This is a genomic window from Mycetohabitans rhizoxinica HKI 454 (genome assembly GCF_000198775.1).
GTDB lineage: Bacteria > Pseudomonadota > Gammaproteobacteria > Burkholderiales > Burkholderiaceae > Mycetohabitans > Mycetohabitans rhizoxinica.
In genome coordinates, this window is sequence record NC_014722.1 from 401,263 (window position 1) to 458,933 (window position 57,671).

Annotated in this window: 48 protein-coding genes (2 of these 48 only partly in view); 23 read left to right on the plus strand and 25 right to left on the minus strand. The window is 63.5% G+C overall.

The window, feature by feature from the left end; all coding sequences use genetic code 11:
- Positions 1 to 669, plus strand: the 3' portion of a protein-coding gene (locus tag RBRH_RS01775; protein ID WP_013434181.1) for a LysR substrate-binding domain-containing protein. It extends 291 nt beyond the left edge of the window; the window shows 669 of its 960 coding nt (coding positions 292–960); the start codon falls outside the window, past its left edge; its stop codon occupies positions 667 to 669.
- A 168-nt stretch (positions 670 to 837) separates the two neighbouring features.
- Positions 838 to 1,710 (plus strand): 4-hydroxybenzoate octaprenyltransferase, encoded by an 873-nt coding sequence (gene ubiA / locus RBRH_RS01780; protein WP_041754020.1) that lies wholly within the window; start codon positions 838 to 840, stop codon positions 1,708 to 1,710.
- Between the two features lie 15 nt (positions 1,711 to 1,725).
- Here ubiA and proC read toward each other — a convergent pair whose 3' ends face one another.
- The 6 genes from proC to RBRH_RS01810 are packed head-to-tail and all read right to left on the minus strand — an operon-like array spanning position 1,726 to position 8,563.
- On the minus strand, positions 1,726 to 2,538 hold the full coding sequence (gene proC / locus RBRH_RS01785; protein ID WP_013434183.1) for a pyrroline-5-carboxylate reductase: 813 nt from the start codon (positions 2,536 to 2,538) through the stop codon (positions 1,726 to 1,728).
- An 11-nt stretch (positions 2,539 to 2,549) separates the two neighbouring features.
- Positions 2,550 to 3,254 (minus strand): YggS family pyridoxal phosphate-dependent enzyme, encoded by a 705-nt coding sequence (locus RBRH_RS01790; RefSeq protein WP_013434184.1) that lies wholly within the window; start codon positions 3,252 to 3,254, stop codon positions 2,550 to 2,552.
- Positions 3,255 to 3,274: 20 nt separating this feature from the next.
- Positions 3,275 to 4,501, minus strand: a complete 1,227-nt coding sequence (glcF, locus tag RBRH_RS01795) for a glycolate oxidase subunit GlcF (protein ID WP_013434185.1) — start codon at positions 4,499 to 4,501, stop codon at positions 3,275 to 3,277.
- Between the two features lie 8 nt (positions 4,502 to 4,509).
- Positions 4,510 to 5,592, minus strand: coding sequence for a glycolate oxidase subunit GlcE (glcE, locus tag RBRH_RS01800; RefSeq protein ID WP_041754022.1), 1,083 nt, complete (start codon positions 5,590 to 5,592; stop codon positions 4,510 to 4,512).
- A gap of 13 nt (positions 5,593 to 5,605) precedes the next feature.
- Positions 5,606 to 7,099 (minus strand): FAD-linked oxidase C-terminal domain-containing protein, encoded by a 1,494-nt coding sequence (locus tag RBRH_RS01805; protein WP_013434187.1) that lies wholly within the window; start codon positions 7,097 to 7,099, stop codon positions 5,606 to 5,608.
- A gap of 21 nt (positions 7,100 to 7,120) precedes the next feature.
- Positions 7,121 to 8,563, minus strand: coding sequence for an FAD-binding oxidoreductase (locus RBRH_RS01810; RefSeq protein WP_157864314.1), 1,443 nt, complete (start codon positions 8,561 to 8,563; stop codon positions 7,121 to 7,123).
- A gap of 188 nt (positions 8,564 to 8,751) precedes the next feature.
- Here RBRH_RS01810 and RBRH_RS01815 point away from each other — a divergent pair, with 188 nt between their 5' ends.
- Positions 8,752 to 9,303, plus strand: a complete 552-nt coding sequence (locus RBRH_RS01815; RefSeq protein ID WP_013434189.1) for a cob(I)yrinic acid a,c-diamide adenosyltransferase — start codon at positions 8,752 to 8,754, stop codon at positions 9,301 to 9,303.
- A gap of 275 nt (positions 9,304 to 9,578) precedes the next feature.
- Here the strand turns inward: RBRH_RS01815 and aroG are convergent, their stop codons facing one another.
- The 4 genes from aroG to RBRH_RS01835 form a co-directional block, all read right to left on the minus strand.
- Positions 9,579 to 10,652, minus strand: coding sequence for a 3-deoxy-7-phosphoheptulonate synthase AroG (gene aroG, locus RBRH_RS01820; protein ID WP_041754025.1), 1,074 nt, complete (start codon positions 10,650 to 10,652; stop codon positions 9,579 to 9,581).
- Between the two features lie 353 nt (positions 10,653 to 11,005).
- Entirely contained in the window at positions 11,006 to 12,472 is a 1,467-nt protein-coding gene (gene tldD / locus RBRH_RS01825; RefSeq protein WP_041753031.1) for a metalloprotease TldD, read from the minus strand.
- 130 nt (positions 12,473 to 12,602) lie between these two features.
- Positions 12,603 to 13,445, minus strand: coding sequence for a carbon-nitrogen hydrolase family protein (locus tag RBRH_RS01830; RefSeq protein WP_013434193.1), 843 nt, complete (start codon positions 13,443 to 13,445; stop codon positions 12,603 to 12,605).
- Positions 13,442 to 17,770: a YhdP family phospholipid transporter gene (locus tag RBRH_RS01835; RefSeq protein WP_013434194.1), complete on the minus strand. Its 4,329-nt coding sequence runs from the start codon at positions 17,768 to 17,770 to the stop codon at positions 13,442 to 13,444. The genes RBRH_RS01830 and RBRH_RS01835 overlap by 4 nt, the downstream gene beginning before the upstream one ends.
- Positions 17,771 to 17,886: 116 nt before the next feature.
- On the opposite strand from RBRH_RS01835, the gene glnE reads away from it, so the two are divergent.
- Positions 17,887 to 20,736 (plus strand): bifunctional [glutamate--ammonia ligase]-adenylyl-L-tyrosine phosphorylase/[glutamate--ammonia-ligase] adenylyltransferase, encoded by a 2,850-nt coding sequence (gene glnE / locus RBRH_RS01840; RefSeq protein ID WP_232509318.1) that lies wholly within the window; start codon positions 17,887 to 17,889, stop codon positions 20,734 to 20,736.
- A gap of 7 nt (positions 20,737 to 20,743) precedes the next feature.
- Here glnE and recN read toward each other — a convergent pair whose 3' ends face one another.
- Positions 20,744 to 22,396, minus strand: coding sequence for a DNA repair protein RecN (recN, locus tag RBRH_RS01845; RefSeq protein ID WP_041753032.1), 1,653 nt, complete (start codon positions 22,394 to 22,396; stop codon positions 20,744 to 20,746).
- An 82-nt stretch (positions 22,397 to 22,478) separates the two neighbouring features.
- Positions 22,479 to 23,378: an NAD kinase gene (locus tag RBRH_RS01850; RefSeq protein WP_041753033.1), complete on the minus strand. Its 900-nt coding sequence runs from the start codon at positions 23,376 to 23,378 to the stop codon at positions 22,479 to 22,481.
- A 118-nt stretch (positions 23,379 to 23,496) separates the two neighbouring features.
- On the opposite strand from RBRH_RS01850, the gene hrcA reads away from it, so the two are divergent.
- The 3 genes from hrcA (at position 23,497) to RBRH_RS01865 (ending at position 26,156) form a co-directional block, all read left to right on the plus strand.
- Positions 23,497 to 24,516, plus strand: a complete 1,020-nt coding sequence (gene hrcA, locus RBRH_RS01855; RefSeq protein ID WP_013434198.1) for a heat-inducible transcriptional repressor HrcA — start codon at positions 23,497 to 23,499, stop codon at positions 24,514 to 24,516.
- A 151-nt stretch (positions 24,517 to 24,667) separates the two neighbouring features.
- A complete protein-coding gene (hemH, locus tag RBRH_RS01860; protein WP_041753034.1) occupies positions 24,668 to 25,741 on the plus strand; it encodes a ferrochelatase in 1,074 nt (357 codons plus the stop codon).
- A 7-nt stretch (positions 25,742 to 25,748) separates the two neighbouring features.
- Positions 25,749 to 26,156, plus strand: coding sequence for an RNA-binding S4 domain-containing protein (locus RBRH_RS01865; protein ID WP_041753036.1), 408 nt, complete (start codon positions 25,749 to 25,751; stop codon positions 26,154 to 26,156).
- Here RBRH_RS01865 and RBRH_RS19730 read toward each other — a convergent pair.
- The gene (locus RBRH_RS19730) at positions 26,128 to 26,289 is read right to left on the minus strand and encodes a hypothetical protein (RefSeq protein ID WP_173362417.1); all 162 of its coding nucleotides are present in this window, start codon (positions 26,287 to 26,289) and stop codon (positions 26,128 to 26,130) included. The two genes, RBRH_RS01865 and RBRH_RS19730, sit on opposite strands and share 29 nt — an antisense overlap.
- A gap of 369 nt (positions 26,290 to 26,658) precedes the next feature.
- Here RBRH_RS19730 and grpE point away from each other — a divergent pair, with 369 nt between their 5' ends.
- The 4 genes from grpE to pabB all read left to right on the plus strand — a co-directional run bounded on the left by grpE (position 26,659) and on the right by pabB (position 32,576).
- Entirely contained in the window at positions 26,659 to 27,285 is a 627-nt protein-coding gene (gene grpE, locus RBRH_RS01875) for a nucleotide exchange factor GrpE (RefSeq protein ID WP_083813417.1), read from the plus strand.
- 147 nt (positions 27,286 to 27,432) lie between these two features.
- Positions 27,433 to 29,370 (plus strand): molecular chaperone DnaK, encoded by a 1,938-nt coding sequence (gene dnaK, locus RBRH_RS01880; RefSeq protein ID WP_013434203.1) that lies wholly within the window; start codon positions 27,433 to 27,435, stop codon positions 29,368 to 29,370.
- A gap of 163 nt (positions 29,371 to 29,533) precedes the next feature.
- Entirely contained in the window at positions 29,534 to 30,661 is a 1,128-nt protein-coding gene (dnaJ, locus tag RBRH_RS01885) for a molecular chaperone DnaJ (protein ID WP_013434204.1), read from the plus strand.
- Between the two features lies 1 nt (position 30,662).
- A complete protein-coding gene (gene pabB, locus RBRH_RS01890) occupies positions 30,663 to 32,576 on the plus strand; it encodes an aminodeoxychorismate synthase component I (protein WP_013434205.1) in 1,914 nt (637 codons plus the stop codon).
- A 31-nt stretch (positions 32,577 to 32,607) separates the two neighbouring features.
- Here the strand turns inward: pabB and panB are convergent, their stop codons facing one another.
- Genes panB through hda form a run of 6 tightly spaced genes read right to left on the minus strand, consistent with a single transcriptional unit; the run spans position 32,608 to position 37,858 of the window.
- Complete coding sequence (gene panB, locus RBRH_RS01895; RefSeq protein ID WP_013434206.1) at positions 32,608 to 33,426, minus strand: 3-methyl-2-oxobutanoate hydroxymethyltransferase; 819 nt, start codon at positions 33,424 to 33,426, stop codon at positions 32,608 to 32,610.
- Between the two features lie 22 nt (positions 33,427 to 33,448).
- Complete coding sequence (locus RBRH_RS01900; RefSeq protein ID WP_041753040.1) at positions 33,449 to 34,141, minus strand: deoxynucleoside kinase; 693 nt, start codon at positions 34,139 to 34,141, stop codon at positions 33,449 to 33,451.
- Positions 34,138 to 34,680, minus strand: coding sequence for a 2-amino-4-hydroxy-6-hydroxymethyldihydropteridine diphosphokinase (gene folK / locus RBRH_RS01905; protein WP_041754030.1), 543 nt, complete (start codon positions 34,678 to 34,680; stop codon positions 34,138 to 34,140). Before folK ends, RBRH_RS01900 begins: the two co-directional genes overlap by 4 nt.
- 46 nt (positions 34,681 to 34,726) lie before the next feature.
- Complete coding sequence (gene pcnB / locus RBRH_RS01910) at positions 34,727 to 36,445, minus strand: polynucleotide adenylyltransferase PcnB (protein ID WP_013434209.1); 1,719 nt, start codon at positions 36,443 to 36,445, stop codon at positions 34,727 to 34,729.
- Positions 36,442 to 37,140, minus strand: coding sequence for a histidinol-phosphatase (locus RBRH_RS01915; protein ID WP_041754031.1), 699 nt, complete (start codon positions 37,138 to 37,140; stop codon positions 36,442 to 36,444). Before RBRH_RS01915 ends, pcnB begins: the two co-directional genes overlap by 4 nt.
- 10 nt (positions 37,141 to 37,150) lie before the next feature.
- Positions 37,151 to 37,858 carry a DnaA regulatory inactivator Hda gene (gene hda / locus RBRH_RS01920; protein ID WP_041754032.1) on the minus strand — a complete coding sequence of 236 codons (708 nt, stop codon included), beginning with the start codon at positions 37,856 to 37,858 and terminating at the stop codon, positions 37,151 to 37,153.
- A gap of 115 nt (positions 37,859 to 37,973) precedes the next feature.
- Here hda and purM point away from each other — a divergent pair, with 115 nt between their 5' ends.
- Positions 37,974 to 39,035: a phosphoribosylformylglycinamidine cyclo-ligase gene (gene purM, locus RBRH_RS01925; RefSeq protein WP_013434212.1), complete on the plus strand. Its 1,062-nt coding sequence runs from the start codon at positions 37,974 to 37,976 to the stop codon at positions 39,033 to 39,035.
- 130 nt (positions 39,036 to 39,165) lie between these two features.
- On the opposite strand, the gene miaA is transcribed toward purM, so the two are convergent.
- Together miaA and mutL are read right to left on the minus strand one after the other, a co-directional pair.
- Positions 39,166 to 40,272 (minus strand): tRNA (adenosine(37)-N6)-dimethylallyltransferase MiaA, encoded by a 1,107-nt coding sequence (gene miaA / locus RBRH_RS01930; RefSeq protein ID WP_013434213.1) that lies wholly within the window; start codon positions 40,270 to 40,272, stop codon positions 39,166 to 39,168.
- The gene (gene mutL, locus RBRH_RS01935; protein WP_083813492.1) at positions 40,205 to 42,334 is read right to left on the minus strand and encodes a DNA mismatch repair endonuclease MutL; all 2,130 of its coding nucleotides are present in this window, start codon (positions 42,332 to 42,334) and stop codon (positions 40,205 to 40,207) included. Before mutL ends, miaA begins: the two co-directional genes overlap by 68 nt.
- A gap of 466 nt (positions 42,335 to 42,800) precedes the next feature.
- Here mutL and RBRH_RS01940 point away from each other — a divergent pair, with 466 nt between their 5' ends.
- Positions 42,801 to 43,460 (plus strand): VTT domain-containing protein, encoded by a 660-nt coding sequence (locus RBRH_RS01940; protein ID WP_041753043.1) that lies wholly within the window; start codon positions 42,801 to 42,803, stop codon positions 43,458 to 43,460.
- Between the two features lie 19 nt (positions 43,461 to 43,479).
- Here RBRH_RS01940 and RBRH_RS01945 read toward each other — a convergent pair whose 3' ends face one another.
- Positions 43,480 to 45,045, minus strand: coding sequence for an N-acetylmuramoyl-L-alanine amidase (locus RBRH_RS01945; RefSeq protein ID WP_041753044.1), 1,566 nt, complete (start codon positions 45,043 to 45,045; stop codon positions 43,480 to 43,482).
- Positions 45,039 to 45,563, minus strand: coding sequence for a tRNA (adenosine(37)-N6)-threonylcarbamoyltransferase complex ATPase subunit type 1 TsaE (tsaE, locus tag RBRH_RS01950; protein WP_041753045.1), 525 nt, complete (start codon positions 45,561 to 45,563; stop codon positions 45,039 to 45,041). Before tsaE ends, RBRH_RS01945 begins: the two co-directional genes overlap by 7 nt.
- 17 nt (positions 45,564 to 45,580) lie before the next feature.
- Here tsaE and queG point away from each other — a divergent pair, with 17 nt between their 5' ends.
- From queG to RBRH_RS18540, 4 genes are all read left to right on the plus strand, one after another.
- Positions 45,581 to 46,732: a tRNA epoxyqueuosine(34) reductase QueG gene (gene queG, locus RBRH_RS01955; RefSeq protein WP_041753047.1), complete on the plus strand. Its 1,152-nt coding sequence runs from the start codon at positions 45,581 to 45,583 to the stop codon at positions 46,730 to 46,732.
- 102 nt (positions 46,733 to 46,834) lie between these two features.
- Positions 46,835 to 47,326, plus strand: coding sequence for a methylated-DNA--[protein]-cysteine S-methyltransferase (locus RBRH_RS01960; protein ID WP_013434219.1), 492 nt, complete (start codon positions 46,835 to 46,837; stop codon positions 47,324 to 47,326).
- Positions 47,323 to 48,249 (plus strand): site-specific tyrosine recombinase XerD, encoded by a 927-nt coding sequence (gene xerD, locus RBRH_RS01965; RefSeq protein WP_013434220.1) that lies wholly within the window; start codon positions 47,323 to 47,325, stop codon positions 48,247 to 48,249. The genes RBRH_RS01960 and xerD overlap by 4 nt, the downstream gene beginning before the upstream one ends.
- 1,075 nt (positions 48,250 to 49,324) lie before the next feature.
- On the plus strand, positions 49,325 to 49,963 hold the full coding sequence (locus RBRH_RS18540) for a hypothetical protein (protein WP_162145541.1): 639 nt from the start codon (positions 49,325 to 49,327) through the stop codon (positions 49,961 to 49,963).
- Between the two features lie 78 nt (positions 49,964 to 50,041).
- Here the strand turns inward: RBRH_RS18540 and RBRH_RS01970 are convergent, their stop codons facing one another.
- Positions 50,042 to 51,649 carry a hypothetical protein gene (locus tag RBRH_RS01970; RefSeq protein WP_013434223.1) on the minus strand — a complete coding sequence of 536 codons (1,608 nt, stop codon included), beginning with the start codon at positions 51,647 to 51,649 and terminating at the stop codon, positions 50,042 to 50,044.
- Between the two features lie 667 nt (positions 51,650 to 52,316).
- Between RBRH_RS01970 and RBRH_RS01975 the strand changes: the two genes are divergently transcribed.
- From RBRH_RS01975 to plsY, 5 genes are all read left to right on the plus strand, one after another.
- On the plus strand, positions 52,317 to 52,499 hold the full coding sequence (locus tag RBRH_RS01975) for a hypothetical protein (RefSeq protein WP_013434225.1): 183 nt from the start codon (positions 52,317 to 52,319) through the stop codon (positions 52,497 to 52,499).
- On the plus strand, positions 52,466 to 54,085 hold the full coding sequence (locus RBRH_RS01980) for an Eco57I restriction-modification methylase domain-containing protein (RefSeq protein WP_013434226.1): 1,620 nt from the start codon (positions 52,466 to 52,468) through the stop codon (positions 54,083 to 54,085). The genes RBRH_RS01975 and RBRH_RS01980 overlap by 34 nt, the downstream gene beginning before the upstream one ends.
- Positions 54,082 to 54,999 (plus strand): XamI family restriction endonuclease, encoded by a 918-nt coding sequence (locus RBRH_RS01985; RefSeq protein ID WP_013434227.1) that lies wholly within the window; start codon positions 54,082 to 54,084, stop codon positions 54,997 to 54,999. Before RBRH_RS01980 ends, RBRH_RS01985 begins: the two co-directional genes overlap by 4 nt.
- A gap of 601 nt (positions 55,000 to 55,600) precedes the next feature.
- Positions 55,601 to 56,092 carry a Cys-tRNA(Pro) deacylase gene (gene ybaK, locus RBRH_RS01990; protein WP_041753051.1) on the plus strand — a complete coding sequence of 164 codons (492 nt, stop codon included), beginning with the start codon at positions 55,601 to 55,603 and terminating at the stop codon, positions 56,090 to 56,092.
- A gap of 115 nt (positions 56,093 to 56,207) precedes the next feature.
- Entirely contained in the window at positions 56,208 to 56,846 is a 639-nt protein-coding gene (plsY, locus tag RBRH_RS01995; RefSeq protein WP_013434231.1) for a glycerol-3-phosphate 1-O-acyltransferase PlsY, read from the plus strand.
- A gap of 12 nt (positions 56,847 to 56,858) precedes the next feature.
- On the opposite strand, the gene RBRH_RS02000 is transcribed toward plsY, so the two are convergent.
- Positions 56,859 to 57,344 (minus strand): YajQ family cyclic di-GMP-binding protein, encoded by a 486-nt coding sequence (locus RBRH_RS02000; RefSeq protein ID WP_041753053.1) that lies wholly within the window; start codon positions 57,342 to 57,344, stop codon positions 56,859 to 56,861.
- Positions 57,345 to 57,546: 202 nt separating this feature from the next.
- On the opposite strand from RBRH_RS02000, the gene murB reads away from it, so the two are divergent.
- Positions 57,547 to 57,671: the start of a UDP-N-acetylmuramate dehydrogenase gene (murB, locus tag RBRH_RS02005; protein WP_041754034.1), read on the plus strand. 925 nt of this gene lie beyond the right edge of the window; 125 of the gene's 1,050 nt are visible here — the first part of the coding sequence; it begins with the start codon at positions 57,547 to 57,549; its stop codon lies beyond the right edge, outside the window.

Sequence of the window (57,671 nt, forward strand, 5' to 3'; positions counted from 1 at the left end):
ATCTATACGATCGGCCCCTATTTGCTGCCGGCGCTGGTCAAGCAGATGATCGAGACGGTGCCGCAGATGCCGCTGATGCTGCAGGAGAACTTCACGCTGAAGCTGATCGAACTGCTCAAGCAGGGCGAGATTGACGTCGCGATCATGGCGCTGCCGTTCCCGGAAACCGGCTTGATGGTCCGTCCGCTGTATGACGAGCCGTTTGTGGTCGCGCTTCCTGCGGGGCACCCGTGGGAGCGGCGCAACGCAATCAATGCCGAGGACCTGAAGCAGGAAACAATGTTGCTGCTGGGCAGCGGCCATTGCTTTCGAGACCATGTGTTGGGCGTGTGCCCAGAACTCATGCGCTTTTCGCAAAACGCAGACGGGATTCAGAAGACGTTCGAGGGCAGCTCGTTGGAGACGATCCGCCACATGGTGGCCAGCGGCGTGGGCATCACCGTGCTGCCGCGCACCTCGGTGCAGGAGGTACGCGCGCATGCAAGCGGCGTGGACAACGGCCTGCTCAGCTACGTGCCGTTTACCGAGCCGCAGCCGGACCGGCGCGTGGTGCTGGCATGGCGCAAGAGCTTCACGCGGATGCCGGCGATCGATGCGATCTGCGATGCGATTCGCGCGTGCGCGTTACCCGGTACGCGTAAGCTTGAGCTACCCGCCGCGGTCAACTGACCGTTGCAGCTGAAGAGACGTTTCACCGCTTGATACATCCCATGCCGCTTCGTGTACCGCAAGCCTGGCGCGGTATGCGGCGCGACTGGAGCACGTGGTGCGGCAGGCCACGCCGTGCGTTTTCGCCTAGAATAACGGGTCATGACGTTTCGATCCGAGTGCTGCATGATGTCCGCGCTAACCTTGCGCCTGCCGTTGTATTTCCGCCTGCTGCGGCTGCATAAGCCGATCGGCAGCGTGCTGCTGCTATGGCCGACGCTGAATGCATTATGGATAGCGGCCGATGGCCATCCCCCTGCGCATATCGTTGCGATCTTCGCGATTGGCACTGTTCTGATGCGCTCGGCCGGATGCGCGATCAACGATTACGCAGACCGGGATTTCGACAAGCATGTGAAGCGCACGCAGGATCGCCCTCTCACGTCGGGTCAGATCGCCCCGTGGAAAGCCCTTGCCGTGGCGGCCGCGCTTGCGCTGGTGTCGTTCCTGCTGATCCTGCCGCTAAACGCGCTGACCAAGTGGCTCTCCGTCGCGGCGCTGTTCGTGGCGGGTACGTATCCGTTTATGAAGCGCTTTTTCGCGATTCCGCAGGCCTACCTGGGCATTGCGTTCGGCTTTGGGATTCCGATGGGATTCGCCGCGATCCAGGACCAAGTGCCGCCGCTCGCGTGGCTGATGCTGCTGGCGAACGTGTTCTGGTCGGTCGCTTACGATACTGCCTACGCGATGGTGGACCGGGATGATGACATCAAGATCGGCATTCGCACGTCCGCGTTGACGTTCGGCCGCTTCGACGTGCTGGCCGTGATGCTGTGCTACGCAGCGATGCTGGGCATCTATGCATGGATCGGCTATGCGCTGCACGGGTCCGTTGCGTACTGGGCCGGATGGGCGGGCGCGCTCGGCTGTGCGGTGTACCACTACACGTTGATCCGCGACCGCGACCGGATGCGGTGCTTTGCGGCGTTCATGCACAACAACTGGCTCGGCGGTATCCTGTTCGCCGGCATCGCCGTACACTATGCTAGCATGGGGCTTTGAGCGCGCGGCGCCTGCTCATTGCTTGCCGAACGCGTCGCCCATTTGAATTGCCCGGGCGTGGGCCGCCAACGCGCCGCGTACGATCGCCGCACCGATGCCGTCGGCCTCGAAGGACTCGAGCGCGGCGGCCGTTGTGCCACCTTTCGAGGTCACGCGCTCGCGCAGCACGCTGGCAGGCTCGCCTGACTGTGCGGCCAGTTGGGCGGCGCCGGTGAACGTGGCGAGCGCCAGCGCGCGTGCCTGCTCGTCATCGAGTCCCAGCTCGCGCGCGGCGCGCTGCAGGGCCTCAATGAAGTAGAACACGTAGGCTGGGCCGCTGCCCGAAATGGCCGTCACCGCATCGATTTTCGATTCATCGTCGCACCACACGACCTCGCCTACCGCGCGTAGCACCCGCTCGGCGAGTGCCCGGCCGGCATCATCGACACCGTGCAGCGCTGCCAGGCCGGTCACCCCGCTGCCGATCAGCGCCGGGGTATTGGGCATCGTGCGTATCACGCGCTGGTAGCCGTTGAGCCAATGCGCGATGTCCGCAGCGCGGATCCCGGCGGCAATGCTGATGATGAGCTGCGCACGCAACCACGGCACGAGCGATTCGACCACGGCTTTCATCACCTGGGGCTTGACCGCGATGACGATGGCATCGTAGTCGCCGAGCGACGCGTCGGCCGCCTCGCCGGTACGTATTGGGTGCTGCTGCGTCAAGCGTGCGCGCGCGTCGGCCGATGGGTCGATGGCGTACAGGTCAGCGGCCGGGATGCCACGCTTGAGCAGCCCACCGATCAGGGCAGCGGCCATGTTGCCTGCGCCGATGAATGCAATTTTCATAAGGATCTCGTTCAGTGAGTGGGGTAGGTTCGTGGGCCGAAAATCGCGGTGCCGACCCGCACGATCGTCGCGCCTTCGAGAATAGCCGCGTCCAGATCGGCCGACATGCCCATCGACAGCGTATCGAGGCCGAGGCCTTGCGCATTGACAGCATCGAATAGTTCACGCAATCGCCGATGCGGCGCGCGCTGGGCGTGCAGTCCGGACACGGGCTCGGGGATCGACATCAGTCCGCGCAGCCGTAGCCGGGGCAGCGCCGCAACGTCGCGCGCCAGCGTGGCCACATCATCGGGCGCGACGCCGTGCTTGGACGCCTCGCCGCTGACATTCACCTGCACGCAGACATTGAGCGGCGGCAGGTGGGTGGGCCGTTGCTCGGACAGCCGGTGCGCGATCTTGAGTCGATCGACTGAATGCACCCAATCGAACTGCTCGGCGACCGGCCGCGTCTTGTTCGACTGCAGCGGTCCAATGAAATGCCATTCGAGCGATGCACGCAACGGCTGCAGGGCGGCGATTTTGTCCAACGCTTCCTGCACATAGTTTTCACCAAACGCCTGCTGGCCCGCCGCGTGGGCAGCGCGTATGGCGTCGGCTGGAAAGGTTTTGGATACGGCGAGCAATTGTACGCTCGCCGGATCGCGGCCGGCGGCCGCAGCCACCGCGGCAATGCGTCGGCAAACTTCGTCCAGATGTGGCGCAATGAGGGTGGACATGACGTGGAACGGGGAAGGGTTTAATCAGACAGCAGGCGATCGACGAGTTCGATCCAATGCGCGACCGGCGTTGACGTGCCGCTTTGCAGATGCGCAATGCAGCCCACGTTCGCCGAGACGATCATCTGTGGCTCAAGTGCCGACAAGCGTTCAAGCTTTTGGTTGCGCAGCGTGTAGGACAGCGCCGGCTGCAGCACCGAGTACGTGCCGGCCGAGCCGCAGCAAAGGTGTGCGTCGGATGGTACACGCACCTCCAACCCGAGCGCCTGGAGCAGCCGCTCGACGCGCCCGGTAATTTTCTGCCCATGCTGCAGCGTGCATGGCGGATGGTAGGCGACCGTATGTACGTCGCGCCGGCGTATGCGGCACGCAAGTTCGGCTTCATAGCGGGGCAGCAGCTCGGCCAGATCTTGTGCCAGGCTGGCCACGTGCGCCGCCTTATGAGCGTAGGCTGGATCATCGCGCAACAGGTGTCCGTATTCCTTGATCGTCGCGCCGCACCCGGAGGCATTGATGACGACGGCCGCCGCGCCCTGCTCGATGTGGGGCCACCATGCGTCGATGTTGCGGCGTGCGTCATCGAGCGTCTGCGCGTGGTACCCCAAGTGCAGCCGGATGGCGCCGCAGCAGCCAGCGTCGTCGGCCACGACCGGCTCGATGCCGAGCGCGTCGAGCACGCGCGCGGTCGCGACGTTGATGTTGGGCATCATGCCGGGCTGCACGCAGCCGGTCAGCATCAGCATCCTGATCCGGTGCCGCGCTGTCGGCCACGCGCGCGGATGTTGCCGTAGTGGCACCTTGGCGCGCAGTCGCTTGGGCAGCAGCGGGCGCACATGTTGTACGAGCCGCATCGCCGGCGTGAACAGTGTCGCATTCGGCAAAAAGCTCGCCAGCAGGCGCCGTACGAGCCGCGAGCGCCAGCGGCGCGGCACCTTCTGCTCGACGAGCTTGCGCCCGATATGTGCCAGTCGCCCGTACTGCACGCCGGACGGACAAGTCGTCTCGCAATTGCGGCACGTTAGACAGCGGTCCAGGTGCAACTGTGTGCTCCGCGTGACCGGCGCGCCCTCGAGCATTTGCTTGATCAAATAGATGCGCCCGCGCGGGCCGTCCAGTTCGTCGCCGAGGATTTGATAGGTAGGGCAGGTCGCCGTGCACAAACCGCAATGCACGCATTGACGCAGGATGGCATGGGCCTCGTTGCCGTCCAGTGTATGGCGAATGAAGTCCGCGAGATGGGTCTGCATCGCAACGGTCAGAGGTCCGGATAGAGCCGGCCACGATTAAAGATGCGTGCCGGGTCGAATACCGCTTTCAGGCGGCGATGAATGCTCATCAGCGGCGACGGCAGCGCAGTGAACACGCCAACGTTACGATTGTAGCGCGAACCGCAGCGAAACAGCGTCGCATGGCCGCCGGCCTGCCGCACCGCCATGCGCACCGTCTGCGCATCGGTATCGGTGACCCACCAGCGCTGCGCGCCCCCCCATTCCATCCACTGGACTCCGGGTAATTGTAGCGGTTCGGTGATCGACGGCAGCGATAGGCGCCATAGCGCCGCGTCGGCGGGAATGATCCGAAAGAACGCATCGGTCTGCTCGCGTAGCCCGGTCCAAAAGCGCTCGGCCTCCACCGCGTCGATCACTTTGCCGCCGAGCGTGTTGCGCGCGCTCTTGAGCGCACTGTCCGCGCCGCCCAGACGCAACGCCAGCGTGCCGTTGCGCCACGCACTGGCCGTCAATGGCAGCGGCCGGCCGGCCCATTCGTTGAGCTTGCGTACCGCGTCGGTGCCGTTCATGTCGAACTTTAGCGTCAACTCTGCCTGCGGGCGCGGCAGCACTTTCAACGACACGTCCAGCAGCAGGCCGAGTGTGCCGAGTGAGCCGGCCATCAGCCGCGCGATATCGTAGCCGGCGACATTCTTCGTCACGCGCCCGCCCAAGCGCAGCATGTCGCCGCGTCCGTTCATCACGGTCGCACCCAACACGAAGTCGCGCGCCGCGCCCGCGCTGGCACGGCGTGGGCCAGCTAGGCCGGCGGCGATGCAGCCGCCGATCGTCGCGCCATGACCGAAGTGCGGCGGCTCGAATGCGAGCATCTGACGATGTTCAGCCAGTGCCGCTTCGATGTCGGCCAACGGCGTGCCGCAGTACGCGGTGATCACCCGTTCGGCCGGATCGTAAGCGACGATGCCGCTTACCTCGCGCGTATCGAGCACTTCCCCCTCGATGTTCTGGCCATACCACGACTTTGTGCCGCCGCCGCGGATCTGCAGCGGCACGCCGCGCTCGCTGGCTTGCGTGACTTGCGAGCGCAGGCTCGCGTATGGATGCGGCATCTGCGTCATCGTGTCAGCGCCTCGGCAACTCGGGATGCGGCAGCAAACCTTGATGGCCCCGCATTTTGCCGTACTCGGCGCAGCGCGCCCGCGTCGGGATGTCCTTACCCGGATTCAGCAGCCCTGGCGGGTCGAACGCGCGCTTAACCGCGAGGAGCGCATCGCGCTCCTCAGCACAGAATTGCACGCACATCGCATCGGTCTTCTCGATGCCCACGCCATGCTCGCCGGTGATCGTGCCGTCGAGTCCCACGCAGGTTTCCAGCATTTGCGCACCGAATGCCTCGGCGCGCCGCCACTCATCGGGATCGTTGCCGTCGAATAGGATCAGCGAACGCATATTGCCGTCGCCCGCATGGAAGACGTTCATACAGCGCAGCCCGTATTGCTTTTCCATCTCGGCGATGCGCGCGAGCAGCGGCCCGATCGCCCGCCGCGGCACGGTACCGTCCATGCAATAGTAATCCGGCGAGATACGCCCCGCGGCCGCAAATGCATTCTTGTACCCGGACCAAAACTTGAGCCGCTCCGCCTCCGAGCGCGAGATCTGGATCCGCGTCGCACCATGCGCATGCAGCACCGCAGTCATGCGCTCGATCTCGTCGGCGACCTCGTCGGGAGTGCCGTCGGACTCGCACAGCAGAATAGCCTGCGCCTCTAGGTCGTAGCCGGCCTGCACGAATTCCTCCACCGCATGCGTGGCCAACTGGTCCATCATGTCGAGGCCCGCGGGCACGATGCCGGCCGCGATGATCGCCGCAGCCGCGGCGCCGCCCTTGACTACGTCATCAAAGCTGGCCATGATGACCTGCGCCACTTGCGGCTTCGGGAGCAGCCGGACCGTCACCTCCGTGACGACGGCAAACATGCCTTCGCTGCCGATCAGCACCGCCAGCAGGTCCAGCCCCGCACAATCTGGGCCCAGTGAGCCGAATTCGACCAGGTCGCCCTCCATCGTGATCGCGCGCACGCGCAGCACGTTATGCACGGTCAAGCCGTATTTCAAGCAATGCACGCCGCCAGCATTCTCGGCGACATTGCCTCCGATCGTGCAGGCGATCTGCGATGAGGGATCCGGCGCGTAGTACAGCCCGTATGGCGCGGCCGCCTCCGAGATCGCCAGATTGCGCACACCAGGCTGGAGCGTCGCGGTACGCGCGTAGGGATCGATGTTGATGATCTTGTTGAGGCGCGCGAGCGACAGCACGATGCCATCGCGCAGCGGCATCGCGCCACCGGACAGACCCGTGCCGGCGCCGCGCGGCACCACCGGCACGTCGAGCCGGTGGCATGTCTGCAGCACGCGCCGCACTTGCGATTCTGTCTCGGGCAGCACCACCGCGAGTGGCAGCTGCCGATACGCGGCAAGCCCATCGCATTCGTACGGTGCCGTATCCTCGTCGCGATATAGTAGGCAGTGCGGGGGCAACACCGTCGTCAGCGCCTGAACCACTTCGCGTTGTCGCGCCGCGATGGCTTCCGGGGACGGTTCGACTGAAGCGTTCATGGCATGCTCCGCGCGACGTGTCTAGTGCGGTCCGTGAAAGGCGAAGATCTTGCCGGGATTCATCAGATTGTGCGGATCAAGCGCGTGCTTGATCGCTCGCATCGTGTCAACGGCATCCGCGCCATGCTCGTCCACGAGGAAATCCATCTTGTGCAGGCCGACGCCGTGCTCGCCGGTGCATGTGCCGCCAAAGCGCAGCGCGCGTGACACGATCCGCTGGTTCAACTGCTCCGCCTCATGGATCTCGGCTGGACTAGCGGGGTCGATCAGCATCGCGACGTGGAAGTTGCCGTCGCCGACGTGGCCCACGATCGGGCACAGCAGTGACGATTGCTTCAGGTCCGCCTCTGTCTGTTCGACGCATTCAGCCAGCTGCGAGATAGGCACGCACACGTCGGTGGTCAGCGCGCGGCAACCGGGGCGCAACTGCAACATCGCAAAGTATGCGCTGTGCCGCGCGTTCCACAACCGGCTGCGCTCCTCCGGGCGGGTGGCCCATTCGAAGCCTTGCCCGCCATGTTGCGCAGCCATGTCCTGCACCGTCTGCGCCTGCTCACGCACGCCGGTCTCGCTGCCGTGGAACTCGAAGAACAGCGTTTGCATCTCCGGCAACGTTAGATTCGAGTGGCGGTTAATCGCACGGATCGCGAGCGCGTCGACGAATTCCACGCGCGCCACCGGCACGCCGAGCTGGATCGTCTCGATCACGGTGCGCACGGCCTCGCCCATGCTTGGAAATGCACACACGGCCGCGGAAATTGCCTCAGGCAACGGGTATAGGCGTACGGTGACGTCGGTGATCACGCCAAGCGTGCCTTCGGAGCCAACAAAGAGGCGTGTCAGATCGTAGCCCGCCGACGACTTGCGCGCGCGCGAGCCCGTGTGGATGATGCGTGCATCGGCCCGCACCACCGTCAAGCCCAGTACGTTCTCGCACATCGTGCCGTAGCGGACCGCATTCGTGCCCGAGGCGCGCGTGGCGGCCATGCCGCCGATGCTCGCGTCGGCGCCGGGGTCGATCGGGAAGAACAAGCCAGTGCCGCGCAACGCGTCATTGAGCGCCTTGCGCGACACGCCGGCTTGCACGGTGGCCGTCAGATCGTGCGCGTCGATCGACAACACGTGGTTCATCTCGGACAGATCGATCGTCACGCCGCCCTGCACCGCGAGCAGATGTCCTTCAAGCGACGAGCCGTTGCCATACGGAATCACTGGCACCTCGTACTGCGCGCACAGCGCGACAATGGTCGCGACCTCCTGCGCCGTGCGGGCGTAGACGACTGCATCCGGCCACTGCGGATCGAACATCGACTCGTCGCGCCCATGGTGCGCGCGCACCGCTTCGGCGACCGAAACGCGCTCGCCGAATGTGTCCTTGAGCGCGTCGAGCAGTGATGGGGGGAAGGGCTTGCGCACGGCGGCACGCGCAATCGAATGAGTCACGGGGTGGTCTCCTGAACGCATGGCAGGCAAGCTGGTCAACTGATTTACTATTTTAAGCCAATGCGCATCGCCCAAGCCGTTTGCATCGCGAGGCGGCGCGCCGGACGAGACCGCGTGGTGGCATGCACGCCACTATAATGCGCGGCGGACACGGCAAGCTGCCCTGATATGGCAAACTGCCCTCGATCTGCTCGTCAATCACAGGAGCCATGATGGGAAACCGCTTGAGCAAGATTGTCACGCGAACGGGTGACGACGGTACCACCGGTCTGGGGGACGCAAGCCGCGTGGCCAAGGACGATACACGCATCGCGGCGATCGGCGACGTAGACGAGCTGAATTCGTCGCTGGGCGTGCTGCTGGCCGAAACGTTGCCGGCCCGTGTGCGGGAGGTGCTCGTTGCGGTGCAGCACGATTTATTCGATGTCGGTGCGCAGCTATGCATGCCGGGCGAGGTGATGATCGTCAGCGAGCATGTCGCCCGGCTCGACGGCTGGCTCGAGCACTTCAATGCGCAACTGCCGCCGCTGCGTGAGTTTGTCTTGCCCGGCGGCTCGCGCTCGGCCGCGTTGTCGCATCTGTGCCGTACCGTTTGCCGGCGGGCCGAGCGCACGATCGTCGCGCTTGGCCATGAACAAGCCGTCGATGCTGCACTGCGGCAGTATGTGAACCGCCTATCTGACCTGATGTTCGTCCTGGCCCGCGTGCTCAATGACGCGACGGGCCAGCCGGAGGTGCTGTGGCAACATGAGCGGGCGTAAGGGGCTGCTCGTGCTGGCATCACGGCATGGTGTTCGCCAGCCCATTGCGGCGCACGCTTATGCTCCGTCGTCCGTCAATGGCCGCCGCCGTCGATCGCCATTGCGATGAATTGCCGTGACCGGTGAGTGGCTGTCGCTGGTCGATCGCCGTGGCCGGTGAGTGGCCGTCGCTGGTCGATCGCCATTGCCGGTGAGTGGTTGTCGCCGGCCGATCGTCGTTGCCGGTAAGGGGTTATCTCCGATCAATCGCCGCTGTAGCAGCGTTGCCGCCCGCGTTAGTTGCCGCTGTCGCGCGCGATGCGCCGCTGCCGGACCGCTTCGGCCAGTTCTTCGAGCACCCTCACGCTATCGTCCCAGCCGATGCAGGCGTCAGTGACGCTTTGACCGTAGGTCAACTCGCAGCCGTCCTTCAAATCCTGGCGTCCCGCGACCAGATGGGACTCCACCATCACGCCGATGATGCGCTCGTCGCCGGCGGCGACTTGCCGGCCGATGTTTGCGCAGACCGGAATTTGGTTTTCGTGCTTCTTTTCGCTATTCGCATGGCTTGCATCGATCATTAATCGCGCAGCCAGCCCCAACTTGCCGATCGCGGAGCATGCGGCCTCGACGCTTGCCGCATCATAGTTCGGGGTTTTGCCGCCGCGCAGGATGACGTGACAGTCCTCGTTGCCAGCGGTCGATACGATCGCCGAATGACCGCCCTTGGTCACCGACAGAAAATGGTGCGGCTGCGAAGCGGCCTTAATCGCGTCGACCGCGATTTTTACGTTGCCGTCGGTGCCGTTCTTGAAGCCAACCGGGCACGACAATCCGGAGGCCAGTTCCCGATGCACCTGCGATTCGGTGGTGCGCGCGCCGATTGCGCCCCACGAGATCAAGTCGGCGATGTACTGCGGGCTGATCATGTCCAGGTACTCCGTGCCGGCCGGCAGCCCGAGCGCGTTGATTTGCACCAGCAGTTCGCGCGCGGTACGTAATCCGTCGTTAATCTTGAAGCTGTTGTCCAGGTAAGGGTCGTTGATCAACCCCTTCCAGCCCACGGTCGTGCGCGGCTTTTCGAAGTACACACGCATCACGATTTCCAATTCGCCGGCAAAGCGCTTACGCTGCTCCACTAGGCGCTGTGCGTACTCCAGTGCCGCACGCGTGTCGTGGATCGAGCACGGGCCAATCACGACGATGAGCCGGTCGTCCATCCCATGCAAGATCCGATGCAGTGATTGGCGAGCATTGAAGATCAGGTCGGCGATGCGCTCCTCACAGGGAAACTCCCGTAGCAGGTGCGCGGGCGGCAGCAATTCCTTAAGCTCGCGGATTCGGACATCATCGGTGTTGTGCAGGGCCATCATGGTTCTCCGGTTCAACGGTACGCGCCTCGCGCGCGGTGTTCGAGGCCTGGCGCCTGGCGAAAAAAAACCGCCAGGCGGGCTGGCGGTTTTTCGGGAATGTGGGGGTGATTCGCTTGTCCGTCACCCACCCTCTCGGTCCGCCAGCGGCCTGAGATGCCAAAAGAAATAAAAATAAAACTTGGCAGACATCGCGGAATGCAAACGAATTGAAAGGTGGCGTCGGTTTTGACTACGCCAACTTTATACTCTGGACGACCCCCCGTTGGCAACAGGGGGGCGACAACGACGACGCATGATTGCGTCATTTCAATAAAAACCGCAATCCCCTTGCGGCATCTGCGCGATGGGCATCATACCGTGCCACCCACCGTCATGCGGTCGATGCGCAGTGTCGGCTGCCCGACGCCGACTGGCACGCTCTGGCCTTCCTTGCCGCACACGCCCACGCCTGTGTCCAACGACATGTCATTGCCGATCAGCGATACGTACTTAAGCGACTCTGGTCCGCTGCCCACCAGCGTTGCGCCCTTGACCGGGTAGGCAATCTTGCCGTTCTCGATCATGTAGGCCTCGGAGGCCGAGAACACAAACTTGCCGTTCGTGATATCGACTTGTCCGCCACCAAAGTTGACCGCGTACAGGCCATGGTTGACCGACGCGATGATCTCGGCGGGATCCTTGTCGCCGCCTAGCATGTAGGTGTTGGTCATGCGCGGCATCGGCAACGCGGCATACGATTCGCGCCGCGCGTTGCCGGTTATCTTCATCTTCATCAGCCGCGCGTTCAGCGTGTCCTGCATGTAGCCGGTCAGGATGCCGTCCTCAATCAGCGTTGTGCATTGCGTGGGGTTGCCTTCGTCATCGATGTTCAGCGAGCCGCGCCGGTTCGCCAGCGTGCCGTCGTCGACCACTGTGACGCCGTTGGCCGCAACCCGCTCGCCGATGCGTCCGGCGAACGCCGACGAGCCCTTACGATTGAAATCGCCTTCCAACCCGTGGCCGATCGCCTCGTGCAACAGCACGCCTGGCCAGCCCGGCCCGAGCACGACGGTCATCGTGCCGGCGGGCGCGGGGCGCGCCTCCAGGTTTACCAGCGCGGCATGCACCGCGTCGTCGACGTATCGTGTCATCACCTCGTCGGTGAAATAGCCATAGTCGTAGCGGCCTCCGCCACCGCCGGTGCCGATCTCGCGGCGCCCGTTCTGCTCGGCGATCACGGTGACCGACACGCGCACGAGCGGACGCACGTCGGCGGCCAGTGCGCCGTCGCTGCGCGCCACCAGCACGACGTCGTATTCGCCCGCCAAGCCTGCCATGACCTGCGTGATGCGTGGGTCCTTCGCGCGAGCCATTTTTTCGACGCGCTCCAGCAACGCCACTTTCGCATTTGCATCTAGCGAGTGCAGCGGATCGGCCGGCAGGTACAGGTCGCGGCCCGCGACGCCGCGCAACGCACCGGCCGCCCGCACGCGGGTCTTTCCGCCCCCCGCCCGGGCGATCGCGCGGGTGGCCTGGGCTGCCTGTGCCAGCGCTTGCGGCGACAAATCATCCGAGTACGCGAACGCGGTGCGCTCGCCGGCCACCGCGCGCACGCCCACGCCCTGGTCGATGCTGAAGCTGCCCGATTTGACAATGCCTTCCTCCAGGCTCCACGCTTCGCTGCGGGTCGTCTGGAAGTACAGGTCCGCGTAGTCGACGCGATGGGAGAAAATCTCGCCCAGCGTGCGCACGAGGATGGCCTCGTCGAGTCCGTAGCGCGTGAGCAGCAGGTCCTTGGCGATGGCGAGATGGCGGATGTTAGGTTCGATGATGTTCATGCGGGCTCGCCCGTTTGACTGGTAAATGGACAGGAGTTGGCGCCGCGACGGCACGATTCAAGCCGCGGGCGGCCTTGCTGGAAGCAGTGTGGACCGCCGCCGGCTTGCGGGCAACGACGCTGCGGTGTGCTCATGCCAGCACCCGATGCCGATACGCCGGCAGACTCTGCCGCACCTGCGTGATACGTTGGACATCGATCGTGCCCGATACTACGCCGGCACCGTCCGCGCGCACTGCGACGACCTGGCCCCATGGGTCCACTAGCATGCTGTGGCCCCATGTGCGGCGCCCGTTCTCATGCGTGCCGCCTTGGGCCGCGGCCAGCACGTAGCACTGGTTTTCGACGGCGCGCGCACGCAGCAGCATCTCCCAATGTGCATGGCCGGTCGTGTACGTGAAGGCCGATGGCACGACGATTAGCGCGCAGTCGCCAAGCTTGCGATACAACTCCGGAAAGCGCAAGTCATAGCATACCGACAAGCCCACGCGGCCGAACGGCGCGTCGAATGCGACGACGTCGGTACCGGGCCGGATCGTGCGCGCCTCGTCGAACGATTCATCATCCTTGTCAAAGTTGAACAGATGGATCTTGTCGTAGCGGGCCACGGCTCGGCCTTGTGGGTCGAACACCAGCGTGGTGTTCATCACCCGCCCCGGTTCCGGGGCCACGAGCGGCAGCGTGCCACCGATGACCCATACGCGATGCCGCGCTGCGGCATCGGCGAGAAATTGCTGAATCGGGCCGTCGCCCGGCGCTTCCCGCACGGCCAGCTTGTCGGCGTCGTGATGCCCCATGAAGCAGAAATACTCGGGCAGCAGCACGAGTTGCGCGCCGCCGGCGGCGGCTTCGGCGATCAACTCGCCGGCGGCCTGCAAGTTCCGCGACACGTCCGGCGTGCTGACCATTTGCAGCGCCGCCAGCGCGAACGTGCCGGATGCGGAGCCGCTGGCGCGAAAAACGGAGTCGTTCATTGCCGTGACACATGAGATTCAGGTCGGCCCATCTTACCGCGATCGTCCGACACCTGCTCGACCTGCGGATGCGACCACGAGCCGGTTACCGCGTAGTGGCGCGCGAACGACTGCGAAATAGGGTCGGACAAGACCAGGCCGGCGACGAAGGTACCCAGGCCGAGCAGCGGGTTGACCACGGCCGTGGCCAGTGCTGCAGTACCCACGCTCAGCGATGGGACCACCGTCACCAGCAGGTCCTGCTGCTCGCACCCGAGATCCGCGTTGCCTTGCATTGTGACTTTTGCTGCTGCACTGTTCAGCGTGAAATCTTCGGTCTTAGCGATGCCGTGGCTAATCGTGCCGGTAGCGGTCACATTGTCAAACGGCAGTCCTTCGCCAAACAACGTGCCCAAGTCCAATGTCGCCACGCGAGCAAGCGCTTGCAGGCTGAGCACGCCGAGCAGCTTGGCAGCGCCCGGCTCAACCTTTAGGATCTGGCCATGCGACAGTCCGAGCGACAAGTTTCCGCTCAACGTCGGATAATCGATGCGCGTCGGTCCACCGCGCCAGCCGACCTTGCCGGACAGCGTGCCATTGCCGCCCTTGAGCGTGCGGGGCAGGCCGAGACGGTCGAGTAGGGCACCGCCGTCGGCGATATCGAGCTTGAAATCCAGCGCAGTGCGCCGCGGGTTATCGTCGGTGCCGTTGTCGCTGGTGCTGGTGCGCGCGCGGCGTGGCGTTCTCCAGCTAGCGGTTGCCGACAGCTTGGCTGCTGGGTTCGTCACATCCAGCTTGTCCAATTGCCAGACGGGCACGCCGTTTTCATCGATGTTGCGTGCGTTGACTTCCAGCTTGCCAAAATTGTGTCCGCGCACGGTGAGTTCGTTGACGATCAGGTCGATCGCCGGGACATGCTGCGCTGGCTCCTCGAGCACGCGACTCACCAGTGTCTCGTCGTGGCTGTCCGGGACCACCAGTTTGGCCAGCCGCGCGTCAAGCTGCCCGTATGGGCTGCGCGGCGTCTTCGCGTGCCACGCGAGATGGCCGGACACATCGTCCGATGCAATATTCGCTTGCCATGCGCCCGGTGTGTGTGTCGCGCCGATTACCACGTTTTCCCAGCGGCGGTTCAACAACGTCAACGTATCGAAGTGCAGGCCGACGCGGGTGGGTACGAGTGCCGCGACATTGCCGGTCAGGTTGAACGGGGAGGCCGTGTCCGGCGAAGAAGCCGATGGGGCGGCGTAAGTCGGAGCGGGAAGTAGGGACGGCGCAGCGGCCGCTGCCGGCTCACCTGATATGGCCTCGGCGGGGATCGACATGGCATCGAGCAGTGCGCGCCACGCGTCTGCGTCGAAGTGCGCCACGTGCGCCGCCGCGGTCACGCCTTCACTGGGCAGCACCGCTTCCCGGTTCACGCCGAGCGCGCCGCGCAGGATCGCCAGCTTGTCGTCGTTGCCGCGCCGCACCAGATAAATAGCATTGAGTGGACCGAGTCGTGCATCTAGGCGACTGATGCCTGTCGCGGGTCGCTCACCGGCGGTTGCGGGCCGCAGGCGCAACGAGAACGGCATCGGCACGCCGGTCGGCTTTGTGAACGGCGCCGGCAATTGCAGCGCCAGCCCGCTCAGATCCGAGGTGGCCGAGATGTCGGGCAGTTCGTTCTTGCGCGTGCGCACGGCCACCGAGTAAGGCGCGCCGCCCGACATGCGGGTGAGCAGCGTGGCCAGCGGCCCGGGCGGCACTGCAGTCCGGGCTGCATCGGCAAGCAGGTGACCCGACACGTCGAAGCGGCTCGAGCCGTCCTGCTGGATCCCGCCGTCGGTGTGGATCTCACCGCCGAGGAACTGGCCGCTGGCACGTCCGATCGTCATCGTGTGTTCGGTGAAATCGACCTTGCCATGGATTTGCGTGACCGGCGGCAGCGCGGCGAGCTGCTTGCCGGGCACGAATGACACCGCGTTGTCCGCCAGCGTAACCGAGCCGTTCACGCCGACATGCGGCTTGTCCGGATGGCGTGGGATCGCCAGCCGCAGCGCCAGCGTCGCGTTGCCTTTCGCCCGCACGGTCTCGCCCAGGTGGTCGGACAGTACCGCCAGCGAGCTGCGATTCACGTAGTCGAGCATGTCGGCCAGCGGGCCACTGGCCACGCCGTTGATCACCAGATCCGAGTTCAGCGTGCCCAAATCATCGATGCGGCCGGTCAATTGCGTGAGGGCGACACGCTGGTAGCGTGCGCGCTGGATATCAAAGCGCAGCACGTTCTGGTCCATCCGGAACAGCCCGTCGATGCCGTCGAACGCCGGCCACACCTGCGGCGTGCCGTTGCTCATCCGCTTCGGCGGGTGCGGCGTCGGATCGAATCCGCCGTCTCGAAACGGCGCGACAATCTTGAAGATGCCCGCGTGTGGATCGTGTGTGTACGGGAACTCGGCCAGTTCGCCATGGATGGCGATCGTCGCATTGTGCGAGGTCCCGGCCGTCAGCGCATGGTCCAGGTAGGCGCGGGTATGTTCGTCGACACCGGTCGGCAGATAGCGCGCGAGGCGGGGCAGCGACAGCCGGTCGAACATCGCCTCCATGTCGAGCTTGCCGCGCCCGTGGCCGGGATTCGAGTAGGTGCCGGTCGCGCTGGCACGCACGTCGTCGTTATCGACGACGAATCGCGAGAGGTTGACGGCGACGGCCGGGCGAGTCGCATCCGACGCTAGCGGATGCGCGGTCCATGTCGCTTCGGCCGCGAATCGATTGAACGTGAGTCGTGGATTGTCGAATGCCCCTGGGATCGTGACCGCGCCGTGGGTGGTATCGATCGTCGCGTGACCGCCGTTCTGGTCGGCGTCGATCTTGCCCCAGATATTTTCTGCGCCGGGCAGGCCCACGTGCGGGTGGCCACCCGGTGTGAGGCCCGGCGGCGGCTCCTGCGCGCCGACGCTGACACCCTCGAGTGCGGCCTTGACGCGATAGCGCACGATCGGCTCGCCGCCTTCAATAGCCGCCACGCTGGCAGCTTCGCGGGTACGCGGCGCGCGGCGCTCGACCTGTATCGCATAGTTTGCCAGCGTGCCGCGCGGGTCAAATCGGTCCAGTTCGTTAAGTACAGGGTGGGGCAGCGGCAACGTGCGCACGAACTGCGCGAGCAGTCCAAGATCGACCGTACCGCCGCTGATGCGGATGAGTTGGCCACGGCCCAGCGTTGCACGGCGGAATCGGCCGTTGAATTCGCCGATGCTCAGCAGTCGGGTAATCGGCGTGCCGTCCGCCAGAGGGACCTGCCCGCCGAGTTCGGCGCGCAGATTGCCCAGGCTTAGCGTGTAATCGAGATTGCGCATGTCATTGCGCCGCAGCGACCAGTCCAGCCCGATGCTAGGCACGTCCAGCCGCGGCAGCGTCGGGTCCATGCGCAGCCGCAACGCGGACCCGGATAATGCGCCGCGTGCACCGCTCCATTCGCCAGATGCGAAGTCGAGCCACGCAGCCACGTCCAGCGTGCCGCTTTGCGCGTCCAGGCGCGCATCCGTGTAGCGGGCCAGTTCGGGCAGCGCCAGGTTGCCACTCGATACAAACATCGTGCCGGTCCAACCTGCCGGCTCGGTGAGCGGCTTCAGTGGCGAATGGCGCAAGCGTGCGCGCAAGTCGAGTGGCCCGCGCAGCAAGCGCCCGTCCGGCTGCGCCTGCACGCCGAGCCGGTGAATCAGGCCGCGGTTGTCGATGGCCACGTGGATGCCGCGCAACGTCAGCGTCGGCAAGCCGCGCTGCGCGTCGCTCCAGTGCAGGACGCCGCCGCGCAACACGATGGCGCGCTGCGTCATCAGCCAGTGCAGGAGCGCGCTGTTGCCGTGCTGGCGTGGATCCACCCGCACGCCGGCAATCGTATAGGTGCCGTCGGGGTGCCGCTCGGCGAAGATCTCGGGTTGCTCTACTATCAGGCTCGAGAGCACCGGCGCCAGACGCGGCAATGAGCGCCACGACAGCGTTGCGCTGGCGGTGGGCACCGCGAGCATGCGCTGGCCGTCCGGGCCCATGATCGTCAGTTGGTCGATGTCCAGCGTCGGCTGCAGCCCGCTCCAGCGCCCGGTTAGCCGACCGATGTGCACCTGCGCGTGCAGCGTGTCCGAGATCCGTTGCTCGATGTGCGGCCGCAGCGAATCCAACTGGGGAAAGATGACGTAGCGCAGACCGACGTACGTGGCCGCGGCGCCAAAGTACAGTGCGATGGCCACGCTCGCGCAGCATGCGAGTACGCGGCGCAGCACCTGCTCGCTCGGCCCGCGCCGCCATCCGCTCCCGGCTTGTGCGTTGCGCGCATCGTTCGGGTCGAGTGTTTCCTGGCGGTCGGGCATGCGAGGAGCGCGGAACGTATGATAGGTTGGGCGGAAAAACCAAATGTAACATACGGCATGCGAGCCAAACCCGCCGCCGCCGCGGGTTCCATTGCATGTGCCGCACCAATGACACGATGATTGACATGCCGCTGCCAAGTTCCCCGCTTGCGTCTGACGCCGCACCGCTGTTGAGCGCCGCCTACTCCCGCTATGCTGCCCGGCAGTACGCGGCACGGCCCGAACTGGCTGCGCGGGTGCGTGAGCTTGCGCGCGCGCCGCTCACGCGGCACTGGATCGAGCAGCGGCTCGCGCAGCTGGGCGCGCCGCAGAGCGAGCCTGTGGGCGACGACGTGCTCAAGCGCGCACTGCGCCTGGTGCGCACCGAACTGTTTTGTGCGGTGATGGAGCGCGACCTGGCCGGGCTGGCCGATGTGCCGGAGGTGACCGGCACGATGACGGATTTGGCCGAAGTGGCGATCCGCCGCTCGCTTGCCACGATCAGTGCTGAGTTGCACGCGCTGTATGGCATGCCGCTGAACGCGCAGCGACAGCCGCAGACGCTCGGCGTGGTTGGCATGGGCAAGCTCGGCGGACGCGAGTTGAACGTGTCCTCGGACATCGACTTGATTTTCGTCTACGAGGACGACGGCGAGACCGAGGGTGGCTCCCGCGCGCCGATCTCGAATCAAGACTTCTTTACCCGGGTCGGGCGCCGGCTGATCGGTGCGCTGGCCGAGCATACCGCGGATGGATACGTGTTCCGCGTGGACATGCGGTTGCGTCCGAACGGTGATTCGGGTCCGCTTGTCTGCAGCATCGGCATGCTGGAAGAGTACTTCTATGTGCAGGGGCGCGAATGGGAACGCTACGCTTGGATCAAGGCACGGCTGGTGTCGGACGTGGACAGCGATGCTGGCGCGCGACTGGCGGCGCAGCTCGAGGCACAAGTCAGGCCATTCGTCTACCGCCGTTATCTCGATTTCGGCGTGATCGCGGCGATCCGGGCGCTGCATGTGCAGATCCGTCAGGAGGCCGCCCGCCGCGCGTCGTCGCGCCGTGACAAGGCCGATGACATCAAGCTAGGTCGCGGCGGCATCCGCGAGATTGAGTTCACCGCGCAGGTTTTCCAATTGATCCGGGGCGGTCAGGACGCCGGGTTTCGTATTCGGCCGACGCTGGCGGTACTCGATCATGCCGCCTCGCACGGCTTGATCGCGCGTGGCGCGGTTCAGCGACTTGCGCAGGCGTATCACATGCTGCGCTGCATCGAGCACCGGCTGCAATATGTGAACGACGCGCAAACCCATGCGATGCCCGTGGACGAAGGCGAGCGCGCGCAACTGGCAGCATCACTCGGTTTTGCCGACTATCCGGCGCTGCTGGCCGTGCTGGAGTGCCACCGCGAGTTCGTCGCGCAGCAGTTCGACCAGATCTTCGCTCGCAAGCGTGGCAACGCGGCCGCGGCTGGTGCCGGTGACCCAGCGCTTGGTAAGGTTGGCGGCACGGCGTGGGGGGAAGCTGCCACATGGATCTGGAGCAGTGCACTTGCCGATGAGGCGGCCGACGATGAGTTGCGCGTCCGGCTTGCATCGCTGGGGTTCAACGACCCGCCAGCCATCCTGTTGCGATTGCACGCGGTCTGGCAGTCCGCGCGTTATGCCAGCCTGCCGGAGCGTCATCGGGCGCGTTTCGACACGCTCGTGCTGCGCGCATTGGAGGCGGCGCCGACGCATTGCCATGAAAGGGTCGATGCGACGCTGCTGCGTTTTCTCGATCTGCTCGAGGCGGTCGCGCGGCGAGGCTCGTACCTGGCGCTGCTGGTTGAGTATCCGGCTGCGCTGGCACGCGTGTTCGCCGTGCTTGGCGAGTCGCGTTGGGCCGCCGGCTATCTGATCCGCCATCCGCAGGTACTCGACGAGTTGCTCGACGACGAGGCGCTGGCCAGCCCGTTTGACTGGACCGAATTCAAGCGGATGCTGCTCGCCCGACTTGCCGATGCAGACGGCGCTGAGCACCAGATGGATCTGCTGCGTCACGCGCACCAGGCCGAGGTGTTCCGGATCCTGCTGCTGGATCTCGGCGGCCATCTATCGGTCGAGCACATCAGCGACCGGTTGTCGGAACTGGCCGACGCGGTTCTGGATGTGACGCTGCAGACCGTATGGCCGCAGTTGGCCCGCCGTCATTGCGACGTGCCGCGCTTCTCGATTATTGCGTACGGCAAGCTCGGCGGCAAGGAACTCGGTTATGCGTCAGACCTGGACCTTATCTTTCTGTACGACGATCCCGACGAGCGTGCCGCAGAGATCTATGCGCTGTTTGCACGACGGCTGATTACGTGGCTGACCATGTCTACTGGCGCTGGCACGCTGTTCGACGTGGACCTGAGGCTCAGGCCGAACGGCGAGGCCGGGCTGCTGGTCACGAGCCTCACCGCCTTCCGGCGGTACCAATTGCGCGAGGGGGACGCGGCCAACGCCGCGTGGGTATGGGAGCACCAGGCATTGTCACGCGCGCGCTTCTGCGCCGGGGATGCGGCCATCGGCGCGCAGTTCGAAGCGATCCGTGCCCAGGTGCTCGCTCAGCCGCGCGATGCGCGGACGCTGGCCACGGAGATCGCCGCGATGCGGCAAAAGGTGGCCCAAGGCCATCCCAATCCCACGGCACTGTTCGATCTGAAGCACGATCGCGGCGGCATGGTCGATATCGAATTCATCGTCCAGTATTGGGTGCTGCTGCATGCCGGCGCACATCCGGCGCTGCGGCGCAACACCGGCAACATCGCGTTGCTGCGCGAGGCGGCCCGCATCGGGCTGATGTCCGAGACACAGGCGGAGCAGGTTGGCGGCGCCTATCGAGCCTATCGCAAGTTGCAACATGCGCTGCGGCTCGATGGAATGGACAAGGCGCGCGTGCCGCCGGAGCGCGTGCAGGCCGAGCGCGACGCGGTCACGCGACTCTGGGAGCAGGTCTTCGGCGCGTGAAGACGCTTCAAGCGGCCAGCATTTCCTTCGCGTGCTTGCGTGTGGTGGCGGTAATCTCGACGCCCCCGAGCATGCGCGCGACCTCCTCGACGCGGCTCGCGCGATCCAGCGCGGTCACTTCGCTGAGCGTTGCGCCTTGCGCATCGGTGGACTTGGCCACGCTGAAGTGGTGCTCGCCGCGGGCGGCGACCTGCGGCAGGTGGGTCACGCACAACACTTGCCGGATCTGGCCGAGTTGGTGCAGCAGTCGCCCAACGACTTCCGCGACGGCGCCGCCGATGCCGCTGTCGACTTCGTCAAAGATCAGTGTCGGCGTTGGGCTCGCAGTGCTCGCGATCACCGACAGCGCGAGGCTGATGCGTGCCAACTCGCCCCCGGAAGCCACTTTCGCCAGCGGCCGCAACGGCACGCCGGCGTGGCCGGCCACGCGGAACTCGACCTGCTCGAGCCCATGCTGGCCGCCTTCGGGCAAGGGCTCCAACGCGACGTCGAACCGCCCGCCGGCCATCGACAAGTCTTGCATCCCGGTGGTTACCGCGCTGCTCAACGCCTTGGCCGCCTTGGCGCGGGCCTTGGAGAGTCGCTCCGCCAGCGTCATATAGGCTTGCTTCGCGCGTGCCTGCGCGGCGTGCAACGCGTCGATATCCGTCGTTGCATCCAGCGCTTGCAATTGGGCGCGCCGTGCCAGCAACTCGTCGGGTAGTGCATCCGGTTGCATCCTGAATTTGCGCGCAGTTGAATGCAGTGCATCGAGCCGGGCTTCGACCTGCGCGAGCCCCGCCGGGTCCAGCTCGAGCCGCTGCGCGTAGTGGGTCAGCGAGTAGGCTGCTTCCTGCAGTTGAATTTCGGCCGGCTCCAGCGCGGCCAACGCGTCGCCGAGCGCGCTGTCGATCTCGGCCAGGTCGCGCAGTTTCGCGATGAGGGTGCCCAGTTGCGTGATCATGGCATCGTCCGACTCGGACAGGGCGCCTAACGCCGCCTGCACACCGTCGATCAGGTTCGCCGCGTGCGACAGCCGGCGGTGCTCGGCACTGATCTCATCCCATTCGCCGGGTTGCGGCGCCAGCTTCTCAAGCTCCGACAATTGCCACACTAGCCGCTCGCGCTCGAATTGCACCTCGCGCTCCCGCGCTTGCGCGGCCTGCACGGCTGCCGCCGCGTCGCGCCAGCCGCGCCACGCCCGAGCGACGTCCGCAGCCAGCGCTGTCAGGCCCGCGTGCGCATCGAACAACTCGCGCTGCGCGTCGCCGCGCATCAGCAACTGGTGGGCGTGCTGGCCGTGGATGTCCACCAGCATTTCGCCGATGTCTCGCAACTGGCCAAGCGTGGCGGCCGTGCCGTTGATGAACGCACGCGAGCGGCCGTTGGCGTCGAGCACGCGGCGCAGCACCACGTGCCCGCTGCCGTCATCGAACGCATGCTCGGCCAGCCACCGAGCGGCGCTCTCATGCGCGTCGAACTCTGCGGTGATGTCCGCACGGCTCTGACCGATGCGCACCACTGTCGCGTCGGCTCGCGCGCCGAGCGCCAGCGCCAACGCGTCGATTAGAATGGATTTGCCGGCGCCGGTTTCGCCGGAAAAAACGGTAAAGCCACGCTCGAACTCAATGTCGAGCGAGGCGACGATGACAAAGTCCCGGATCGACAGATGACGCAGCATAGGCGAACGAAAGCGGTCGTCGTAAAAGGCGGATTGGGTGGGTTGGCAGCGATTGAGCCGGCGGGCGGCGACGGGCACCGGCTTAGCCGGGCTCGTCCTCGCCGAGCGACGAGTGCGCATTCCAGTGCAGCTTCTTGCGCAAGGTCCGGTAATAACTGTAGCCGACCGGATGCAGGAACGGCACCGTGTGCTTGGAGCGTTGTACCTCGATCGTATCCTCGAGTTGTAACGCGGTGAACGACTGCATGTCGAAATTCACGTTGACGTCGCGCCCGCCGATGATCTGGATTGCGATTCGGCACGTGTCGGGCAGCACGATCGGCCGGTTCGACAACGCGTGTGGCGCGATCGGCACCAGCACGATCCCTTGCAATTGCGGATGCAGCAACGGGCCGTTGGACGAGAGCGCGTACGCGGTGGAGCCGGTTGGCGTGGCCACGATCAACCCGTCCGAGCGCTGGTCCGACATGAAGTGGCCGTCGACCGACACGCGTAGCTCTGCCATCCCGGAGAAGCCGCTGCGGTTCACGACGACGTCGTTAAGCGCCTGCGCATGATAGATTGGCTCGCCGTTGCGCATGATGCGGGCCTCCAGCAACGAGCGCTCCTCGCGCTCATGGCTGCCCGACAGCATTTGCGGCACCAACTGCTTCATGTCGGCGATCGCGATATCGGTGATGAAGCCGAGTCGGCCATGGTTGACGCCAATGAGCGGGGTATGGTAAGGCGCGAGTTGCCGGCCGATGCCCAGCATTGTGCCGTCGCCGCCGAGCACGACGGCGACGTCAGCGCGCGCGCCGATCTGTGCCGGCGTGAGCGCCGGATAGGCGTGCAAATCGTTCTCGCGCGCCGTGTCGGCTTCGAATACGATTTGAAAGCCGCGTTGTGTCAGGCAGCCGGCGAGCGCGGCAAGCGGCTCGCCGATGCCAGGCGTGTTGTTGCGCCCGATCAGCGCAACGGTCTTGAATTGGCCCATTTCCATGCCCGCATTACACCATAGGTATCTGACAAACTGTATGCCTTCGTGTTTTGGCTCGCCCGTGCGCGTCGGATCGATGGCAATCCTCGCCGCGCGCAAGATTTAAGCTAGAATTTTCGCTATGTTAGATCCTCGTGCCCAGACCCTGCTTAAGACGCTGATCGAACGGTATATCGCCGAAGGTCAGCCGGTCGGTTCGCGCACGTTGTCCAAGTATTCGGGGCTTGAACTGAGCCCGGCGACGATCCGCAACGTGATGTCCGATCTCGAGGAGCTTGGGCTTGTCGCCAGTCCTCATACGTCGGCCGGGCGGATTCCGACGCCACGCGGCTACCGGTTGTTCGTCGACACGATGCTGACCGTGCAGCCCGACGCGCAGGAAGCTGAGGTCAAGCTTGCGGTGCAGGACAAGTTCAAGCCGGGCGAGACGCAGAAGGTCGTCGCGGCGGCAGCCAGCGTGCTGTCCAACTTGTCGCAGTTTGCCGGCGTTGTGCTCACGCCGCGGCGCAGCCACGTGTTTAAACAGATCGAGTTCATGCGGCTGTCCGACAAGCGGATCTTGCTGATCATCGTCACCCCCGAAGGTGACGTGCAGAACCGAATCATGGCGACCCAGCGCGACTATTCGCCGTCGCAGCTGACCGAGGCTTCCAACTATATCAACACGCATTATGCGGGCTTGTCGTTTGACGAGGTGCGACGCCGACTGCGTGAGGAAATCGACGCGCTGCGCGGCGACATGATGCAACTGATGCAGGCCGCCGTCACCGCTAGCACGGAAACCGACGACGAATCCGACAACGTACTGATTTCGGGTGAGCGGAACTTGCTCGAAGTGGCCGATCTGTCGTCCGACATGGCGCGCCTGCGTAAGCTATTCGATGTCTTTGACCAAAAGACTAGCCTGCTACAGTTGCTCGACGTATCGAGCCATGCGCAGGGCGTGCAGATCTTCATCGGTGGAGAATCCACGCTCGTGCCGATCGAGGAAATGAGCGTTGTGACCGCGCCGTATGAGGTCGATGGCAAGATCGTCGGCACGCTTGGCGTGATTGGGCCGACCCGCATGGCGTACAACCGCGTGATTCCGATCGTCGACATCACCGCCCGGCTGCTGTCATTCGCGCTGTCTCAGCATTGACGCGGGCCTGCGGGTCCGCCGGAGTCGATGCGTCGCGCCGCGCCACTATCCGGATGGCCAGCCTCCAGCCTCCGTGCCACGGCGGCAAATGCCGAGCGGCCGTTATAATCGGATAACAAGTGCACCATTGCGGTGCTCAACGGATCCTCTCATGCATTTTGATCTTGAGCTGCCCTCGCAGCCGAGCGCATCGCACCGGGTCGGCGTGCTGCTGATCAACCTCGGCACCCCCGCTGCACCGACGCCGCGCGCGGTGCGGCGCTACTTGGCCGAGTTCTTGTCCGACCCACGCGTCGTCGAGATCCCTGCGCCGCTCTGGCAGATTGTGCTGCGCGCGCTGATCCTGCCGTTGCGCGGCCGCGCGTCGGCGCGCAAGTACGCGGCGATCTGGGAGGCGGAGGGCTCGCCGCTGCGCGTGCACACCGAGCGGCAGGTCGACGGCCTGAGGCAGTGGCTGGCGGCAGGCCGGTGTTCCGTGCTCGTCGACTATGCCATGCGCTATGGCACACCCAGCATCGGCAACGTGCTGAATCAACTCAAGCGCGCCGGCGCTGAGCGGGTGCTATTGGTGCCGCTGTATCCGCAATATTCAGCCTCGACCAGCGCCAGCGCATTCGATGCAGCGTTCTGCGCGCTGGCGCGTATGCGCAATCAACTGGAGATCCGCACGATCAAGCATTATGCGGACCATCCCGCCTATATCGAGGCGCTGGCGTCTCAAGTGCTGCACTATTGGCAGCAGCACGGCCGACCCGATTTCACGGCCGGCGATCGGCTGTTGTTGAGCTTTCATGGCGTGCCCAAGCGCACGTTGGATTTGGGCGATCCCTATGCCGAGCAATGCCGGCAAACCGCGACGTTGCTGGCCCATGCGCTCGGGTTGACCGAGGTCGAATGCCGGCTCACATTCCAGTCGCGGTTCGGACGCGCGCAATGGCTGCAACCTTATACCGCACCGACGCTGCAGGAGTTGGGCGCGGCCGGAGCCGGTCGGGTTGACGTGTTCTGCCCGGGCTTCACGTCCGATTGCCTCGAAACGCTCGAGGAAATCGGCATCGAGGGTCGTGATACGTTCTTGCGGGCGGGAGGGCGCGAGTTCCATCGGATTCCGTGTGTCAACGATGCGCAACCGTGGATCCGCGCGCTGGCCGAGATCGTCGTCACCCATTTGCAAGGGTGGCCGATTGCTGCATCGCAACAGGGCGCGGCGGCGACATCGGCGTGAGGGACCGATGAAGTTAAAGATTTCGACCGATCCTCACGCGCGGCTGCGCATCGACAAGTGGCTGTGGGCGGCGCGGTTTTTCAAGACCCGCTCACTGGCAGCCGACGCGCTTGGCAAGGGCCGGGTGCGCATCGGCGGCGAGTCGGTGAAGGCGGCCAAGGAGGTGCGCGTCGGCGACATGGTGCAAATCGACATCGAGCGCATCGTATGGGAAGTGCAGGTGCGCGGCGTATGTGAGGTGCGCGGCCCGGCGGCGATCGCGCAGACGCTATACGAGGAGACGCCGACTGGTAACGCGCGGCGGCTGGCCGAGTTGGAGCGGCGCAGGACCTTCCGGGAGCCGGCTGCGACGCTTCACGGGCGGCCGACGAAACGCGATCGACGCATCATGGACAAACTGTCTGGTGCGGATTGAACAGGGACTCGAGCGTTGCGTGGACGCCGCCATACTCGATCGTGGATTCGGTGACGGCACCGGACATACAAATGACGGTCGTTCCCGCGATCAATACCACGGCGACCACCCCAATGGCAAAGGTCAGTTTCATGGCACGGGCGGAAACGGGCATTTGGCTGGGCGGTGGCGAGCGCCATTGACGAAATCCAGGGTGTACGTGTCTTAAAGCGCCTTATAGCAAAGTGTAGGTCAGCGCCGCCGGGCACTCAATCTATTTGCGGTGAACATACGGGAATTCGTGTAACACATGCGGAAAATCATGTAACGGTATATTGCAACGCCACGGTGGCCACGCCATACGGCGCTGTGCCACGACTTTTTACGGCGGGCTATTGAAAAGGCCTGCTGCGACCCCATGTCGATTGCGCAACCACGGTTTCCCGTGTGCTGGCGCCCGTTGGGCCGACCGGGCGCGGGAACAGCCGAATCGAACCATTGACTGAAATTGACCACGGCCATCATGGAAGAGAAGCAAGCAAGCCAGCATCGCCCCGCATCGGATACGGAACCCGCCGGCAACGGCACGCAAACGGCGCAGGACGCACAGGTGCAACCGGCCGAGGCTCAGCGCAAGGACGCCGCGGCGGCACAGCCGGGCGCCGACAATGGGCAATTGGGCGAGGCCCATGCCGCCGCCGAAGCCAACGCGCTCGAGCAAGCGCAGGCCAAGATCGCCGAGTTGCAAGAGAGTTTCCTGCGCGCCTGCGCGGAGACCGAGAACGTGCGGCGGCGCGCGCAGGACGACGTCGCTAAGGCGCACAAGTTCGCGATCGAGAGTTTTGCCGAACACCTGCTGCCGGTCGTTGACAGCCTGGAGGCTGCGTTGGCGGACAACGCCGGCGACTTGGCGAAGGTGCGCGAGGGCGTCGAGCTGACGTTGCGCCAATTGTCGAGCGCGCTGGAGAAGGGGCGCGTCGTGCAGATCAATCCGATCGGCGAGAAATTCGACCCGCACCGGCACCAGGCGATTTCGATGGTGCCGGCCGAGCAGGAGGCCAACACTGTGGTCAGCGTGTTGCAAAAAGGCTACGTGATTGCCGACCGCGTGCTGCGCCCAGCGCTGGTTACCGTGGCCGCGCCTAAGTGAGTGCGGCCGGCGTTTGGCCATGGCAAAGTCCGTGTGCACGCCAGGGTATTGAAATCAGCGCTGTTGCACCCACGTTGTGGGCAGACGTGAATGAATGACCGCGTGCTGCGCGGGTCTAGCTAGATCAAAGCCAGGAGATTAGTAAAAATGGGCAAGATTATCGGGATCGACCTCGGTACCACGAATTCGTGCGTGGCGCTGATGGAAGGCAACCAGGTGCGGGTGATCGAGAACTCGGAAGGCGCGCGCACGACGCCTTCGATTATCGCGTATATGGACGATGGCGAGATTTTGGTTGGCGCGCCGGCCAAGCGTCAGTCCGTGACGAATCCGAAAAACACGCTGTTTGCCGTCAAGCGGCTGATTGGCCGTCGTTTTGAAGAGAAGGAAGTGCAGAAGGACATCGGCCTGATGCCTTACCAGATCATCAAGGCGGACAATGGTGACGCGTGGGTACAGGTGCGCGACAAGAAGCTCGCGCCGCCGCAGATTTCCGCCGAAGTGCTGCGCAAGATGAAGAAGACGGCCGAGGATTACCTCGGCGAGCCGGTGACTGAAGCGGTGATCACCGTGCCGGCGTACTTCAACGACAGCCAGCGGCAAGCCACGAAGGACGCGGGCCGCATCGCTGGCCTGGACGTGAAGCGGATCATCAACGAGCCGACTGCCGCGGCGCTCGCATTCGGACTGGACAAATCCGGGAAGGGCGATCGCAAGATCGCGGTCTATGACTTGGGCGGTGGCACGTTCGACATCTCGATCATCGAGATCGCGGACGTGGACGGCGAAATGCAATTCGAGGTGTTGTCGACCAACGGCGACACGTTCCTCGGTGGTGAGGACTTCGACCAGCGGATCATCGACTACATCATCGGTGAATTCAAGAAGGAGCAGGGCGTTGACCTGTCCAAGGACGTGCTCGCGCTGCAACGGCTGAAGGAAGCGGCCGAAAAGGCCAAGATCGAGCTGTCGAGTTCGGCACAAACCGAAATCAACCTGCCGTACATCACGGCGGACGCGTCCGGCCCGAAGCACTTGAACCTGAAGGTTACCCGCGCGAAGCTGGAGGCGCTGGTCGAGGAGCTGATCGAGCGCACGATCGAGCCGTGCCGCATCGCGATCAAGGACGCGGGTGTGAAGGTCGGTGACATCGATGACGTGATCCTAGTGGGCGGCATGACGCGGATGCCGAAGGTGCAGGACAAGGTCAAGGAGTTCTTCGGCAAAGAGCCGCGTCGCGACGTGAACCCGGACGAGGCGGTCGCGGTCGGCGCGGCGATCCAGGGCCAGGTGCTCTCCGGCGACCGCAAAGATGTGCTGCTGCTGGACGTGACGCCGCTGTCGCTGGGCATCGAGACGCTGGGCGGCGTGATGACGAAGATGATCAACAAGAACACGACGATCCCGACCAAGCACACGCAGGTGTACTCGACGGCCGACGATAACCAGTCGGCGGTGACAATCAAGGTGTTCCAGGGCGAGCGCGAGATGGCGGTCGGCAACAAGCTGCTGGGCGAGTTCAATCTGGAGGGCATCCCGCCCGCGCCGCGCGGCGTGCCGCAGATCGAAGTGACGTTCGACATCGACGCGAACGGCATCTTGCACGTGCATGCGCGTGACAAGGGCACGGGCAAGGAGAACAAGATCACGATCAAGGCCAATTCAGGCCTGTCCGAGGCTGAGATCGAGAAGATGGTGAAGGATGCCGAGGCGAACGCCGAGGAGGATCACCGTCTGCGTGAGTTGGCCGACGTGCGCAACCAGGGTGACGCGCTGGTGCACAGCACGAAGAAGGCGCTGTCCGACTACGGCGACAAGATCGACGCGAGTGAGAAGAGCGCGATCGAGGCTGCGCTCAAGGAACTGGAGGAAGCGCTGAAGAGCGCGTCCGACAAGGCGCAGGTCGAGGCGAAGATCGAGGCGCTGTCGAAGGTGTCGCAAAAGCTCGGTGAGAAGATGTACGCCGACATGCAGGCCCAGGCGGGTGCGGCTGGAGCCGCGCCCGACGCGCAGTCCGCTGCGCCGTCCGGCAAGGCCGAGGACGACGTTGTTGACGCTGACTTCAAGGAAGTGAAGAAGGACTGAGCGAAGCGGCGGTGGCAGCCGGTGGACGGGACGCGAGGCGTGCCGCGTCCACCGCACTGGCCACCTATGTGCTATCGTGCACCGCAGCACGGTGGTGAAGACAGCGCGCCTGGCGGGCTTAGCAGCTCTCCGGGCCTATTTTGTTTTGTGGCATTGACTCGATATGGCCAAACGAGACTACTACGACGTGCTGGGTGTCGCCAAGAATGCGTCCGATGACGACATCAAGAAGGCGTATCGGAAGCTGGCAATGAAGTACCACCCGGACCGCAATCCTGGCAACAAGGATGCGGAAGAGCATTTCAAGGAGGCGAAGGAGGCCTACGAAATGCTGTCCGACTCGCAGAAGCGTGCCGCGTACGATCAGTACGGCCATGCGGGTGTCGACCCGAACATGGGCGCCGCGGGCGCACAAGGCTTTGGCGGCTTCGCCGATGCGTTCGGCGACATTTTCGGCGATATCTTTGGACAAGCCGCAGGCGGCGGCCGGCGGGCCGGCCCGCAGGTGTACCGCGGCGCGGACCTGCGCTACAGCATGGAGATCACGCTGGAGCAGGCCGCACATGGCTATGAGACGCAAATCCGCGTACCGAGTTGGGCATCGTGCCAGGTATGCCGTGGCTCCGGCGCGAAGCCGGGCACCAAGCCCGAGACGTGCCCGACCTGCCATGGGCAGGGCCAGGTGCGCATGTCGCAGGGTTTCTTCAGCATCCAGCAGGCGTGTCCAAAGTGCCACGGCACTGGGACGTACGTTCCGGAGCCGTGCGCTCATTGCCACGGCGTCGGCAAGGTTAAGGAAAACAAGACGCTGGAGGTGAAGATTCCGGCCGGCATCGACGAGGGGATGCGGATCCGTTCTGCCGGCAACGGCGAGCCGGGCATCAATGGCGGTCCGAACGGCGATCTGTATGTGGAGATCCACATCAAGCCGCACACCGTCTTCGAGCGTGACGGCGACGATCTGCATTGCCAGATGCCGATCGCGTTCACCACCGCGGCGCTGGGCGGCGAGATCGAGGTGCCGACGCTGGCCGGCAAGGCATCGTTCACCGTGCCAGAGGGCACGCAATCGGGCAAGACATTCCGTCTACGCGGCAAGGGCCTCAAGGGTTTGCGCTCGAGCCTGCCGGGCGACCTGTACGTGCACGTGCAGGTGGAGACGCCGGTCAAGCTGACCGATACGCAGCGTGACCTGCTGCGCCAGTTCGAAAAGTCGCTGGTCGAAGGGGGCGGGCGGCATAGCCCGCAGAGCAAGGGATGGTTCGATCGCGTGAAGAGCTTCTTCGAGTGACATGATGGCAGCTGATGCGGGGGCGGGGCGGGCTGCGGGCAACCCTGACAGCACCCGCGTGTTCGCGCTGCTCGACGACTGTGTGCCCGGCGAGGCGTTGGCCGATGCCCCTGCATGCCGCTCGCGTCTCTATACGGCGTTCTCGCATGAGCGCACTTGCACCGATCCCGGTCGGCTCGATGCAGTGCTTGCCGAAGTCGATGCAGATCTGCGCACGGGTCTGCATGCGTTGTTGCTTGCGGACTACGAATGGGGTGTACGGCTGCAATGCCCGGCCAAGCAGTCCGGCGGCGGTGCGCTGCGTATTCTTCTGTTCCGCGAGTTGCGCCGCCTGTCCTCGGAGCAGGTCGCAGCGTGGTTGCAGCAGCAGGACGGCGGCCGCGCGGATCCCGGGGTGGCTGGCATCGCGAACGTGCGCAGCAGCGTCACGCGTGACGCGTTCGACGACGCGATCACGCGCATTCATGCCGCATTGCGTGACGGCGATTCCTATCAAGTCAACTATACGTATCGGCTCGCGTTCGAGATGTTCGGCTCGGCGCCTGCGTTGTATCGACGCTTGCGGGCGCGCCAGCCGGTGCCGTTTGGCGCGTTGCTGGCGCTGCCCGACGGCACCCATGTGCTGTCGTTGTCGCCCGAACTGTTCGTCGAGCATCGTGGCGGGACGATCGTCGCGCGGCCGATGAAAGGCACGGCGTCGCGTGCGAATGACAAGCAACTCGACGCGCGGCAAGCGCGGGCGCTGGCCGCCGACGAAAAGAACCGGGCAGAGAACCTGATGATCGTCGACTTGCTGCGCAACGATCTGGGTAAAATCGCGCGGACCGGCTCGGTTCGCGTGCCCGCGCTGTTTGCGCTCGAGCCGTACGCGTCGGTGTGGCAAATGACGTCGACCGTGCACGCGCGCGTGCGTGACGAGATCGGTTTTGCCGATGTGCTGCGGGCGCTTTTTCCGTGTGGCTCGATTACCGGCGCGCCGAAGGTTCGCACGATGGCGTTAATCGAGTCGATCGAGACGACACCACGCGGGTTGTATACTGGCGCGATCGGGTGGCTCGACCCGGCTGCCGACGCGCGTCCGCTCGGCGATTTTTGCCTGTCAGTGGCCATTCGCACGTTGGTGTTGGAGCCGCGATCGACCTCCGGCATGGGCGCCAACGTGCAGGCGGGCACGCTCGGGGTGGGCGCCGGCATCGTGCTGGACAGCGTCGCGCACGACGAATATCTCGAATGTGCATTAAAGGCTCGCTTCTTGACCGAGGCGGACCCCGGCTTCCAGTTGTTCGAGACAATGTATGCAACGCGGGAGGGCGTGCGGCATGAAGCTCTTCATGTTGCCCGTGTCGAGCGCAGCGCGCGCTATTTCGGCTTCCCGTTCGAGGCCGGCGTGTTTGCGGCGCGGCTTGCAAAGGCCTGTGCGGCGCTCGCGCCGGGCGGCGCCTATCGGATGCGCGCGACGCTGCGCAAGGACGGGGTCATCGACGTCAGCGCGGCGCCATTGCTCCCACTCGCGCCCGGTCCGGTGCGCGTGATGCTGGCGGCCGATCACGGCATGGCTGCCCCGTACCCGGATGATCCGTTGCTGCGTCACAAGACCACCTGCCGGGATGCCTATGACCGGGCATGGCGACTCGCGGAAACTCACCACGCGTTTGACTTGTTGTTTTTCAATCGGCGTGGCGAGCTGACCGAAGGCGGCCGCAGCACGGTATTCGTGCGAATCGACGGCCGCTGGGTCACCCCGCCACTGGCCAGCGGCGTATTGCCCGGTGTCATGCGCTCGGTGCTGCTCGCGGACCCGGCGTGGCAGGCCATCGAGCAGCCGATCACGCGCGCCGACTTTGAGCGCCGCGATGCGCTTGTTGTCTGCAATGCGCTGCGCGGCGTGATGCCGGCACAATTGCTTCGCTTTTAGCTTCGCCTTCTTCGCCTTGAGCGACGTCGATTCAGAACGTATGCTCTGCGGTGGGGAACGTCCGATCCTTGACCGCGCGCACGTAGGCCTGGACGGCTGCCTCGATCGATGGCTGGCCGGCCATGAAGTCCTTGACGAACCGGGGCCGCTTGCCAGGGAACACGCCGAGCATGTCATGCAACACCAGTACCTGACCCGAGCAGTCGACGCCGGCGCCGATGCCGATCGTCGGAATCGTCAGTGCCGCGGTGACCTGGGCCCCCAACGCGGCAGGGATCGCTTCGAGCACGACCATTTGCGCGCCGGCCTGCTCGAGCAATTGGGCGTCCTTTTTCAACTGTTCGGCCGCCAGATCGCTCTTGCCTTGGACCTTAAAGCCGCCGAACGCGTGCACCGACTGCGGCGTGAGCCCCAAGTGCGCGCAGACCGGCACCGACCGTTCGACCAGGAAGCGGATCGTCTCAGCAAGCCATGCACCGCCCTCAAGCTTGACCATCTGTGCGCCCGCCTGCATGAGCTTGACGGCGCTTGAATACGCGTCTGCTAGCGTACCGTAGCTGCCGAACGGCAAATCCGAGACGACCAGCGCGTTGCCGCGGCTGCCGCGCGCCACGCTGGCGGTGTGGTATGCGATATCCGCTACGCTGACCGGCAACGTTGTGGTCTGGCCCTGCAACACGTTGCCGAGCGAGTCGCCGATGAGGAGCACGTCCACGCCCGCACGCTCGAGTAATGCCGCAAAGCTTGCGTCGTAGCACGTCAGCATCGCGATCGGCTCGCCGGCCTCACGCATCTGCTGAAGGCGCGGAACAGTGACGGCACGACGGCCAGAATTCTGCAGATAGCTCATAACAAATGATCCTTGGAGAGCGTCATCGCGCCGTGCCCTTCACCCATACCGCCTTGCGGCCGCGCATCGATCCAATGTGCTTGACCAGCAAGTCCAGGTCTGCGTCAGATCCTGCCAGATCCAGATGGTCGGTATTGACGCTGAGCAGCGGCGCGTCGTCGTAGTGATAGAAAAATTCGCTGTACGCGTCGCACAATGCGCGCAGGTACGCATCGGTGATATGCGTCTCCATCGCAATCGCGCGCTTTTGAATCCGGGCGAACAGCGTTTCCGGACTGGCTTGAAGGTAGATCACGAGATCCGGCGCTGGCCGGGCGAGCGGCACGCGGGCGGCCAGCGCGCGATACAGCGTGAATTCGTCGTCGGGCAGCGTCAGGCGGGCAAACAACTCATCTTTCTGCGGCAGAAAGTCCGCGGCGAGTGGCGTGCCGCGCTGCCGCGCATCCGCTATCGCGCGCATTTGCGTCTCACGCTGCAGCAGGAAGTCCAACTGCGCCGGTAACGCGTAGCGTGCGTTGTCGTGATAGAAGCGCTCGAGGAACGGATTGTCAGCCGCGCGCTCAAGCAGCGTTTGCATGGACCAGCGTGTTGCCAGTTGCGTCGCCAGCGTGGTCTTGCCGACGCCAATTGGCCCCTCGATCACCAGGTAGCCCAGGGGCGTATGCTGCGCCGGCGCATGGACGGTGAGCGGTGGCACAACAGCGGACGGGTTCATCGGCGCGGCCCCGACTGGCCGCCCACGATCGCAGCGGCGACGCGTCGGAACGGACATTGGCAGGGATCGACCTTTTCGATGCGCTGCGACACAACGCCAGTCAGGTAACGGTCCGCACGGCCCAGCGCGGGAATCTCGATCGCTGCGTCCAGTTCGAGTAGCGGCACTAGTGCGAACGCCCGCTCGGATAACCGTGGGTGCGGCACCGTCAGGTCGTGCTCGTCGAGTTGCACGGTGCCGTACAGCAGAATATCGATGTCTAGCGTCCGAGGTGCGTTCCGGTACGGGCGCTCGCGGCCGAAGTGATGCTCAATGCCGTGGCACAGGGCAAGCAGCTGCCGTGCGGCAAGCGTGGTATCGATCTTCACCACGCAATTGTAGAAGTCGTCGCCACCGGCATCGACCGGGGCAGTGCGGTACAGGCTCGATTTCGCAAGCACGGTGACGGGCGCCTGCTGCGCGAGGCAGACCACGGCGTCCTTCAGCGTCTGGCGCGCGTCGCCAAGGTTCGCGCCCAGGCCAAGATAGGCTACGGTCATGACGTCGACTCCTGCTGCATTTGATGGTCGGCGTGCGCGCAAGCCGCTAGGCGTCGCCGTTGCCACGTGGTTCGCCATCGGTCGGCGACGCGGCCTGCTGGGCACCTTCGCCAGGATCCTTGCGGTGGCGCGAGCCGCCACGGCGCCGGCGCTTGCGCGGCGAGCGCTCCTTGTCGCCCTGCGCCAGCAGCGCCTCGCGCGTGTCCGGATCGCCGGCGATGAAATCCGTCCACCATTGACCGACCGACGCGTCCAACTCGCCCGCCTCACAGCGTAGCAAGAGAAAATCATAACCTGCTCTGAACCGCTGGTGCTCCAGCAGCTTTAACGCGCTGCGGCCGGAGCGCTTTTCCAGTCGGGGCTGTAGCCCCCAGATTTCGCGCATGTCGGCGGTGTAGCGCTTCTGGATCGCGAGTTTTTCGGTCTGCTGGTCGAGCACGTCGTCCATGGCCCGATGCAGCGCCGGGATCGAATGTTCGCCGCCAGCCTCGTATTGTTGCCAGCGCAGTTGCATTTCGTGCCACAGCAGCGAGGCAAACAGGAACCCAGGTGAGACCGGCTTGCCCAAGCGCACGCGCTCGTCAGTATGGGTCAGCGCAAGCGTGATGAAACGCTCCCCGCTGGGCTGCTCGAGCACCACGTCCAACAGCGGCAACAGCCCATGGTGCAGACCCAGCGCGCGCAACTGCTTCAGGCAGCCGAGCGCGTGCCCGGACAGCAGCAGCTTGAGCATTTCGTCGAACAGCCGGGCCGCCGGCACGTTGTTGATCAGATCCGCCAACTTGGCGATCGGCGCATGCGTCGACGATTCGATCGTGAAGCCCAACTTGGCCGCGAAACGCACGACACGCAGCATCCTGACCGGATCCTCGCGAAAGCGGGTGGCTGGCTCGCCGATCATTCGCAGCACGCGGGCGCGAATGTCGTCCATCCCGCGATGGTAGTCGAGCACGGTCTGCGTCGCCGGATCGTAGTACATCGCGTTGACGGTGAAGTCGCGCCGCGTCGCGTCCTCGTGCTGTTCGCCCCAGACATTGTCGCGCAGCACGCGTCCGCTCGCGTCTACCGCATGCGTGCGCCGGTCCAACTCGCCGCGTCGCAGCTTGCGCGGTGGCGCGGCCGGCGCGCTGTCCGCGGATCCGACGTCAGCCGGCACCGCATCCATCAGCGCGCGGAACGTCGACACTTCGATGATCTCCTGTCCAAACTGGACGTGGACGATCTGAAAACGCCGGCCGATCAGCCGGGCGCGGCGAAATAGCTTGACGACCTCGTCCGGTGTGGCGTCCGTAGCGACATCAAAATCCTTCGGCGCGATATTGAGTAGCAGATCGCGCACCGCGCCGCCGACGATGAACGCACGAAAACCGGCTTGTTGCAGCGTGTCGGTGACGCGGATGGCATGGCGCGAGATCAGTGCCGGATCGATACGATGGATGTCGGCTGGCACGATCACCGGTACTTCGGCTTCGCCACCGGCAGCAGGTTGGCTGCCGGCATGACCACCGGCGGCTAAGGGGCGGCGGCGTGGCGTGTGGCGCGCTGGCTTGGGCGAGGCCAGTCTAGTGTCCTGTGCGGCCCGCGCGTCAGCCGGCGCGCTGCGCGGCTCGTCGCGCGCCGCGTTGCGCCGACGGCCTGTCGGGGCGATGCCCGGGTTGGCATGTGCGCCGCCTCGATCGGCGTCGGTGTCGTGCGCCGTGTCGGCCGGCGGGGTGGCATCGCCGCTACGCGAGCCGAACAACTTGCGGATGAATTTTGTAATCACGTCGATTGGAACAGTTCAAGGATGCGCCAACCACGAGCCAGCGCATAGTCACGCAGCTTCTCGTCCGGATTGGTTGCCACCGGGACGGTGACCTTTTCGAGCAGCGGGATGTCGTTGTGCGAGTCGCTATAGAAGTAGCTGTTTGCAAAGCTTGTCCAGTCGCAGCCGAGCGAATCCAGCCACGCCTGCACCCGCACGATTTTGCCCTCGCGGTAGCTCGGCACGCCCATCGGGTTGCCCGTGTACGGGCTGTCGGGATGCCCGTCGGCCGTCTCAACCTCGCACGCGATCAACGTCTCGATGCCGAAGGCTTGCGCGATTGGTGCGGTGATGAACGCGTTGGTCGCCGTCACAATGCAGCACAGGTCTCCCGCCTCCTGGTGCTCGCGCACCAATGCGCGGGCGGCGGGCAGGATCCGCGGATTGATGACCTCGTGCATGAATAGCTCATGCCAGTCGTCCAGTTGCCGCCGCGAGTATTTTGCCAGCGGGGTGAGCATCGCGTGCAGGTACGCATGGATGTCGAGCTTGCCTGCCTGGTAGTCGGCGTAGAAGCGGTCGTTTTCGCGCGAGAAGCTGTCGGCGTCGACAATGCCGAGCTTGACCATGAAGCGTCCCCACTCGTGGTCGCTATCGGTGGGGATCAGCGTATGGTCCAGGTCGAACAGGGCGAGATTGCGTGCGGTTTTCGTCATGGAGCGCATTTTACTTGAAGCTGTCCGCCAGCATCGCACGCAGCAGCGGTAGCGTGACGGCGCGCTTGTGTTCGAGGGCGAAGCGGTCGAGCTCGTCCAATACGCGCATCAGGCTGGGCATGTCGCGGTGGTAGTGCGTGAGCAGCCATGCCGGCACGTCGTCGGCAAGCGTCAGGCCGCGTTCGCGCGCGGCATGCTTGAGCACGGCCGCCTTGCCCTCGTCGGTCAGCGCACCGAGATGGAACACTAGGCCCCAGCCCAGGCGCGTGCGCAAATCCTCACGCACGGCCAGATGCAGTGGCGCGGCGTTGCCGGTGGCCACCAGCGCGCTGCCGGGGCTGGCGCGCACCTCGTTGAACAGGTTGAACAGCGCGATCTGTTGTGCATCGGCGAGTTGGTCGACATCGTCAACTGCATAGATCGCGACACGCGGATCGTAGCCGAACGCCGACAGTGGGCTGAGTGGTGCGACAAAGCGCGCACGGCCGCTCGATGCGCCGGCCACCAGCGCCTGCAGCAGGTGGCTGCGCCCGCTTCCGGCGTCCCCCCATACGTAGAACGTGCGATCCGCGACCGGCCCGGCCGCGAGGGCGGCGTCCAGGCCGGCGAGACGGGCGACCAGTTCGGCATGAGCGCCGGCGAAGAAGTTCTCAAATGTCTTCGGCGGCGGCGTGCCCAGGTCGAGTGTCAGTTGACGATGGAAAGCAGACGAGGTCAGCACGGGTGACAAGGGTCCAGGAATGCGGTTTTGACGAGATCGTGCGGTCGGCACACTCGCATCGGGTAAAATTGCAATTTTACCGACCTTCCCGCGAGCTTCTCGCGCTCTCGCCATGAATCAACCGAAATCCACTCCCGGCACGCAGGCGCCGGGCCTGTCCTACCGTGACGCGGGTGTCGATATCGACGCAGGAGACGCGCTCATTGACCGCATCAAGCCGCTCGCGAAAAAGACGATGCGCGACGGCGTGCTGGCGGGTATCGGTGGATTCGGCGCGCTGTTCGAGGTACCGAAGAAATACCGCGAGCCGGTGCTGGTCTCCGGCACCGACGGCGTGGGCACGAAGCTCAAACTCGCGTTCCATTTGAACCGGCATGATACGGTCGGGCAGGATCTGGTGGCCATGAGCGTCAACGACATTCTTGTGCAAGGTGCCGAGCCGCTGTTCTTCCTCGACTATTTCGCCTGCGGTAAGCTCGACGTCGAGACGGCGGCGAGTGTGGTTAAGGGTATTGCCGCCGGGTGCGAGTTGGCGGGCTGCGCGCTGATTGGCGGCGAGACGGCCGAGATGCCGGGGATGTATCCGGACGGCGAATACGACCTGGCCGGATTCGCGGTCGGGGCAGTCGAAAAAAGCCAGATCATCGACGGCAGCACGATCGGCGCTGGCGATGTGGTGCTGGGCCTGGCCTCGAGCGGCATCCACTCGAACGGTTACTCGCTGGTGCGCAAGATCATCGAGCGCGCGGCGCCGGATCTGCAAGCCGATTTCGACGGCCGTTCGCTGGCCGATGCATTGATGGCGCCCACGCGCATCTACGTCAAGCCCATGCTCGAGTTGATGCGGCAACTCCCGGTCAAGGGTATCGCCCATATCACAGGGGGCGGGCTTGTCGAGAACGTGCCGCGCGTGTTGCCTGAGCGGCTGTGCGCGGAACTGGACCACCGCGCATGGCCGTTGCCGCCCCTGTTCGCGTGGCTGCAGCAGCACGGTGGCGTGGCCGACGCGGAGATGCACCGCGTCTTCAACTGCGGGATCGGGATGGTGGTCATCGTCGCAGCCGAGCACGCGCAGATGGCGGCCGGCGTACTGTCGGCCGCCGGCGAGCAAGTGTGGACGCTCGGCACGGTGCGCGAGCGCAACGCTGGCGACGCACAAACGATCGTGGTGTGACGTCACGCATGTAGACGTGAGCCGCGCGCGGAGGACGTAATGCCGCGCATGGGGAGGTGACGCCGCGTATTGCAGCGTCGTGTCTGGGGGGCCGTCGTGGCGCCGCCGCACCGATCGATCGTGGCATCGGCTACGTCGGTGCCCATAGTCGCCGCACTGCGTCGGCGGCACGCAGGCCGGCGTCAGTGCCAACACAGTCGATGACGATCCGCTCGGGCATTGAGCGCAACCATGTCAACTGCCGCTTGCAAAGCTGGCGTGTCGCGAAGATGCCCTTGTCGCGCATCGTCGCGTAATCGTATTCGCCGTCCAGGTACGCCCATACCTGTCGGTATCCGACGCAGCGCATCGACGGCAATCCGGGGTGCAGGTCGCCGCGCGCACGCAATTGCTGCACTTCATCGATCAAGCCGGCGTCCAGCATCGCGTCAAAGCGCTGTGCGATGCGCGCGTGCAGTACTGACCGGTCGGAGGGCTCCAGTGAAACGGCAGCAAAGCGGGGCGACGGCGGCAGGTCGGCACGCATCGCACACACATCGACGTCTTTCGCGCATGCATCGACGTCGCCTGCGGCCTGGTGCCCGACGCTCGCACCGGCGGCCGGATTGAGCGTCGGGCGCAGCAGCGTGGACATCGGCTGCCCGGTCAGCCGCCAGACCTCCAGCGCACGTTGGATCCGCTGCGAATCGTTGGGCGCAATCCGCGCTGCCGATACCGGGTCGATTTGTGCCAATTTCGCGTGTAGTGCCGGCCAGCCCTCGCGCGCTGCATCCTGCTCGAGTGCGGCGCGGATCGACGCGTCGGCGCTTGGCAACGCATTCAAGCCATCGACCAGCGCTTTGTAGTACAACATGGTTCCGCCCACCAACAATGGCAGCTTGCCGCGTGCAATGATTTGAGCGCACAGGCGCAGCGCGTCGGTGCGGAACTGAGCAGCCGAGTAGGCGTCGAGCGGGTCAAGGATGTCGATCAGATGATGGGGCACCGCGGCGCGTTCGGTTGCGCTGGGTTTGGCGGTCCCAATGTCCATTTGCCGGTAGACGAGGGCCGAATCGACGCTGACGATCTCGACTGGGGCACGGCGCGCAAGCTCGAGCGCAGCAGCGGTTTTACCGGATGCGGTTGGCCCGAGCAGGCATGCGATGACGGGGGCGGGTGGCACGGCGCGACTATTGGCCCCGCATGAACAACCGGTCCAGCTCGTTGAGCGTAAGCTGGAACCAGGTCGGACGACCATGATTGCATTGATCGGCGCGCTCGGTGGCTTCCATTTGCCGCAACAGCGCGTTCATCTCGTCGATGCTCAGGCGCCGGTTCGCGCGCACCGCATGGTGGCACGCCAGCGTGCCGAGCAACTCGTGCTGGTGCTCGGTCAGCACCCGTGAACCGCCGTACGCGTGCAGGTCCGCGAGCACCGCGCGCGCCAGCGAGACCAGGTCGGCATCCTTGAGCAGCGCGGGCACCGCACGGATGGCCAGCGTGGTCGGAGACAGCGAAGCAATGTCAAAGCCCAATGCATCGAGCGTCTCGCGTTCCTCGCCGGCCACGCCGATTTCGACCGCATCGGCTTGCATCGTCACCGGGATCAGCAGCGGTTGCACGGCGATGTGCCGCTGAGCGAGCGCGTGCTTGAATTGCTCGTACAGAATGCGCTCATGGGCCGCGTGCATGTCGACTAGCACCAGTCCGCGCGTGTTCTGCGCCAGCACGTAAATGCCGTGCAACTGGCCGAGCGCGAATCCCAGCGGATGCTCGTCAAGCGGCTGTGCCGACGCTGCCGCCGGCCCGTTAGCGGCGGACGCGGGCTGGACTGCGTGGGTGGCAGACGTGGGCTGGGCTTCGTTGGTGGCGGAGGCGGGATGGGCCTCACTGGTGGCGGACGGGCCGGATTGCGTGCTTTCGGCGTCCATCGGTGACGATGCCTGGTCCGCTGCTGGGCCGGATGCCGGCGAAGGTGCGGCAGAGGCGTCATCGTGCGTGGGCAACGCAGGGACGGCGGCCGTATCGCGCCGGCCGAACAACGCATCGTAGACGGCCAGCGGTTGGGCGACCGGTAGCACGCCCTGGCGCATCCGCGTATGCGATATCCAACTCGAAGACCCCGGTGTCGCGGCAGGCCCGCCACGGCGCAGTCCGGCAGATTGCCCGCCGCTCTGTGGCGGCGCCGCGCCGGACAACGCTGACGCAGCACTGGATCTGGCCAGCGAGCCCGCGTCCACACCGCCGCCCGCTTCGGCCCCCGGGCTCGCCGTATCCGGCACGGTGGGCGTCAGGTACGCCGCGTGGCCTGCCGCGGTCGTGTCGGGCGAGGCGCCGGCGTGCCGGGCCAGCGCGCGCTGGACCGCATGGAAAACGAACTGATGGATCGAGCGCGAGTCACGAAAGCGTACCTCGATCTTGGACGGGTGGACGTTGACGTCGACGCCTTCGGGCGGCAGGTCGAGGAACAGCACGTAGGCCGGATAGCGGTCGCCATGCAGCACATCCTCATAGGCGGCGCGCACCGCATGGGTGAGCAGCTTGTCCCGTACAAAACGGCCATTGACGAAGAAATACTGCTGATCGGCACGGCCGCGGCTAGCGGTTGGCAGCCCAGCGAAGCCGTAGATCGCAATTGGGCCAGCGGCCTCCTCAAGCGGCAGATGCGACGTCGCGAACGCCTCGCCTAGGATCTTCGCGGTGCGCGCGGCGGCACTGGCCGCGTTCCAGTGCTCGACAGCGCGGCCGTTGTGCAGCACCGAGAAGGCGACATCTGGGCGCGACAGCGCGGCGCGCCGAATTACTTCCAGGCAGTGCCCGAACTCAGTCTGCTCGCTCTTGAGAAATTTGCGGCGCGCGGGGGTGCTGAAATACAGGTCGCGCACCTCGATCGTCGTGCCCACGCCGCCGGCGGCCGGCGACAGCGCGCCGGTCTGCGCATCGATGCGGGTGGCGTGCGGCGCGTCGGCGGTGCGGCTCGTGATGCTAGTCTGCGCGACCGCTGCGATCGACGCGAGTGCTTCGCCACGGAAGCCCAATGTGCAGACGCTCTCAAGCTCCGCCAGTGAGCGGATCTTGCTGGTGGCGTGGCGCATCAGCGCCAGCGGCAATTCGTCGGCCTCGATGCCGCAGCCGTCGTCCGCGATCATGATGCGCTTGACGCCGCCTGCGTCCAGCGTAATGCGCAACGCCGTCGCGCCTGCGTCCAGCGCATTCTCGACCAACTCCTTGACGACCGATGCTGGTCGCTCAACGACCTCGCCCGCCGCGATCTGGCTGATCAACTGATCCGGCAACGGCTGAATGGCGCGCGTCGGCATGTCGCGCCGCTGCACGGCAGGCCCGTCGGTGGAGGCTGGATCTGCGACGGGGGCCGGATCGGCGGCGGAGGCCGAATCTGCGACGGGGGCCGAATCGACGGCGGAGGCCGAATCTGCGACGGGGGTCGGATCGGCGGCGGAGGCTGGATCGGCGGCGGGGGCCGGATCTGCGACGGAGGCCGGATCTACGGCGGAGGCCGGATCTACGGCGGAGGCCGGATCGACGACAGGGGCCGGATCGACGACAGAGGGCGACGGCGTCGCCGGTGGCGATTCGCCGTCAACGGGTGGACGCGCCGCGTCGGACATGCTCGGCTCAATGGACTGTGACATCCATCTATTATAGCGAGGCGCCGCTGCCCGGTCGTGACGGGGTTGGGTGCGCTGGCGACCGGATGGTTTCATCGAAGCAGACGGAGTATTCCGGTATCATCCACGCCAATTTCCGTGGTTTCAAGGATGTCTTTTGGATACCTTCCTGCAATTTCTCAGCCTAGTTCTGCATATCGACAAGTTTCTGGGCGACTTCATCCAGCAGTACGGCGCTTGGGTGTACGTTGTGCTGTTCCTGATCGTGTTCTGCGAAACCGGCTTGGTCGTGTTGCCGTTTCTGCCGGGCGATTCGCTACTGTTCATTGGTGGTGCGTTCAGCGCGTCCGGCTCACTGGACCTGCTATTGCTGAACGTGCTGTTACTGGTGGCGGCAATCGGCGGAAACACGGTGAATTATCTGATCGGCGGCTATATCGGACCGAAAGTCTTCGATGCGCATTGGAAGTTTGGCGAACGCTTCCTGGATCGGGCTGCGCTGATGAAGACGCATCAATTCTACGAGCGCCACGGCGGCAAGACGATCGTGCTCGCGCGCTTCGTACCGGTGGTGCGCACGTTTGCACCGTTTGTAGCCGGCGTATCCGGCATGAGCATGATGCGCTTTCAGCTCTACAACGTGCTAGGCGCGTTGCTGTGGGTCGTACTGCTGACCGTGTGCGGTTATTTGTTCGGCAATATTCCGTTCATCCGCGACCACCTGAATACGATCGTACTGGTCGGCGTAGCCACGGCCGTTGTACCGGTGGCACTGGGCGCGGGCTGGAAGATGTTGCGCCGGCGCCGAGCCGGCTAGCCGTAGGCGCGCTGACGCATTACGCCATCCGGTTCTTCGAGAGCGGCGGATTCGCGGCGAAGTAGCGCTTGATGCCCTTTAGGATCGCATTGGCCATCTGGTCGCGGTACGCTTCGGAGTTCAGCCGCTGCTCCTCGTCCGGATTGCTGAGGAACGCGGTTTCTACGAGGATTGATGGAATGTCTGGCGCTTTAAGCACCGCGAAGCCGGCTTGCTCGACGCTGCCTTTGTGCAGCTTGTTGATGCCACTGATCTCCTTGAGCACGTAATTGCCGTATTTCAGCGAGTCGCGGATTTGCGCGGTCGTTGACATATCGAACAGCGCCCGCGTCAACGTCACGTCCCGGGTCTTGAAATCCACGCCGCCGATCTGATCGGCGGCGTTCTCCTTTTGCGCGATCCAGCGCGCCGCGGCGCTGGTGGCGCCGCGCTCGGACAGCGCGAACACCGACGAGCCACGCGCCTGCGGCGAAGTGAACGCGTCCGCATGAATCGACACGAACAGGTCAGCGCCGACACGTCGCGCCTTTTGTACGCGTACCGCAAGCGGCACAAAAAAGTCTGCGTCGCGCGTCATCATCGCCCGCATGTTCGGCTGCGCGTCGATTTTCGCGCGCAGCCGCTTACCGATGTCCAGCACAACATGCTTCTCGTAGGTTCCGGCGCCGCCAATCGCGCCCGGATCCTCGCCGCCGTGCCCGGGGTCGATCGCTACGGTTAGCAGGCGGACCGTGCCGGACTTGCCCGGCGGCACTTTGAAGCCGTAGCCGTCGTTGTCGCGGCGCGTCGCCAGCGCGCGCCCATCGGTGTTGCCGTTGGGCCGCGGCGGTGCCGACGGCGGTTGGCTGGGCTTGGCCGATGGGGTGTCCCGTGGCGGCACCGCATCGCTTTGCGCAAAGCGCTGGAAGAACGCATCGCTGTTGTCGCTCGCATGGCCGCGTCCGCTGGCCGGCGGTGCGATGCCGGCCAGCGTGTCGCGCCCTGGGGCGCCGTCGGACGGCGACGGCATCGCGAGCGCCGGACCCGACAGCGTCGCGCCCGGAACCGAGCGTTGCTCGAGCGCTTCCTCCTTGCGTTGCGTCTGCGCGAGCAGCTCCATCAGCGGATCGGGCGGCACGGCCGGATACAGGTCGAACACGAGCCGGTACTTGTACGAGCCGACCGGGGTGAGCGCGAACACCTGCGGCTTGACCGACCCCTTCAGGTCGAACACCATCCGGACCACGTGCGGCTGGAACTGGCCCACGCGTACCGATTGGATTTGCGGGTCATTGGGCGTGATCTTCGCAACCAGATCCTTTAGCGTCTGGTCCAGCTCCAGTCCATCGAGATCGACGACGAGCCGGTCCGGTTCCTGTAGTAGTTTTTGCGAGTTCTGCAGCGGTTGGTCCGACTCGATCGTCACACGCGTATAGTCACGCGCCGGCCACACGCGCACGCCAAGCACTGCGGCCGCGTGCGCGGTGCGCGGCGCGGCCAGGCCCAGTAACAGTGTCGAGGCGCCCGCGCGCAGGATCTGCCGGCGTCGCCAGCAATGCGATGCGGTGGCGGCGGATTCAATCGAGCGGAACGGTTTGATCAGCATCGGGCAACGCACTCTTTTCCGATTTCGCTATAGGCACGCGCAGTCAGCTTGCGGCCTTCGCCTTGGACTTCAAGCTCGATCTGCAAGTCGGGTACGCCAAGCACGCCGCCGGCGCGCTGCGGCCATTCGATCAGGCACAGCGCCCCGGTGTCGAAGTACTCGCGAAAACCGGCATCTTCCCATTCCGCCGGATCCGCAAAGCGGTATAAGTCGAAGTGATAGATCGACAGCGGCGCGCCGTCGACATTTTCGATCGTATAGGGCTCGACAAGCGTGTAGGTTGGGCTGCGCACGCGTTGCGCGTGGCCGAGTGCGCGCAACATCGCGCGCACCAGCGTCGTCTTGCCGGCGCCAAGCTCGCCGACCAGGTGCACCTGCATGCCATGCGCGGGCGCGGCCCGCATCGCCGCCGTGATCGCCGCGGCCAACGTTGCGCCGAACGTGTTAGCCGCGTGCTCGTTCGGCAGCGCGAACACGCGTTCTGTCAATGGACGAGGCGAGGCTTGTGCATCTGGCATTGCGTACAATAGAAAGGATGAAACAACCGCCGGATACCGAGATTCACCGCGCGATGCTCACCGACGCCGACCTTGCGTCGCTGGCGCGGCGTGTGCGCGAATGGGCGCGCGAGTTGGGCTTCAGCGCCATCGGCATCTGCGATATCGATTTGTCCCATGCCGAAGCGGGGCTCGCTGCGTGGATCGACGCAGGTTATCACGGCGAGATGGATTATATGGCCAAACACGGCATGAAGCGTGCGCGGCCGGCCGAACTTGTGCCCGGAACGCAACGGGTCATCAGCGCACGGATGCCGTATCTGCCTGCCGGGACGCCGGCGTCATGGCGCGCGCGCGAGCATGCGCGACTGGCCGATCCGAGCGCGGCGGTGGTCTCGATCTATGCACGCGGTCGCGATTACCACAAAGTGATGCGCCAGCGCCTGCAGCGATTGGCCGAGCGGATTGAAGCCGCCATCGGCCCGCTTGGCTACCGCGTGTTCACCGACTCGGCGCCGGTGCTGGAGGTCGAACTTGCGCAAAAGGCCGGACTCGGATGGCGTGGCAAGCACACATTGCTGCTCGATCGTGATGCCGGTTCATTGTTTTTTCTCGGCGAGATCTTCGTCGATGTGCCATTGCCCACCGATGCGCAAAGCCAGCCGTCGCGTGCGCCGCAACAGGCGGGCGCGCATTGCGGTGCCTGCACGCGCTGTATCGATGCGTGCCCGACGGGCGCCATCGTGGCGCCATACAGGCTTGATGCGCGCAAGTGCATCTCGTACCTGACGATCGAGTTGCGCGGCAGCATTCCGGTCGAGTTGCGCGAGGCGATTGGCAACCGCGTGTACGGATGCGACGATTGTCAGCTCGTGTGCCCATGGAACAAGTTTGCGCAGCCGAGCGGGTGCGCGGACTTCGATGTGCGCAATGGGCTGGACGGTGCACAACTGATCGAATTGTTCGGCTGGAGCGAGCAGGATTTCGACACGCGCCTGGCGGGCAGCGCGATCCGCCGGATCGGCTACGAGCGCTGGCTGCGCAATCTCGCGGTCGGACTCGGCAATGCGCTGCGCGCCGGTGGCGGCGCGCAGGGGCGCGATGCTGTGCTGGCGGCGTTGCGCAAGCGCGAAGACGATCCGTCTGCGCTGGTGCGTGAGCACGTGCGCTGGGCGCTGGGCTACGAATAGACTTCACATATCAGCCAGCCGTCGCGATGCCACAGACACGATTCGGACGTAGAATCGACCCGTTCGTGCCGCGTACCGCCGCGCGCACCCAGGAGGATTGGCATGTTCAATGCCGTGATCGATGCACCATTTGGACGGGTCGGTATCCGCAGCGATGACCGGTTTGTTCATGAAATTGTTTACCTGCCCGGCACGACCTTGCTGCGCGAGCCGGACAACGCGCTGGCCCGGCGTGCAGCAGCGCAGATCGTGGCCTATTTTGAACAGGCCGACACGGTGTTCGACTTGCCGCTGTCGCTCGCCGGCACTGCGTTCCAGCGCCGGGTATGGGACGGCATCTGTCGCATTGCACCCGGCACTGTCTGGACCTATGGGCAGCTGGCGGCGTCGATTGGCGCGGTGCCGCGTGCCGTCGGACAGGCGTGCGGGTCCAATCCTGCGCCACTGGTCGTTCCATGTCATCGCGTCGTGGCGGCGAACGGCCTCGGCGGCTTTGCGCATCATGCCGGCAAGGGCTTTTTTCATGACGTCAAGTGTTGGCTGCTGCGCCATGAAGGCATCCGCGTGCCGCAGCAGGGTGAGCTGTACGCATGAGCGACGTGCAAGTCCAACAGGCGAGTGCGTCTCGCGACACGAGCGCGCAGGCGATCGACGCATTTTGCGACGCGCTATGGCTCGAGCATGGGTTGTCCCGCAATACACTGGATGCGTATCGGCGCGACTTGTCGCTGTATTGCGACTGGCTCGCGGCGACGCACGAGCGCACGCTTGACGCGACGCGCGAGTCGGACTTGAACGGCTACCTGGCGGTGCGCAGCGATGGCAAGGCCAGTTCCGCGAACCGGCGCCTGTCGGTGTTCCGGCGCTACTTCGCGTGGGCGCTGCGTGAGCATCGCGTCGCGGCCGATCCGACGCTGCGCATCCGCTCGGCCCGGCAACCGCCTCGTTTTCCGTCCTCGCTCAACGAAGCCCAAGTCGAGGCGTTGCTGGGTGCACCGGACCTGGACACGCCACTTGGATTGCGCGACCGCGCGATGCTTGAGCTGATGTACGCGAGTGGGCTGCGTGTTTCGGAGTTGGTCACGCTCAAGACGGTCGAGGTGGGGTTGAACGAGGGTGTGGTGCGCGTGATGGGTAAGGGCGCGAAAGAGCGCCTGGTGCCGTTTGGCGACGAGGCCCGAGGCTGGCTGGAGCGCTACCTGCGCGACGCGCGCGCGGTGCTCCTCGGGGCGCGCGGCGCCGACGCCCTGTTCGTGACGGCGCGCGGCGGCGCGATGACGCGTCAGCAATTCTGGAACATTATCAAGCGATATGCGTTGCGCGCCGACATTCATGTGCCGCTGTCGCCGCATACGTTGCGGCATGCGTTCGCGACGCATCTGCTCAATCATGGCGCGGACCTGCGTGTGGTGCAGATGCTGCTTGGCCACAGCGATATTTCAACGACTCAGATTTACACCCATGTCGCACGCGAGCGCCTCAAGGCGCTGCATGCGATCCATCATCCGCGTGGTTGAGCGGCGTGGGACCGATTGACCTGGCGCGCGGTAAGCTTTGCGCTGCTCGTGTAGGCGAGCGCGTGGCTCAAATGCAATGATGCCGGAAGTTTCGACATGTTTATACATTCTGCGCCTCGTGCGATGCGGCAAAATAGGGCGTGCGCAGGACGGAGGCATCGTACCTGTGCGAGGTGAAAGTCGCGCAGTTTGTTGTTTCACGGCCGATGTCAGATGGCGGTGCAGGCATGGAGTGTGGAAAAGAGAAGGTCGCCTTGTAATGGGCGGATAGGGGTGGCGTCGCAAGTCGAGGCGAGGAAAATAGTTAATGTGACCGGTTTCATCTTCAAGCGCCACGAACATTACTCAACACGCCAGCGATGTCGGCCCGTTATCACCTCACCCTTGCGGCCACAAACCATGTCTGCTGCCGAACTCGCCTTGTGTCACCGTGCGATTTGCTCGTGGTGCCACCGCGCATAAACGGGCGCGACGGTGCAAATCGCAGCACACAAGCGAATGTACGATGGCTTCCCATTTCACATCGGCGACACTTTTTTGTCATGTGTCCCCGGCCAATACTATCCAGTCGCGCTGTGTGTCCAGCTTCTGAGTAGGGGCCCAGCGCCTGGCTAATCTGTCGCATTTACTGGGCTCATTGGTGATAACGAGTCGCAATTTTTGTTGAGGCGGCGCTAGGTCGTGCACACTGGCAACATCAATCGGCTCGCATACCGATCAGTCTGGGGCCCTCACACTCATTATTAGAGAGTACGCCGTGCTTCGCCCAGTAGGTGAAGCGTTCGCAATCGCGCGCAACACGCTGCGAATGTCATTCAAGCTGCTTATTGTCGATGACACAGAATACGCTATGTCGTCAGTTGATTAAACCAAACTTACCAGCGTCATCTGCTTTTCCGTTTTCCGGGCCGGCGAACATTAGCGAGGGAGCAGGAAGATACCAGCCTCGATCATGTTTCGTGTTTCAGGCCGGTTCTTTCGGATTGGTCGGTCATGTGGACGATGTAATTGTACGTTATATTAGGTAACGGAAAAATTGAGGCATGTCATGCGAATTTTTGGACGCAGTAGCGCATTGGATACCGCTTTTGCTTCACTTAAAGAAGCTTTGCCGACAAAACCTCGAATTAACAGCAAGGTTTTTACGCAAAAGCTGCCGAACGCTATTTCTGGATTGACAACCCTCCAAAGTACTAAGGAAAATAAAATTCGATTGGGATTTCGTGTCGGTTCGATGCCGCTGAAAGATATTAATGAAAAGCTGAAAAATTCATTTGGCGAAATAAAAACTAAAGGTGCTTCTCGGCAATCGAGCAGTGCATCCAATAAAGATCGCCGCGAACTACAGGCGCTAGTATCGGATGTGCTGGTGCAGGCTAAAAAACTAGAGACTCTTGCTGACAAAATACGTCGCGATATCAACGGAAACGAGAAACATTCTGGTCTAAATGAACGGATAAGCTTTGAACCTGAATTGTATGCAATATATAAAGATCTTATTGCCGAGAGCAAATCGGCAAAAAATAAAATTTACGATACTATGCAAGATAATGGGTATTCTCGCCAACATGGAGGGTTGCAGTATGGGGTTGGATTATCTAAAAAAGAGCATGATAATATGATAAAAGGTCTTAATAGGATTAAATTATCCATGCAATCTAAATTTCGATTTGCAGAACAGAAAATTGACAATCTGAAGCGCAATTTGGCATAATGTCGCAAAACAATAATAGGCGAGCCGCATGGTAAGAGTGTTTATTTTCTCATTCGCCTCGCCCAAATTGGCGTTATTTCATCGCCGGCCTAGCCGTGCCTTGAACCAATCGACGATTGGTCGGCGACGACGCTCGTCACCTGCGTGGCCAGGTGCCTTTCGCCGGCTGGGATCTTCCCACCATGTCACCGGTAACGGGTCAGGGTCAAGGTTAAGTAGCGGTTCAGAAACCAATTTGGCTCGTTCATCGCGGGCGCGAGCCTGGAGTGGTAACAACAGCTGTTCCTGCTTGTTCAACGGCTTGTTCAACGCCTTGTTCAGCAATTTCCAATCCAGCCACCGTTCAAGGTCGAGGAGATGCCTTTCTCTTGCCTCAGCCGGAATATGGCTACATAAATCGAGGACACGTCCCAGCGTCTCGGGAGAATACGTGTGCGCTAAATTGGCCCCAATCCCTTGAACAATGTCGTCGAACAGTTCTTCATCTATGCTTTTGCCGCCAGACGTCCTGTCAAAGGTATCGAGCGCTAGTGCCAGCGCAAATTCGGGGTTATTACCCTCGGCCAGTTTGCCGAACGCAGCGATCAATCCTGCAACGATCGGATCCTGATCCGAGGGATCCAACATGGGTAGGATTTCGTACTTCCATTGTTGCAACCTTCGGTTCTGTTCGCCGGCGCTCAAGCCTATCATCGCTTCGGGCAACCCTGATAAAGCTTCGCCTTTGCCGACCATCAATCGGTTGGCCGCGTTCAGCATGGATTCGTAGGTAGCGAGGCGTGTGTGTTCGGGCAGCCATCGGATCGCACGACCCAGCGCCTTCCGGGGTCTAGATTGCAGATTTTCGGGAAGCGCTTCGACGTAATTAAGCAAGCGCCGATGCCGCTCCAGCACCAAGTTTCGATCCAGACAATGAAGCATGAATAGTCGGTCGGCAAGTCGCGTGCTTAATGCCACTCGGCCGATGTCGTCCAGCCGCGCCATTTCGTTCAGCAGCCGATCAAATCGCGTCGTCAACTCGGGCCTTGGTTTATAGGGTCTGCCATGGACGGCTGCCCAAGTCTGCTCCCCGGTCCAATGAGAAGAGTCCAGTTGCAGCGTAAGGGATGGCAGTATCTTGCGCCGCTCCTCCAAGGGGCTATCGATCGTGCGGTTGAGAATTTCATCGAACACTGCGATCATCGACTCAGCCGGCACAACATGATCGGAGCCCAGTCCCCAGGTGCTCAGCACATGATAGTCAGATTCAAAATGATGGATCATCTTGTCCTGCAGCGCCTTACTGTTCGGAATTTTCAGTACCTCAGCAAAGATGTGAGCAAATGCTTCGGTTTGTTCCTCAGAAGGAAGCTTACTGATGCCAGACATGGCCAGTCTGTCTAGTGCTGCTAATCGGATGTTCGGATCTGCAACGTCCCCTTGCAGTCCGTCCAAAAGCTCGCGCAACGATCTTATGCGGACCTCCATTTCGACGTTCTTCTTACGCAACGTTTTTAAGAATGCCTGAACGCGCTCTATAGGTGCGATGCCAGAATAACTGCCGGACGCCTGCCGTTGAGCCGTATTGGGGTCCCCGACGCTGAAGAAACCGCTTGGGGGCGAGTTAGGACCGCTCTCGTGCGAATCGATGGGCGCATAGAGGGCGGCATTGTGAGGGTTTGGCGGTGGTGTGGTATTGAAATCCATACTAAACGTATCGAGAATAAAAGAAAGCTTAAGGTCGCAATGCCGCTCCGGCGGAGGCGAATATGAGTGCGCCGACTATATAACGCATGGGTGAACGGTTTTCCGAATCATTGCTGATAAGGCATGCAAAAAGTCGTTTTCAATGGCTTTTTCGCATCAACACAATAGGATAGAATTATGAGCCGACAAGGCTTGGTAGGCGAGAATGTGTTGGGGGTAAGACGGCTTGCCCATTGGCTGTTGTCACGGTATCGAAGCCTTGTACTACTCGCTAGACGTGATCTTGTTATCTGGAAAAGGGCGGCGCTAATCTGGTCAATCGAAAACTCAATTTGCGGAACAGAAAATTGGCAATCTGAAGTGCGATTTGGCATAGCACGTAAATCAATAATAGACGAGCCGCATGGTAAGGTTGCGTCTTGCCAGGCGTGCGTTATTTCATTACCGGCGCAGCCGTGCCTTGATCCAATCAACGATTGGCCGGCGACGACGCTCATCACTTGCATGGCTAGCCGCCTTCTGCTGGCTAGAGTTATCCCACCATGTCACCGGTAACGGGTTGGGTTCGAGATTAAGTAGCAGTTCAGCAACCAATTTGGTTCGTTCTCCACTCTGTCGATCAATCAGCTAGACTGTCGACTAGTCGACGACAAGAAGGGGCTCGAATATGACCACGGCAAAAACAGTCCGCAAAAATGCCAAGAACGACGACAAGACGCAGATCGTCGGCATCCGTATGACCCCGACGCTCGCGCAGGAAGTCAAGATGGAAGCGACCAAGCGCGGCATTACGCTGAAAGTTCTCTTCGCTGAGCTATGGGAAAACCGCAAACACCGTGTTCAGTCATGAATAGCATCCAAACGGAAAATGACCTGATCGCCGTCGCTGCGGCACTAGTTGGGCCTTCGGCCGTGCTCTCTCCGGGCGAAAAGGCGCTTCTAAAAAAAGTCTCCAAGCGAGCCATTAAGCCGGCTTACTTGGGCACTATTCGCGACAATATCCTCGCCGGAAACGATCCGCTAGGTAATGCGTTTGCTGCTATCCGCTCCGCCATCGAGCGTCGTGCGGCTGGAGCCGTTTACACGCCCCTGCCAATCGTCCGCTCGATGATGGCTTGGTTATCCGCTCAAAGCACGCCGAGCCGCATCGTCGATCCGGGTGCGGGCTCGGGTCGCTTCATTCTCGCCGCAGGCGAAACTTTTCCGGATGCCCAACTCGTCGCCGTCGAGATGGACCCCCTGGCCGCGCTGATGCTGCGAGCCAATCTGAGCGCACGCGGCTGGACCGACCGGGCGACATTGCTGGTCAACGACTATCGCGAGATCAAGCTTCCTCCCTGTACCGGGATGACGGCCTTCATCGGCAATCCGCCTTATGTGCGGCATCACGACATTGCCGAGGACTGGAAAGCTTGGTACGCCTCGAATTTCGCCAAATTCGGCATCAAGGCCAGTGCTCTGGCTGGTCTGCACCTGCACTTTTTCCTGCAAACTCGGCTACTCGCGAAGCCGGGCGACATGGGCGCGTTTATTACCTCGGCTGAGTGGATGGACGTGAACTACGGTTCAGCGCTGCGCCGGCTGCTACTTGAGGAACTGGGCGGCATCGCCCTGCACGTGCTTGAGCCAACCGTCGAAGCCTTCCCTGGTACGGCGACGACTGCTGCGATCACATGCTTTTGCGTCGGGGAGAGGGATGAGCCGGTGCGCGTTCGCGACGTCGGCGAGCTAGAACAACTTAACGGGTTGGCCAAGGGAACCGAGATTCCACGTGAGCGGCTACAAGCTGCTCCGCGCTGGTCGATCATTGTTCGACCGTCTGAACCTACTACGGCCGGCGACATCGAGCTTGGCGAGCTGTTCCGCGTGCACCGAGGTCAGGTCACAGGCGCAAATGATATCTGGATTGCAGGCGAGCACGCAAAGGATCTGCCCGAGCGCGTCAAGCTGCCGGCAGTCACTAAGGCCAAGGATTTGATCCTGGCCGGCGCTCAACTGCAGTCGGCAGAGGCCCTACGGCGTGTGATTGATCTTCCTGCCGAGCTGGATGATTTTACCCAGGAAGAGCGTTGCCGCATCAACGCCTTCCTCTCGTGGGCGAAGTTGAACGGTGCTGATCAGAGCTACATCGCGCAACACCGCAAGGCCTGGTGGTCGGTGGGGCTCAAGGCTCCCGCCCCGATTCTTTGCACCTACATGGCTCGCCGGCCGCCGCAATTCACGCTCAACGCATGCGACGCGCGGCACATCAACGTTGCGCACGGCCTCTACCCGCGCGAGCCGCTGGCCGATGGCCTGATGGTTCGGCTGGTGACGTGGCTCAACAAGAACATCAACACGGGGAGCGGCAGAACGTATGCCGGCGGTTTGACCAAGTTCGAGCCAAAGGAGATCGAGCGCCTGCGCATCCCAAGCCTAGAAACGCTTCTCGCATGACCAGTGCACCACCTCGATGGACCATAGCTGAACTTGCCAAAGACGCTGCTACCTCTGCTGGCCAGTTCCGGGCCGAGCGCCTGGCTGTCTCTGACTCCTGGGAAACGCACTACACTCAGGCGCGCGGCAAGTTCGAGCTGCTTTTTAAGAAGCTGAGCGACCTCAACCCAGGCGCGATCACCGACGACAACCTAGCCGAAGCTTACAACTTGGGTCTTGGCGAAGCGTTGCGCTACTTAGCCGGCCCGCCGATTTCGGACGACGACTTGCAGGTGATCGCCGATGTCGACTCGATTGCTCCGGGCGTCTTGAAGAAGAACCCCGAGGCGCTGCGCAAGGTGTTCAAGGTCATTGAGCGGGTGATCGACCTGCATCGGTTTCCGTGGATAGAAGCCGGTGGCGCACCCACCGAGCAACAGCGTGAGGCAGCATTGCTGGCCTCCTCCGTGCTCTTGGCCGCACAGCGCATCGCCACCGAGCGTCGTAACGAGGGTAAGGAGAACCAAGAAACCAAGGTTAAGGACTATCTTCGCAGCCTGGGCTTCACCGAGGCCCCAGCCGTAGCGATCAATACGATTGTTAAAGGTCCGCAGGCCATGCAGTTCTGCGCCGAGTGCCAGCTCGGTGAGCGCAAGGCCGATGTCGTCGTGCGCTTGCACGACACGCGACTCATGGCGATCGAGTGCAAGGTGTCGAACAGCGCCACCAACAGCGTGAAGCGCCTGAACAACGACGCCGCCGTGAAGGCTGAATACTGGATCAAACAGTTTGGCATCGCGCAGGTCGTACCGGCCGCCGCGCTGGCGGGCGTCTTTAAGGTTCTTAACCTCGAACAAGCGCAAGCGCGCGGGCTTTCCCTGTTCTGGTCACACGATCTCGACAAGCTTGGCGCGTTCATCGAATCTACCAAGTGAGCCGCGCATGACACGGCCACCTTAGTTTTTGGCTGGTCACAGATCATCCTGGTTCGCGCGTGCGTCAGTGGAATCGGCTCATTTCGATTTCAGGCCGCACCAAACAAACTTCACGGACGCATCGGCGCGTGCCGATTCGGATAGCGTATGAAAATGTAGAAGACTTGCGCCCGTGAGGATGAGCGCGCACACGACAACCGTACCAGACGAAGCCGAGGGCGAGGCCTGCCAGTGCTCATTCCGATACGAAACAGTTTAAATTCGCTCAAGGCAACAGCCGAATCTTGCTGCCCAAGCTAGGCTGGCTGCGCTACCGTCACTGTCGCTGCGTGCTCGGCACGGTGAAAAACGTCACCGTCAACCTGTCGTGCTATAAATAGATCGTGCCGATTCAGACTGAGTGAGAGGTCGAACCGCCGATTGCGAACGGCGGCGCGGTCGGCATCGACATGGGTGTGGCCCGCCTTGCCTGTGAAGTGAGCGGTGTTGTCATGCCGCTAGTAGCAGGAACTCACTGAAGCGGCTCACTGCGGCTCGATGCCGAGGCGAGCACCGTAGAAATCCCCAGAATTTAAGCGGGAGAATGTCAAGACTGATCTCCATGGCAAAAAACAAGCACGTTTCACAAACGCCTGCCACCCAGTTGCTGCGCCAGCATCACATCGAGTTCGGCGAGCATTTCTACGATTACGTGGAGCACGGCGGCACTGCCGAATCCGCGCGGCAACTCGGCGTAGAAGAGCATTGTGTGATCAAGACGCTGGTGATGGAAGACGAGCACGCGAAACCGCTGATCGTGTTGATGCACGGCGATCGCACGGTATCGACCAAAAACCTGGCGCGGCAAATTGGCGCCAAGCGCATCGAGCCATGCAGGCCCGACGTCGCGAACCGGCATTCGGGCTACCTGGTCGGCGGCACGTCGCCATTCGGCACGCGCAAGCCGCTGCCAGTGTATGTGGAACGCACGATCCTCTCGCTCGAGAGGATTTACCTGAACGGCGGGCGGCGCGGCTACCTCGTGAGTCTCGCGCCGGCAGTACTCACGGCACTGTTGGCCGCCACGCCGGTGGACTGCGCGAGCGGGGGCTGAGCGCGTGGGATCGCAGCGCGCTGCCATGCGCCAGCACAGCAAGCTCTCACGCGCGCCTGGACAGGGCCGTGTTAGGTAGAATGACGCGCTTTAAACGAATTGCACGACCTTCTCCATGGCTAACCTGCTTGTCGCCGTCGTTGCGTACCTGATCGGCTCGATATCGTTCGCGGTGGTGGTCAGCGCCGCAATGGGCCTGTCCGACCCGCGCACCTACGGCTCGAAGAACCCCGGCGCGACCAATGTGCTGCGCAGCGGCAACAAGGCGGCGGCGATTCTGACGCTGCTTGGCGACGCTTTCAAAGGATGGCTTGCCGTGTGGCTCGTCAAGCATGCTGGCGCCGCATACGGGCTCGATGCATTCTCGGTGGCGCTGGCATCGATCGCCGTATTCGTCGGCCACCTGTATCCGGTGTTCTTCCGCTTTAAGGGCGGTAAGGGCGTGGCCACCGCGGCCGGCGTGCTGCTCGCGATCGACCCGGTACTCGGCATCGCGACTGCCGCCACGTGGCTAATCATTGCTTTCTTTTTCCGCTACTCGTCGTTGGCCGCACTGATCGCGGCGCTGTTCGCGCCGTTGTTCGACCTGTTCATGTTCGGCGGCAACCCAGTCGCCGGGGCCATCATGGCCATGAGCGTGTTGCTGGTGTGGCGGCACCGTGCAAACATCAGCAAGTTACTGGCCGGGCAGGAGAGCCGGATTGGCGACAAGAAAGGCGCACCCGGCCGCGGCGGTGACGGCGGGGGCCGCTAGGCAACGCGCCGCTCAGTCGCGAAAATTATTGAAGTCGAGCGGGGCTTCGCTCACCTCCTTGCGCAGTATCGCAATGACGGATTGCAGATCGTCGCGCTTGGTGCCGCTCACGCGCACCGCGTCGCCCTGTATGCTGGCTTGCACTTTGATCTTGCTGTCTTTGACTAGCTTGACGATCTTTTTCGCGAGGTCGCCCGCCACGCCCTTTTTAACGGTGACGAGTTGCTTGACCTTGTCGCCACCGATTTTCTCGATTTTGCCGTAGTCGAGAAAGCGCACGTCGACCTGGCGCTTGGCCATTTTCTGCAGCAACACGTCCTTGACCTGGCCGAGCTTGAAATCATCGTCGGCAAACAGCGTCAACTCACGTTCCTTCTGCTCGACGCGCGCATCTGATCCCTTGAAGTCGAAGCGCGTCGAGATTTCCTTGTTCGACTGCTCGACCGCATTCTTGACCTCGACCATGTTGGCTTCCACGACTACATCGAACGACGGCATTGCATTTTCTCCCGAAAGAACTGCTAGCACGGCTGCACGATGCCCGGTGTGCTGTGCCGGGACGATCGTGACGAGCCGCTATAATGCGACACATCTTGTCATTTTACCGATGGCCTGCGTTTTGCCAAATCGCGCGCCACGCCTGCCGTGCCATAGCGGGCTGCGTGCGCGTTGGCGGCGTTGACCCATGACGGCCTTTGCGATGTCCCGATTGCCTGACGCTGACCTGGCGCCCAATGCGCTGCAGGCGGAGTATTCACTGCGAGATCACAATACGTTTGGCTTTGACGTGCGCGCGCGACTGGGCGGCGTGATTCGCTCGGAAGC

Coding starts and splice junctions, on each gene's coding strand:
- ubiA (WP_041754020.1), top strand. CDS start 838: ATGTCCGCGCTAACCTTGCGCCTGCCGTTGTATTTCCGCCTGCTGCGG.
- proC (WP_013434183.1), bottom strand. CDS start 2,538: ATGAAAATTGCATTCATCGGCGCAGGCAACATGGCCGCTGCCCTGATC.
- RBRH_RS01790 (WP_013434184.1), bottom strand. CDS start 3,254: ATGTCCACCCTCATTGCGCCACATCTGGACGAAGTTTGCCGACGCATT.
- glcF (WP_013434185.1), bottom strand. CDS start 4,501: ATGCAGACCCATCTCGCGGACTTCATTCGCCATACACTGGACGGCAAC.
- glcE (WP_041754022.1), bottom strand. CDS start 5,592: ATGCCGCATCCATACGCGAGCCTGCGCTCGCAAGTCACGCAAGCCAGC.
- RBRH_RS01805 (WP_013434187.1), bottom strand. CDS start 7,099: ATGAACGCTTCAGTCGAACCGTCCCCGGAAGCCATCGCGGCGCGACAA.
- RBRH_RS01810 (WP_157864314.1), bottom strand. CDS start 8,563: ATGCGTTCAGGAGACCACCCCGTGACTCATTCGATTGCGCGTGCCGCC.
- RBRH_RS01815 (WP_013434189.1), top strand. CDS start 8,752: ATGATGGGAAACCGCTTGAGCAAGATTGTCACGCGAACGGGTGACGAC.
- aroG (WP_041754025.1), bottom strand. CDS start 10,652: ATGGCCCTGCACAACACCGATGATGTCCGAATCCGCGAGCTTAAGGAA.
- tldD (WP_041753031.1), bottom strand. CDS start 12,472: ATGAACATCATCGAACCTAACATCCGCCATCTCGCCATCGCCAAGGAC.
- RBRH_RS01830 (WP_013434193.1), bottom strand. CDS start 13,445: ATGAACGACTCCGTTTTTCGCGCCAGCGGCTCCGCATCCGGCACGTTC.
- RBRH_RS01835 (WP_013434194.1), bottom strand. CDS start 17,770: ATGCCCGACCGCCAGGAAACACTCGACCCGAACGATGCGCGCAACGCA.
- glnE (WP_232509318.1), top strand. CDS start 17,887: ATGATTGACATGCCGCTGCCAAGTTCCCCGCTTGCGTCTGACGCCGCA.
- recN (WP_041753032.1), bottom strand. CDS start 22,396: ATGCTGCGTCATCTGTCGATCCGGGACTTTGTCATCGTCGCCTCGCTC.
- RBRH_RS01850 (WP_041753033.1), bottom strand. CDS start 23,378: ATGGAAATGGGCCAATTCAAGACCGTTGCGCTGATCGGGCGCAACAAC.
- hrcA (WP_013434198.1), top strand. CDS start 23,497: ATGTTAGATCCTCGTGCCCAGACCCTGCTTAAGACGCTGATCGAACGG.
- hemH (WP_041753034.1), top strand. CDS start 24,668: ATGCATTTTGATCTTGAGCTGCCCTCGCAGCCGAGCGCATCGCACCGG.
- RBRH_RS01865 (WP_041753036.1), top strand. CDS start 25,749: ATGAAGTTAAAGATTTCGACCGATCCTCACGCGCGGCTGCGCATCGAC.
- RBRH_RS19730 (WP_173362417.1), bottom strand. CDS start 26,289: ATGAAACTGACCTTTGCCATTGGGGTGGTCGCCGTGGTATTGATCGCG.
- grpE (WP_083813417.1), top strand. CDS start 26,659: ATGGAAGAGAAGCAAGCAAGCCAGCATCGCCCCGCATCGGATACGGAA.
- dnaK (WP_013434203.1), top strand. CDS start 27,433: ATGGGCAAGATTATCGGGATCGACCTCGGTACCACGAATTCGTGCGTG.
- dnaJ (WP_013434204.1), top strand. CDS start 29,534: ATGGCCAAACGAGACTACTACGACGTGCTGGGTGTCGCCAAGAATGCG.
- pabB (WP_013434205.1), top strand. CDS start 30,663: ATGATGGCAGCTGATGCGGGGGCGGGGCGGGCTGCGGGCAACCCTGAC.
- panB (WP_013434206.1), bottom strand. CDS start 33,426: ATGAGCTATCTGCAGAATTCTGGCCGTCGTGCCGTCACTGTTCCGCGC.
- RBRH_RS01900 (WP_041753040.1), bottom strand. CDS start 34,141: ATGAACCCGTCCGCTGTTGTGCCACCGCTCACCGTCCATGCGCCGGCG.
- folK (WP_041754030.1), bottom strand. CDS start 34,680: ATGACCGTAGCCTATCTTGGCCTGGGCGCGAACCTTGGCGACGCGCGC.
- RBRH_RS01915 (WP_041754031.1), bottom strand. CDS start 37,140: ATGACGAAAACCGCACGCAATCTCGCCCTGTTCGACCTGGACCATACG.
- purM (WP_013434212.1), top strand. CDS start 37,974: ATGAATCAACCGAAATCCACTCCCGGCACGCAGGCGCCGGGCCTGTCC.
- miaA (WP_013434213.1), bottom strand. CDS start 40,272: ATGGTCGTCCGACCTGGTTCCAGCTTACGCTCAACGAGCTGGACCGGT.
- mutL (WP_083813492.1), bottom strand. CDS start 42,334: ATGCCGACGCGCGCCATTCAGCCGTTGCCGGATCAGTTGATCAGCCAG.
- RBRH_RS01945 (WP_041753044.1), bottom strand. CDS start 45,045: ATGCTGATCAAACCGTTCCGCTCGATTGAATCCGCCGCCACCGCATCG.
- tsaE (WP_041753045.1), bottom strand. CDS start 45,563: ATGCCAGATGCACAAGCCTCGCCTCGTCCATTGACAGAACGCGTGTTC.
- queG (WP_041753047.1), top strand. CDS start 45,581: ATGAAACAACCGCCGGATACCGAGATTCACCGCGCGATGCTCACCGAC.
- RBRH_RS01960 (WP_013434219.1), top strand. CDS start 46,835: ATGTTCAATGCCGTGATCGATGCACCATTTGGACGGGTCGGTATCCGC.
- xerD (WP_013434220.1), top strand. CDS start 47,323: ATGAGCGACGTGCAAGTCCAACAGGCGAGTGCGTCTCGCGACACGAGC.
- RBRH_RS01970 (WP_013434223.1), bottom strand. CDS start 51,649: ATGGATTTCAATACCACACCACCGCCAAACCCTCACAATGCCGCCCTC.
- RBRH_RS01975 (WP_013434225.1), top strand. CDS start 52,317: ATGACCACGGCAAAAACAGTCCGCAAAAATGCCAAGAACGACGACAAG.
- RBRH_RS01980 (WP_013434226.1), top strand. CDS start 52,466: ATGGGAAAACCGCAAACACCGTGTTCAGTCATGAATAGCATCCAAACG.
- RBRH_RS01985 (WP_013434227.1), top strand. CDS start 54,082: ATGACCAGTGCACCACCTCGATGGACCATAGCTGAACTTGCCAAAGAC.
- ybaK (WP_041753051.1), top strand. CDS start 55,601: ATGGCAAAAAACAAGCACGTTTCACAAACGCCTGCCACCCAGTTGCTG.
- plsY (WP_013434231.1), top strand. CDS start 56,208: ATGGCTAACCTGCTTGTCGCCGTCGTTGCGTACCTGATCGGCTCGATA.
- RBRH_RS02000 (WP_041753053.1), bottom strand. CDS start 57,344: ATGCCGTCGTTCGATGTAGTCGTGGAAGCCAACATGGTCGAGGTCAAG.